Origin of the sequence: Enterobacter sp. 342 (genome assembly GCF_036663495.1) — a bacterium.
In the GTDB taxonomy this organism is placed as follows: Bacteria; Pseudomonadota; Gammaproteobacteria; order Enterobacterales; family Enterobacteriaceae; genus Enterobacter.
Window position 1 is genome coordinate 1 of the sequence record NZ_JAWUEI010000034.1, and the last position, 56842, is coordinate 56842.

54 protein-coding genes and 2 pseudogenes are annotated in these 56842 nt (G+C 51.9%); 28 read left to right on the forward strand and 28 right to left on the reverse strand.

Translation table 11 applies throughout. From position 1 onward, the window contains the following. Positions 1 to 93 precede the first annotated feature (93 nt). The gene (locus V6E55_RS20785; RefSeq protein WP_316943799.1) at positions 94 to 1077 is read right to left on the reverse strand and encodes an NAD-dependent epimerase/dehydratase family protein; all 984 of its coding nucleotides are present in this window, start codon (positions 1075 to 1077) and stop codon (positions 94 to 96) included. A 96-nt stretch (positions 1078 to 1173) separates the two neighbouring features. On the opposite strand from V6E55_RS20785, the gene V6E55_RS20790 reads away from it, so the two are divergent. Continuing rightward, a complete protein-coding gene (locus tag V6E55_RS20790; protein ID WP_316943800.1) occupies positions 1174 to 2082 on the forward strand; it encodes a LysR family transcriptional regulator in 909 nt (302 codons plus the stop codon). A 220-nt stretch (positions 2083 to 2302) separates the two neighbouring features. Further along, positions 2303 to 3421, forward strand: coding sequence for an aspartate-semialdehyde dehydrogenase (asd, locus tag V6E55_RS20795; RefSeq protein ID WP_316943801.1), 1119 nt, complete (start codon positions 2303 to 2305; stop codon positions 3419 to 3421). Between the two features lie 50 nt (positions 3422 to 3471). Here the strand turns inward: asd and V6E55_RS20800 are convergent, their stop codons facing one another. Continuing rightward, positions 3472 to 4131 (reverse strand): dihydrofolate reductase family protein, encoded by a 660-nt coding sequence (locus V6E55_RS20800; protein WP_316943802.1) that lies wholly within the window; start codon positions 4129 to 4131, stop codon positions 3472 to 3474. Positions 4132 to 4144: 13 nt separating this feature from the next. Further along, positions 4145 to 4600, reverse strand: coding sequence for a GNAT family N-acetyltransferase (locus V6E55_RS20805; protein WP_189338738.1), 456 nt, complete (start codon positions 4598 to 4600; stop codon positions 4145 to 4147). A 300-nt stretch (positions 4601 to 4900) separates the two neighbouring features. Here V6E55_RS20805 and V6E55_RS20810 point away from each other — a divergent pair, with 300 nt between their 5' ends. Continuing rightward, positions 4901 to 5380, forward strand: a complete 480-nt coding sequence (locus V6E55_RS20810) for an RrF2 family transcriptional regulator (RefSeq protein ID WP_114977389.1) — start codon at positions 4901 to 4903, stop codon at positions 5378 to 5380. Positions 5381 to 5447: 67 nt separating this feature from the next. Here V6E55_RS20810 and oqxB read toward each other — a convergent pair whose 3' ends face one another. Both oqxB and V6E55_RS20820 read right to left on the reverse strand, forming a co-directional pair. Then, positions 5448 to 8600: a multidrug efflux RND transporter permease subunit OqxB gene (gene oqxB, locus V6E55_RS20815; protein ID WP_129995933.1), complete on the reverse strand. Its 3153-nt coding sequence runs from the start codon at positions 8598 to 8600 to the stop codon at positions 5448 to 5450. Positions 8601 to 8623: 23 nt separating this feature from the next. Further along, positions 8624 to 9799, reverse strand: a complete 1176-nt coding sequence (locus tag V6E55_RS20820) for an efflux RND transporter periplasmic adaptor subunit (protein WP_114977391.1) — start codon at positions 9797 to 9799, stop codon at positions 8624 to 8626. A gap of 338 nt (positions 9800 to 10137) precedes the next feature. Here V6E55_RS20820 and V6E55_RS20825 point away from each other — a divergent pair, with 338 nt between their 5' ends. Beyond that, entirely contained in the window at positions 10138 to 10488 is a 351-nt protein-coding gene (locus tag V6E55_RS20825) for a helix-turn-helix domain-containing protein (RefSeq protein ID WP_129995934.1), read from the forward strand. Here V6E55_RS20825 and V6E55_RS20830 read toward each other — a convergent pair. After that, complete coding sequence (locus V6E55_RS20830; RefSeq protein ID WP_316943803.1) at positions 10412 to 11326, reverse strand: LysR family transcriptional regulator; 915 nt, start codon at positions 11324 to 11326, stop codon at positions 10412 to 10414. The two genes, V6E55_RS20825 and V6E55_RS20830, sit on opposite strands and share 77 nt — an antisense overlap. A gap of 100 nt (positions 11327 to 11426) precedes the next feature. Here V6E55_RS20830 and V6E55_RS20835 point away from each other — a divergent pair, with 100 nt between their 5' ends. The 3 genes from V6E55_RS20835 to V6E55_RS20845 all read left to right on the forward strand — a co-directional run bounded on the left by V6E55_RS20835 (position 11427) and on the right by V6E55_RS20845 (position 13111). Next, positions 11427 to 12407 (forward strand): nitrilase family protein, encoded by a 981-nt coding sequence (locus V6E55_RS20835; RefSeq protein WP_316943804.1) that lies wholly within the window; start codon positions 11427 to 11429, stop codon positions 12405 to 12407. 77 nt (positions 12408 to 12484) lie between these two features. Continuing rightward, on the forward strand, positions 12485 to 12802 hold the full coding sequence (locus V6E55_RS20840; protein ID WP_114977393.1) for a YebG family protein: 318 nt from the start codon (positions 12485 to 12487) through the stop codon (positions 12800 to 12802). Between the two features lie 93 nt (positions 12803 to 12895). Further along, positions 12896 to 13111: a DUF6500 family protein gene (locus V6E55_RS20845; RefSeq protein WP_114977394.1), complete on the forward strand. Its 216-nt coding sequence runs from the start codon at positions 12896 to 12898 to the stop codon at positions 13109 to 13111. Positions 13112 to 13176: 65 nt separating this feature from the next. Here V6E55_RS20845 and V6E55_RS20850 read toward each other — a convergent pair whose 3' ends face one another. From V6E55_RS20850 to V6E55_RS20860, 3 genes and pseudogenes are all read right to left on the reverse strand, one after another. Continuing rightward, the gene (locus tag V6E55_RS20850; protein ID WP_316943805.1) at positions 13177 to 13635 is read right to left on the reverse strand and encodes a DUF1311 domain-containing protein; all 459 of its coding nucleotides are present in this window, start codon (positions 13633 to 13635) and stop codon (positions 13177 to 13179) included. After that, entirely contained in the window at positions 13632 to 14555 is a 924-nt protein-coding gene (locus V6E55_RS20855; RefSeq protein ID WP_316943806.1) for a peptidoglycan-binding protein, read from the reverse strand. Before V6E55_RS20855 ends, V6E55_RS20850 begins: the two co-directional genes overlap by 4 nt. A 176-nt stretch (positions 14556 to 14731) precedes the next feature. Then, positions 14732 to 15181 (reverse strand): annotated as a pseudogene (locus V6E55_RS20860) (transposase); the annotation flags it as partial. Positions 15182 to 15486: 305 nt separating this feature from the next. Here V6E55_RS20860 and V6E55_RS20865 point away from each other — a divergent pair. Together V6E55_RS20865 and V6E55_RS20870 are read left to right on the forward strand one after the other, a co-directional pair. Next, on the forward strand, positions 15487 to 17646 hold the full coding sequence (locus V6E55_RS20865) for a hypothetical protein (RefSeq protein ID WP_316943807.1): 2160 nt from the start codon (positions 15487 to 15489) through the stop codon (positions 17644 to 17646). Between the two features lie 211 nt (positions 17647 to 17857). Then, positions 17858 to 18259, forward strand: a complete 402-nt coding sequence (locus tag V6E55_RS20870; RefSeq protein WP_316943808.1) for a YybH family protein — start codon at positions 17858 to 17860, stop codon at positions 18257 to 18259. A 53-nt stretch (positions 18260 to 18312) separates the two neighbouring features. Here V6E55_RS20870 and V6E55_RS20875 read toward each other — a convergent pair whose 3' ends face one another. Beyond that, on the reverse strand, positions 18313 to 18768 hold the full coding sequence (locus V6E55_RS20875; protein WP_316943809.1) for a hypothetical protein: 456 nt from the start codon (positions 18766 to 18768) through the stop codon (positions 18313 to 18315). Between the two features lie 430 nt (positions 18769 to 19198). On the opposite strand from V6E55_RS20875, the gene V6E55_RS20880 reads away from it, so the two are divergent. Both V6E55_RS20880 and clcB read left to right on the forward strand, forming a co-directional pair. Then, positions 19199 to 19822, forward strand: coding sequence for a glutathione S-transferase family protein (locus V6E55_RS20880; RefSeq protein WP_316943810.1), 624 nt, complete (start codon positions 19199 to 19201; stop codon positions 19820 to 19822). A 101-nt stretch (positions 19823 to 19923) separates the two neighbouring features. Next, the gene (gene clcB / locus V6E55_RS20885; protein ID WP_316943811.1) at positions 19924 to 21234 is read left to right on the forward strand and encodes a voltage-gated ClC-type chloride channel ClcB; all 1311 of its coding nucleotides are present in this window, start codon (positions 19924 to 19926) and stop codon (positions 21232 to 21234) included. Here clcB and bioD read toward each other — a convergent pair. The 3 genes from bioD to V6E55_RS20900 form a co-directional block, all read right to left on the reverse strand. After that, positions 21169 to 21864 (reverse strand): dethiobiotin synthase, encoded by a 696-nt coding sequence (gene bioD, locus V6E55_RS20890; protein ID WP_114977402.1) that lies wholly within the window; start codon positions 21862 to 21864, stop codon positions 21169 to 21171. The two genes, clcB and bioD, sit on opposite strands and share 66 nt — an antisense overlap. Before the next feature lie 129 nt (positions 21865 to 21993). Further along, positions 21994 to 23214, reverse strand: coding sequence for a sugar metabolism global transcriptional regulator Mlc (mlc, locus tag V6E55_RS20895; RefSeq protein WP_316943812.1), 1221 nt, complete (start codon positions 23212 to 23214; stop codon positions 21994 to 21996). A 121-nt stretch (positions 23215 to 23335) separates the two neighbouring features. Continuing rightward, positions 23336 to 24241 (reverse strand): LysR family transcriptional regulator, encoded by a 906-nt coding sequence (locus V6E55_RS20900; protein WP_129995949.1) that lies wholly within the window; start codon positions 24239 to 24241, stop codon positions 23336 to 23338. A gap of 121 nt (positions 24242 to 24362) precedes the next feature. Between V6E55_RS20900 and V6E55_RS20905 the strand changes: the two genes are divergently transcribed. From V6E55_RS20905 to V6E55_RS20925, 5 genes are all read left to right on the forward strand, one after another. Continuing rightward, complete coding sequence (locus V6E55_RS20905; RefSeq protein ID WP_316943813.1) at positions 24363 to 25616, forward strand: MFS transporter; 1254 nt, start codon at positions 24363 to 24365, stop codon at positions 25614 to 25616. A 74-nt stretch (positions 25617 to 25690) separates the two neighbouring features. After that, on the forward strand, positions 25691 to 27175 hold the full coding sequence (locus tag V6E55_RS20910) for a carboxypeptidase M32 (protein ID WP_316943814.1): 1485 nt from the start codon (positions 25691 to 25693) through the stop codon (positions 27173 to 27175). Between the two features lie 172 nt (positions 27176 to 27347). Beyond that, the gene (locus V6E55_RS20915; protein WP_410493472.1) at positions 27348 to 27872 is read left to right on the forward strand and encodes a thioredoxin fold domain-containing protein; all 525 of its coding nucleotides are present in this window, start codon (positions 27348 to 27350) and stop codon (positions 27870 to 27872) included. A 175-nt stretch (positions 27873 to 28047) separates the two neighbouring features. Further along, entirely contained in the window at positions 28048 to 28512 is a 465-nt protein-coding gene (asr, locus tag V6E55_RS20920; protein WP_316943815.1) for an acid resistance repetitive basic protein Asr, read from the forward strand. Between the two features lie 278 nt (positions 28513 to 28790). Then, complete coding sequence (locus tag V6E55_RS20925) at positions 28791 to 29612, forward strand: trypsin-like serine peptidase (RefSeq protein ID WP_114977413.1); 822 nt, start codon at positions 28791 to 28793, stop codon at positions 29610 to 29612. A 1-nt stretch (position 29613) separates the two neighbouring features. On the opposite strand, the gene V6E55_RS20930 is transcribed toward V6E55_RS20925, so the two are convergent. The 4 genes and pseudogenes from V6E55_RS20930 to V6E55_RS25900 all read right to left on the reverse strand — a co-directional run bounded on the left by V6E55_RS20930 (position 29614) and on the right by V6E55_RS25900 (position 32827). Next, entirely contained in the window at positions 29614 to 31776 is a 2163-nt protein-coding gene (locus V6E55_RS20930; RefSeq protein WP_316943816.1) for a bifunctional diguanylate cyclase/phosphodiesterase, read from the reverse strand. Between the two features lie 84 nt (positions 31777 to 31860). Then, positions 31861 to 32190, reverse strand: a complete 330-nt coding sequence (gene mdtI / locus V6E55_RS20935) for a multidrug/spermidine efflux SMR transporter subunit MdtI (protein WP_114977415.1) — start codon at positions 32188 to 32190, stop codon at positions 31861 to 31863. Continuing rightward, complete coding sequence (gene mdtJ / locus V6E55_RS20940; protein ID WP_114977416.1) at positions 32177 to 32539, reverse strand: multidrug/spermidine efflux SMR transporter subunit MdtJ; 363 nt, start codon at positions 32537 to 32539, stop codon at positions 32177 to 32179. The genes mdtI and mdtJ overlap by 14 nt, the downstream gene beginning before the upstream one ends. A gap of 117 nt (positions 32540 to 32656) precedes the next feature. Further along, positions 32657 to 32827 (reverse strand): annotated as a pseudogene (locus V6E55_RS25900) (protein YdgV). A 133-nt stretch (positions 32828 to 32960) separates the two neighbouring features. On the opposite strand from V6E55_RS25900, the gene V6E55_RS20945 reads away from it, so the two are divergent. Continuing rightward, the gene (locus V6E55_RS20945; protein ID WP_114977417.1) at positions 32961 to 33995 is read left to right on the forward strand and encodes an AI-2E family transporter; all 1035 of its coding nucleotides are present in this window, start codon (positions 32961 to 32963) and stop codon (positions 33993 to 33995) included. Positions 33996 to 33998: 3 nt separating this feature from the next. Here V6E55_RS20945 and V6E55_RS20950 read toward each other — a convergent pair whose 3' ends face one another. Both V6E55_RS20950 and V6E55_RS20955 read right to left on the reverse strand, forming a co-directional pair. Then, a complete protein-coding gene (locus tag V6E55_RS20950; RefSeq protein WP_316943817.1) occupies positions 33999 to 34946 on the reverse strand; it encodes a zinc-dependent alcohol dehydrogenase family protein in 948 nt (315 codons plus the stop codon). Between the two features lie 28 nt (positions 34947 to 34974). After that, the gene (locus tag V6E55_RS20955) at positions 34975 to 36000 is read right to left on the reverse strand and encodes an LLM class flavin-dependent oxidoreductase (RefSeq protein ID WP_129995960.1); all 1026 of its coding nucleotides are present in this window, start codon (positions 35998 to 36000) and stop codon (positions 34975 to 34977) included. Positions 36001 to 36178: 178 nt separating this feature from the next. Here V6E55_RS20955 and yajD point away from each other — a divergent pair, with 178 nt between their 5' ends. Then, the gene (gene yajD / locus V6E55_RS20960) at positions 36179 to 36526 is read left to right on the forward strand and encodes an HNH nuclease YajD (RefSeq protein ID WP_006808895.1); all 348 of its coding nucleotides are present in this window, start codon (positions 36179 to 36181) and stop codon (positions 36524 to 36526) included. A 69-nt stretch (positions 36527 to 36595) separates the two neighbouring features. Here the strand turns inward: yajD and V6E55_RS20965 are convergent, their stop codons facing one another. Further along, entirely contained in the window at positions 36596 to 37363 is a 768-nt protein-coding gene (locus tag V6E55_RS20965) for an arylamine N-acetyltransferase family protein (RefSeq protein ID WP_316943818.1), read from the reverse strand. Between the two features lie 36 nt (positions 37364 to 37399). On the opposite strand from V6E55_RS20965, the gene V6E55_RS20970 reads away from it, so the two are divergent. Beyond that, positions 37400 to 38905, forward strand: coding sequence for an aminotransferase-like domain-containing protein (locus V6E55_RS20970; RefSeq protein ID WP_410493473.1), 1506 nt, complete (start codon positions 37400 to 37402; stop codon positions 38903 to 38905). Here the strand turns inward: V6E55_RS20970 and V6E55_RS20975 are convergent. Both V6E55_RS20975 and V6E55_RS20980 read right to left on the reverse strand, forming a co-directional pair. After that, positions 38895 to 39299 (reverse strand): hypothetical protein, encoded by a 405-nt coding sequence (locus V6E55_RS20975; protein WP_316943820.1) that lies wholly within the window; start codon positions 39297 to 39299, stop codon positions 38895 to 38897. The genes V6E55_RS20970 and V6E55_RS20975 overlap by 11 nt on opposite strands. 15 nt (positions 39300 to 39314) lie before the next feature. After that, a complete protein-coding gene (locus tag V6E55_RS20980) occupies positions 39315 to 40370 on the reverse strand; it encodes an SDR family oxidoreductase (RefSeq protein WP_316943821.1) in 1056 nt (351 codons plus the stop codon). A 97-nt stretch (positions 40371 to 40467) separates the two neighbouring features. Here V6E55_RS20980 and V6E55_RS20985 point away from each other — a divergent pair, with 97 nt between their 5' ends. After that, positions 40468 to 41361: a LysR family transcriptional regulator gene (locus V6E55_RS20985; protein ID WP_316943822.1), complete on the forward strand. Its 894-nt coding sequence runs from the start codon at positions 40468 to 40470 to the stop codon at positions 41359 to 41361. A 10-nt stretch (positions 41362 to 41371) separates the two neighbouring features. Here the strand turns inward: V6E55_RS20985 and umuC are convergent, their stop codons facing one another. From umuC to V6E55_RS21005, 4 genes are all read right to left on the reverse strand, one after another. Continuing rightward, positions 41372 to 42634, reverse strand: coding sequence for a translesion error-prone DNA polymerase V subunit UmuC (gene umuC / locus V6E55_RS20990; RefSeq protein ID WP_316943833.1), 1263 nt, complete (start codon positions 42632 to 42634; stop codon positions 41372 to 41374). Beyond that, positions 42618 to 43052, reverse strand: coding sequence for a translesion error-prone DNA polymerase V autoproteolytic subunit (gene umuD, locus V6E55_RS20995; protein ID WP_316943823.1), 435 nt, complete (start codon positions 43050 to 43052; stop codon positions 42618 to 42620). The genes umuC and umuD overlap by 17 nt, the downstream gene beginning before the upstream one ends. Before the next feature lie 134 nt (positions 43053 to 43186). Next, positions 43187 to 44710, reverse strand: coding sequence for an EAL domain-containing protein (locus tag V6E55_RS21000; RefSeq protein WP_114977426.1), 1524 nt, complete (start codon positions 44708 to 44710; stop codon positions 43187 to 43189). 138 nt (positions 44711 to 44848) lie between these two features. Beyond that, the gene (locus V6E55_RS21005; RefSeq protein ID WP_316943824.1) at positions 44849 to 45715 is read right to left on the reverse strand and encodes an aldo/keto reductase family oxidoreductase; all 867 of its coding nucleotides are present in this window, start codon (positions 45713 to 45715) and stop codon (positions 44849 to 44851) included. A gap of 144 nt (positions 45716 to 45859) precedes the next feature. Here V6E55_RS21005 and tcp point away from each other — a divergent pair, with 144 nt between their 5' ends. Continuing rightward, positions 45860 to 47521, forward strand: coding sequence for a methyl-accepting chemotaxis citrate transducer (gene tcp / locus V6E55_RS21010; RefSeq protein WP_316943825.1), 1662 nt, complete (start codon positions 45860 to 45862; stop codon positions 47519 to 47521). Between the two features lie 27 nt (positions 47522 to 47548). Here tcp and smrA read toward each other — a convergent pair whose 3' ends face one another. Continuing rightward, positions 47549 to 48112 (reverse strand): DNA endonuclease SmrA, encoded by a 564-nt coding sequence (smrA, locus tag V6E55_RS21015; protein WP_316943826.1) that lies wholly within the window; start codon positions 48110 to 48112, stop codon positions 47549 to 47551. Between the two features lie 355 nt (positions 48113 to 48467). Continuing rightward, positions 48468 to 49379, reverse strand: a complete 912-nt coding sequence (locus V6E55_RS21020; protein WP_129995971.1) for a LysR family transcriptional regulator — start codon at positions 49377 to 49379, stop codon at positions 48468 to 48470. 175 nt (positions 49380 to 49554) lie between these two features. Here V6E55_RS21020 and V6E55_RS21025 point away from each other — a divergent pair, with 175 nt between their 5' ends. The 7 genes from V6E55_RS21025 (at position 49555) to uspE (ending at position 56731) form a co-directional block, all read left to right on the forward strand. Further along, positions 49555 to 50865 (forward strand): M20 family metallo-hydrolase, encoded by a 1311-nt coding sequence (locus V6E55_RS21025; RefSeq protein WP_316943827.1) that lies wholly within the window; start codon positions 49555 to 49557, stop codon positions 50863 to 50865. Continuing rightward, positions 50865 to 52310, forward strand: coding sequence for a M20 family metallopeptidase (locus V6E55_RS21030; RefSeq protein WP_316943828.1), 1446 nt, complete (start codon positions 50865 to 50867; stop codon positions 52308 to 52310). The genes V6E55_RS21025 and V6E55_RS21030 overlap by 1 nt, the downstream gene beginning before the upstream one ends. Before the next feature lie 41 nt (positions 52311 to 52351). Further along, positions 52352 to 53878 carry a p-aminobenzoyl-glutamate transporter gene (abgT, locus tag V6E55_RS21035; protein WP_316943829.1) on the forward strand — a complete coding sequence of 509 codons (1527 nt, stop codon included), beginning with the start codon at positions 52352 to 52354 and terminating at the stop codon, positions 53876 to 53878. 10 nt (positions 53879 to 53888) lie between these two features. After that, positions 53889 to 54404 (forward strand): methylated-DNA--[protein]-cysteine S-methyltransferase, encoded by a 516-nt coding sequence (gene ogt, locus V6E55_RS21040; protein WP_316943830.1) that lies wholly within the window; start codon positions 53889 to 53891, stop codon positions 54402 to 54404. 183 nt (positions 54405 to 54587) lie between these two features. Further along, positions 54588 to 55340 carry a fumarate/nitrate reduction transcriptional regulator Fnr gene (fnr, locus tag V6E55_RS21045; RefSeq protein WP_006174991.1) on the forward strand — a complete coding sequence of 251 codons (753 nt, stop codon included), beginning with the start codon at positions 54588 to 54590 and terminating at the stop codon, positions 55338 to 55340. Between the two features lie 135 nt (positions 55341 to 55475). Then, the gene (locus V6E55_RS21050; protein ID WP_008500541.1) at positions 55476 to 55670 is read left to right on the forward strand and encodes a hypothetical protein; all 195 of its coding nucleotides are present in this window, start codon (positions 55476 to 55478) and stop codon (positions 55668 to 55670) included. A gap of 110 nt (positions 55671 to 55780) precedes the next feature. Further along, positions 55781 to 56731 carry a universal stress protein UspE gene (gene uspE / locus V6E55_RS21055; protein ID WP_114977443.1) on the forward strand — a complete coding sequence of 317 codons (951 nt, stop codon included), beginning with the start codon at positions 55781 to 55783 and terminating at the stop codon, positions 56729 to 56731. Positions 56732 to 56842: the final 111 nt, after the last annotated feature.

Below are 56842 nucleotides of genomic sequence, written 5' to 3' on the forward strand. Positions count from 1 at the left end.
ATCCGAGTTCTTCGTTTCATGGCAACGTCCCCCTTGATTAAGGATAGCGTTGCATCGACCCGTTGAACTCACAGCTCAAAGCAGACCTTTGGCTCAGTAAGATCGTCCGCTTCGTGCTGTGAGGCAACCCAGTCCCTGTAATGTCATTCGGACAGCTTCATCAAGAGGGGTATGCGGTTCTTCACCTAAAAAAGTCACGAGTTTCGTATTGTCCAGGCGGACTGATTGACGCCAGAGATACCGCATTTCCAGAAGTTCGCGCAAGGTTGCGTTGAAAGGTGCTGCCAGGTACATAAACCACCACGGAAATGAGTGTATTTTGGCAACACCACCATAGTGTGTGGTGATACGTTGTATCGCCCTGACCATTTGGCTGCCGTCGGGATCCCAATGTCCTTGCATATGGAATCGCGCAAAGGGTTCAAGTTCTTCACGTCGCGCCAGCAATGCAGCAATAGTTTTTGCAATATCAGGTAAATAGACCCACTGATGACCTGTTTCAGGCATACCTGGATTGGAAATTACCTTTGGCAACGCGCCAGGCTTGATCAAACCTTGAGAAAACCAGCTATTACCCGCGTGTGGACCGAAGAAATCCCCCGCGCGGACGACCAGAACCCGTCCGCCACGCTGTGAATAGGCTTCAAGTTCTTTCTCCATTTGTACCCTGATCGCGCCTTTCCTTGTGACTGGCCTCTGCTGAGCATCTTCTCGTAACAACGGGAAGGCATCAGGCCCATAGTTGTAAACGGTACCAGGAAGCACTATCAAGGATCCATTTCGTTCTGCTGCATTGATTGTGTTGCGCAGCATAGGCAACACAAGATGATGCCAGTTTCGGTAGCCGGGTGGGTTGACGGCGTGAACGATCACAGAGCAGTCTTTCGCCGCAGAGGTGACGTGTTCTCTGTCGAGAGCATCGCCCGCTATCCACTGGATTTCACTATTAGGTTCGCTTCCATGGGTTCCCCGTTTTAATGCACGAACCTCCCATTTATCCCGAATGAGCTGGCGAGCAGTTTCACCACCAATACCGCCTGTAGCGCCAAGTATTAAGACCTTCCCTCTGGTTTCCATCGTATTTGCCTCTTTGCTGATTTCAGATTGACAGCATAAGCACAGGCAGAGCTAAATGGTATTGCATATCACCACAGGGCAGGTATACAAATTTGTATGAAGACATCTATTCCATGGGAGTGGTACCGAACATTTCTTGCGGTGCTCAGAGAAGGGTCACTTTCCGGTGCATCACGCATGCTTGGTATCACGCAACCAACGGCAGGTCGGCACATAGCTGCGCTGGAATCTGCCCTCGGCCAGGTATTGTTCACGCGGTCGCAAACGGGATTACTGGCAACTGAAACTGCGCAGGCGTTGAGGATACATGCCGAAGCGATGGAAAACACGGCTAACACGCTGGAGCGTACCGCGGCCAACGTTGGTGCTAGCAGCGCGTCCATTCGCGGTGTAGTACGTGTCTCTGCAAGTGAGATTATTGGTGTCGAGTTACTCCCGCCACTCATTGCGCAGCTCAGGGAGTCCAACCCGCAAATCACGATTGAATTAGTGCTGTCCAATCGGGTTCAGGATTTACTGCATAGAGAAGCAGATATTGCGATACGCATGACGACGCCAATACAGGAGCAGCTTATTGCTCGTCGCGTTGGTAGCATTGAGCTCGGTCTACACGCGTCCACTGCTTATCTTGCCCGACATGGTACGCCTGACAGTACCGAAGATCTGTTTAAACACACGCTGGTTGGTTTTGATCAGAATACGCCTTTCATCCGTAATGCATTGAAAAAATACCCTCAGCTAAATCGGGATCTCTTTTCTATACGCACTGACAGCGACGTGGCTCAGCTGAGCCTGATTCGTTCCGGTGCAGGCATTGGCATATGCCAGGTACAACTTGCCAATGGACCTATTCCGCTACAGCGGATACTTCCACATTTCTTTTCTTTATACCTTGATACATGGCTCGTCATGCACGAAGACCTGCGTAATAGTCGGTGCTGCAAATTAGTTTTCGATGTTCTGTCAAAAGGATTAACGGAATATATCTACCCGAAGCGAACGTAAAAAAACCATTATGACTGCGGGATGCGTACGATTACATCCTTCCGGCGGAAACTTTGTGATGTTTTTTTCGTTGTGAAAGAGATGAAAATCGCTGATGCCAGATGAAAGATTTTAATAATGTCAGAATCGGATGTTATTCGTAATGACCTTTAATTTGGGATGAGATATAACGTGCCTCGAAGATAATTAACATTCTCATAACGTAATTAGGGTTAAGAAAATGAAGCAAGTTGGTATTGTTGGCTGGCGAGGTATGGTCGGTTCTGTTTTGCTACAGCGAATGGTTGAAGAGAACGACTTCGACAATATTTCTGCACATTTTTTCAGCACCTCCAGTGCAGGTGCTGCCGGTCCTGTTATTAATGGTGTCAGCTACACGCTCAAAGATGCTAATTCCATTAGTGCCCTGGCCGAAATGGATATCATCATAACCTGTCAAGGTGGGGATTATACCAAAGCCATATACCCGGCGTTGCTTAACCATGGCTGGCAAGGCTACTGGATTGACGCGGCCTCCGCGCTGCGGATGGATGAGAACGCCTGCATTATTCTCGACCCCGTCAACCGCACAAATATTGATCGTGCAATCAAAGAAGGTATTAAGCTTTTTGTCGGTGGCAACTGTTCCATTACGCTGAGTCTTATGGGCCTGTCTGGGTTGATAAAGGCTGACTTGATCGAATGGATGAGTGTGATGACCTATCAGTCCGCATCGGGTGCGGGTGCACAGTATGTACGGGAATTAATCACACAAAGTGCTTACATTAGTAACCATTTATCTTCGGATGAGCTGGCATCCTCGGGTTCAGTGCTTCCGTTAGTTAACAAGGTCAGTGAATTAATTAACAGCGCTGATATGCCGACCCAGAACTTCGGCGCTCCTTTGATGGGCAGCATCATTCCCTGGATTGACAGCGATTTAGGCGATGGCAATAGCCGTGAAGAATGGAAAGGTGAGGCAGAAACGAACAAAATTTTAGGTCTGTCTCCCGGCACGATCCCGGTTAACGGCTTATGCATACGAGTCGGCGTAATCCGCTGCCACAGCGCTGCTATCACCCTTAAGCTCAAGCGTGAAGTCCCCGAAGAGGAATTTGCAGAATTAGTAATGAATTCCCACCCCTGGGTTAACTATGTGCCCAATAACAAGGCCGAAAGTATCAGCACACTAACGCCGGCATATATCAGCGGTTCGCTTAAGGTGGGTATTGGCCGTTACAAAAAAATGTCGCTAAACAATGAACCCATCTACTCGGTCCTGACGGTAGGCGATCAGCTATTGTGGGGAGCAGCGGAACCATTGCGTCGCATGCTGAATATTCTCCTTGGCAAAGTGTAAATCATAATATTCCGCAAACACCTACTTGGTAGCTGTTTGCGGAACTTGCTTTATCGATTTCGTTTCACCTCGTATTGCAGGCACACGACCCCCGACGGGAAAATATGACTCTTCACCAACATGAGTGCGATTCTGTCTTTTATGTTTTTGAACAAGGGAATGCCTTGCCCCAGCAGAACGGGATTAACGAATAGCCAATACTCATCAATAAGGTTTTCCGCCATTAGCGCGTGAGTCGCTGAGGGGCTACCAAACAATAAGATTTCGCTGCCCGCGTTTTGCTTGAGCTTGCTGATTTCTTCGTTTAAGTGGTTACTGATAATTTGCGTATTAGGGTGATTTTTTTCCAACAGGGTTTTCGACAGCACCACTTTTTTGGCAGATTTATACCAACGCGAATGCGCAAGGTCGTGCGGGCTGGCGTCAGGCTTATCGGCAGCAGTGGGCCAGTACGACTCCATCATCTGGTAGGTGGTACGCCCATATAAGGCGGTGTCGGTCTGCTGAATCCGCTTCTCCACGTATTCAAACAAATCGGGGCTTATGCTAATCCAGTCCAGACTCGCCTGCCCCTCAGCGTCAGATGCGACATAACCATCCAGCGACACATGAACAAACGAAACGATTTTTCTCATGATTTTCTCTCTGATTAAGTGTTGCGAGACGCCCAGGGTTTGGTTCCCGCCTTCAATCGCACCTGTTTTCTCCAACACTATCCTGGCTTTATCTGTAGGTATAGATATCAGGTCGGGTAATGGCCCAGGCGTAGTTTTTCTGATTCACTGGTTCATAGCCAAACTTTTCATAAAGCCAGGGCGCAGTGGTTGTAAATAACAAGATCCTGCGAAGCTTTTCAAATATCGGGTGACTATGAATACACTCCATAAGCCATCTTCCCAACCCGTAACCCTGATATTCTTCAAGTACATATACATCACAAAGGTACGCGAAAGTCGCATAATCCGTTATCAGACGTGCAAATCCTATCTGAGATTCATTGTGATAAATGCCAAAGTTAAGGCTATTCGCTGCTGAAGCAGTAACGGTTTCCAGATCAATACCTTTGGCCCATGTGGATCTCGTCAAATACTGATGCACAGCCTGTAGGTTCAGCTTTTCATTGTCTGTGCTAATCAGAAAATCATTCATATGCCATTCATGTTTCACCGAAATGCTCACGTTCACACCTGTTCAACTGATGGAGGGAGACTTAACCATATCATTGTCTGAAAGAAATCATCACAATTGAATCATTAGCGCCAGAGCACAAAGACAACTCATTGAAAGATGATGCTCAACGGCTTTTTGTGACGGTAGACTTCCCGCATCGCGCGTTCGCATGAAAAAAATATGATGCTCGATCACGAATGCCGCAGATTGCTTCAAAAAAATTACCGTATTTGTTATATTGTTATTTATTGCTTATTCACCTCTGCAGTGCAAAAAAGAACAAGATTCACCGCAACCCAGGATAGAGAAATGTTAGATTACCGCTTCCCGACAGCTTTGCAGATGGTTCTCAGCGTAGCGATGGCGGAGCAATTGGGTGAACGTTCGACAAGTGCGATCCTGGCCTTCGGCCTGGAAGCGAATCCGAGCTTTATCCGCAAATTGATGGTTCCGCTCAAGCGTGATGGCATTATCGTCTCAACGCTTGGTCGCAACGGCTCTATTCATCTTGGTCGTCCGCCCGAAAAGATCACCCTTCGCGATATCTATCTTTCTGTCATCGAAGATAAAAAGCTGTGGGCATCGCGCCCTGACGTACCCGCTCGCTGCGTAGTCAGTGCTAACGCGTGCTGGTATTTCAAGTCGATTTCCGAAGAAGCGGAGCAGGCTTCGTTAGAGGTATTAGCCCGCCATACCGTGGCAAGCGCCCTGGACGCGGTGAAAAATGCCGATGGCAGCAGATGGGATCCGCTCCCTGATATTATTGCCCAGTACCAAAAAACGTCTTAACGCTTTTCCTGTTGCGAAAAAAAACCGCCTTCACTATAAAGGCGGTTTTTTATTATCTGCAACGTCCCTACGCAGGCAGCACTTCCCTTTCCACTTTGCCGCGCGTCACGAATTTACGCAGAGTCACATAGAACACCGGTGTCAGGAACAGACCAAACAGCGTCACGCCCAGCATCCCGGAGAAGACGGTGATCCCGGTGACACCACGCACTTCCGCACCCGCACCGTGACCGAGTATCAGCGGAATTGTCCCGGCAATAAAGGCGATGGAGGTCATCACAATCGGACGTAAACGCAGGCGGCAGGCCTCCAGCGCGGCCTCCATGATGCCTTTGCCCTGAATTTCCAGCTCGCGGGCAAACTCCACGATAAGAATCGCGTTTTTACAGGCCAGCCCCATCAGAACCACCAGCCCCACCTGCACGAAGACGTTGTTATCGCCCCCGGTCAGCCAGACGCCAAACAGCGCGGAGAGCATCGTCATCGGCACGATAAGGATCACCGCCAGTGGCAGCGTCCAGCTTTCATACAGCGCCGCCAGCACCAGGAACGCCAGCAGCACCGCGACCGGGAAGACGATCAGCGCCGTGTTACCCTGCGTGGCCTGCTGGAAGCTCAGATCAGTCCATTCAATGTTCATCCCGTTTGGCAGGATCTGCTTAGACATCCCCTCCAGTTGCGTCATCGCCTGGGAAGACGAGAGCACGCGAGGGTCGGCATCGCCAATCAGGTCCGCCGCCGGATAACCATTGTAGCGAATCACCGGATCAGGCCCATAGGTGGTCGTGATTTTCACCATACTGCCAATCGGTACCATTTCGCCCTGGTTATTACGGGTGCGTAAATTAGCGATATCTTCCACGCTGTCACGGAACTGCCCGTCTGCCTGCGCCATCACGCGCCAGGTGCGCCCAAACTGGTTGAAGTCATTGACGTACGACGACCCCAGATAGGTTTGCAGCGTACCGAAAAGATCGGTCAGCAATACGCCCTGCGCTTTCGCCTTATCACGATCAACCTGAACATCCAGTTGCGGCACGTTAGCCTGATACGTTGAGATTGGGAAATGCATCCCCGGCGTTTGCATAATCGCACCGGACATGGTGTTCACCGCGTTTTGCAGCGCGCCATAGCCCAGACCACCGCGATCCTGGATATACAGCGAATAGCCCGACCCCTGACCCAGACCTAAAATCGGCGGTGGCAGGATGGAGAAGCCAAAACCTTCCTGGATTTGCGCGATTTTTGCGTTGATCTCCGCGTTAATTTCCGCAGCAGTGTGTTTACGCTGGTCGAACGGCTTCAGACCAAAGAAGACCGTCCCGGTATTCGGCGTATTAGTGAACTGCAGCGCATTTAGCCCCGGAAAAGCCACTGCGTAATCCACACCTTCGGTCTTCATCCCGATTTCGCTGATTTTGCGGATCACCGCATCGGTGCGCGCCAGCGATGAACCTTCCGGCATTTTCACGCCGCCAATCAGGTACAGTTTATCCTGCGTCGGAATAAACCCGCCGGGCACTGCTTTGAACATCACGCCCGCCGCACAGAGCAGTAGCAGATACACCGCAAATACCGCGCCGCGTCGTCCGAGCGTTTTGCCCACCAGCCCCTGATAGCCATTCGAGCTGCGGTGGAAAAAGCGGTTAAACGGACGGAAAATCCAGCCGAACAGACGGTCAATCAGTCTGGTAGGAATGTCTTTCGGAGCGCCGTGTGGCTTTAACAGCAGTGCAGCCAGTGCCGGAGAAAGCGTCAACGAGTTGATGGCGGAAATCACCGTCGAAATCGCGATCGTCACCGCAAACTGTTTATAGAACTGCCCGGTGACACCAGAGAGGAACGCCATCGGCACAAACACCGCACACAACACCAGTGCAATCGCGATAATCGGCCCCGAAACCTCACGCATCGCCTGATGCGCCGCCGCAAGCGGTGCAAGCCCCTCTTCGATATTTCGCTCGACGTTTTCCACCACCACGATGGCGTCGTCCACCACGATACCGATAGCCAGTACCAGCCCGAACAGACTCAGGGTATTAAGTGAAAAGCCCAGCAGATAAAGAATACTGAACGTCCCCACGACAGAGACCGGCACCGCGATCAACGGAATGATCGACGCGCGCCAGGTTTGCAGGAACAGAATCACCACCAGCACCACCAGCACCACCGCTTCCAGCAGCGTTTGCACAACCGCACGGATCGAATCGCGCACAAACACGGTCGGATCGTAAGGTGCCGCCCACTTCATATCTTCCGGAAAACGGGTGGACAGTTCCTCCATTTTGGCGCGCACCGCGTTAGACAAATCAATGGCGTTCGCCCCCGGAGACTGGAAGATACCAATCCCGACCGCGTCTTTATTATTAAGCTGGGAACGCAGCGCATAGCTACCAGAACCCATTTCGATACGCGCCACGTCGCGAAGGCGGACAACCGTACCGTCCTGCGTCGTTTTCAGGACAATATTGCCAAACTCTTCTTCAGTGTGCAGACGCCCCTGGGCGTTAATGGAGATCAGGAAATCACTCTCTTTCGGCAGCGGCTCAGCACCCAGTTGCCCGGCGGACACCTGAACGTTCTGCTCCTGCATCGCCGTGACCACATCCGAAGCGGTCAACCCGCGGGCCGCCACTTTGTTCGGATCCAGCCAGACACGCATCGCGTATTCGCCTGAGCCGAAAATCTGAATCTGGCCGACGCCAGGCAGACGCGCCAGCTCGTCCTTCACCTTCAGTGTGGCGTAGTTACGCATATACAGGGAGTCGTATTTCCCGTTGGGCGAAAACAGATGCACCACCAGCGTGAGCGTTGGCGACTGTTTCTGGGTAGTAATCCCCAAACGCCGCACGTCTTCCGGCAGGCGCGCTTCGGCCTGCGCGACACGGTTTTGCACCTGAACCTGCGCCTGATCCGGGTCGGTTCCCGGACGGAAGGTGACGGTGGTCACCAGCACGCCGTCCGAGCCCGCAACGGATTTCATGTACATCATGTTTTCAACGCCGTTGATCGCCTCTTCCAGCGGCGTCGCCACGGTTTCGGCAATCACTTTCGGGTTGGCACCCGGGTACTCCGCGCGTACCTGCACGCTTGGCGGCACAACGTCAGGATATTCGCTCACCGGCAACAGCGGGATGGCGATCAATCCTGTGATAAAAATCAGAATCGACAGGACGGCGGCAAAAATGGGCCTGTCGATGAAAAAACGGGAAAAGTCCATGGGTCGGATTCTCAGGTAAGGGATCAGTTAAAGGCGGCGCTGGCGGTCATGGCAACGGTTTTCGCGTTAACCGGCATCCCCGGCATGAACACTTTTTGTAAACCCTCGACGATGACTTTATCGCCAGGGTTCAGCCCCTGTCGCACGATGCGTAAACCGTCTGCCAGACGTCCCGGTGTGATGTCGCGACGCTGTGCTTTCCCCTCTTTATCCACGATATACACGTATTTGCGATCCTGATCGGTTAGCACCGCTTTGTCGTCGATCAGCGTGGCTTTGAATTCCGCGCTGCCCGGCAGGCGTACGCGGGCAAAGAGCCCAGGCGTGAACTGACGCTGCGCGTTATCCAAAAGCGCACGCATACGGATGGTGCCGGTACTCGGCGTTAACTGATTATCCAGGAAGTCCACTTTGCCCTGATGGGGATAGCCCTCCTCGCCCGTCAGACCAATTTCCACCGGAAGCGCCATGTGATTGCTGGACGCCCCCTGCCCGCTGCGGGCCAGATTTTGGTAGTGAAGATAGGTCGACTCATCCACGTCAAAGTAAACGTAAACTGTTTTCTGCGAGACCAGCGTGGTAAGGACGCTGGCGGTGTCCCCCGCAGTCACCAGATTGCCGCTGGTGATCAGCGCCCGGCTGGCGCGGCCATCAATAGGCGCGGTGACTTTGGTGAAATCCAGGTTAAGTTGTGCGGCGTCAACCGCCGCCTGCGCGGCGCGAATGTCGGCCTGTGCCTGGGTGGCAGCCGAACGACGCTGCTCCCATTCTTCACGGGAGACTACGTTGGTATTGACCAGTTTATCGGTACGGTTGGCCTCGCTTTGTGCCAGGCTGGCCTGCGTTTTGGCTCTCGCCAGGTTCGCCTGCGCCTGTTCCAGCGCCGCACGATAGGTTCGGTCATCAATGGTGAACAACACCTCGCCCTTTTTCACCTCCTGGCCATCGGTGTAATTCACTTTATCAATGTAACCGGAGACGCGCGGACGTAACTGAACGCTCTCCACCGCCTCAATCCGACCGTTAAAGCTATCCCACTGGCTAATGGATTTCACAACCACGTCAGCAGCACTGACGGCGGGCGCAGGTGGCGCAGCGTTTTGCGCGACACTGTTATCGCATCCGACGAGCAGCACGGAGAGCAACATGACCCCCAGCGCGCTCAGATGAAAGTTACCCCAGGTTTTTTGCAGGCTCATTATTTTTATTCCGATAATTGTAGCCGCCGGACAAGACGCCGCGGGAGATGCCGCGCCACTTCCTTTGTCCGGTAGCTGGCTTAAGGCCATTTGTGTCGTTCATCGCCACAAAACTGTAACAGTAATGAATACACTATTCGCGGCGATTGTAGGAAGGCGCTTAACTAAGTGCAAGAATAATTGTTGCACTTTATGTGCTATTTGAGTCAAAGGGAAAAGAGCCGTTTCGCTCAAGGACTTAAATGCAACAATAAAACTTGCAATTAACGTAAAAACCAGCCAACCTTTAAATGCAACAGACAAAGATACTTTTAGACGAGCTGTATGAGGGTAACCAGATGAACACTGGCGCATTTATGCATGATCTACTCGACTGGATCGACAACAACCTTGATAGCCGCCTGGACATTGAGTCCGTCGCAAGGCGATCCGGTTACTCAAAATGGCACCTCCAGCGGCTCTTCAAAGAGCATACAGGCTCCCCTCTCGCTGAGTATATTCGCGCGCAAAAGCTGCAAAAATCGGTCGAACGGCTGGCTCAGAGTGATGAACCGATTTTGAACGTGGCGATCGCGCTGGGCTTTGACTCTCAGCAATCCTTCAACCGTAGCTTTAAGCGTCAGTATGGTCAGGCGCCTGGGGCATGGCGGCGGAGTTTGAGTGGCCCGGAAACGCAGCAGCTACGCTAGCAATGAAATTGTCACGGATGCCATCCTCTTTGCTTGCGTCCCAGGCGATGCCCACCTCCCAGCTTATTGACTCCCCCGTTAGCGGAATAATCACCAGTTCTGGCGGCGCGATATGGGTCACGCTGGTGGGCAGAATGGCCACACCGATCCCCGCAATCACCATTGCAACGATAGTTTGTATATCGTCAGTCAGTTGTGTCGACGAGATGAAATGACCGTTGTCATGCAGAAAACGGTCAATCTGAGCATTTAAACCCCGTCCCCGCTCATCATAAAGCCGCAACAGAGGGCGTTTCGTGAGCCACACAGCCACAGACATTGTCGGTGACGCTGCGGGCACAACCAGAACCAGCTGATCGGTAAATAACGGCAGGTATTCAAGCGCCACGGGGGGCGGAACCCTGACAAAACCGACCTGCAGCTCATCATTTTGCAATTGCTCGTACTGCTGGAAGGAAGGCAGATCCGTCAAGGACATCTCGACTCCCGGGTAGTCGCGACGAAAGTCTGCGATACAGCGTGGTGCCAGATAAAAGCTTGAGAGTCCGAAACCTACGGAAATATGCCCCTCAACGCCTTTTGATATCTGCTCAGCATGCTGCATAAACAGTTGGGTTTGCCTGACCACTTTTTCGGCCTCTGGCAGCAAACGCCTGCCGCCGGCCGTCAGTACTGCGCCGTGACGTCCTCGTGAAAAAAGCGAGATATTCACCAGGGATTCGAGGAGATTAATCTGTTTGGTCAATGCCGGTTGCGAGATAAACAGCGCCCGCGCCGCATCGGCATAATTTCCTTTTTCAGCCAGTACCACAAAGGCTTTAAGCAACCGGATGTTCAATTTTGCATTCCAGATGGTTATTAAAATCAGAAATGATTTGATTATACAGTTATCGGAAAGCGTTATGTAATTCAGTTTCGATGACAACTGGAGATACATCATGAACGAACATCAATCCTTAAAGGCGGCGACCGTACAGTTTCAGCATCAGGCAAATAATAAAAAATACAACCTGCTGATAATGGAGAAATTTATTGAACAGGCGGCGCTTGAACAGGTGAAAATTCTCACCTTCCCTGAAATGTGTATCACCGGCTACTGGCATGTCCCCAAACTCACCTCAGCGGAGGTGTCTTCTCTGGCAGAGCCAATTGCTGAAAGCCCTTCCCTGACGTTAATTCGCTCTCTGGCGATCAAACATCAAATGCTTATTGGCGCCGGTCTTATTGAACGAGCCGACGATGGTCGCCTCTACAATGCGTATGTTGCCTGTATGCCGGACGGCTCAATACATACGCACCGTAAACTCCATGCATTTGAACATCCGGCCATCAGCAGCGGGGACAGCTTTACCGTTTTTGATACGCCGTGGGGAGTGAAAGTCGGCATCCTGATTTGCTGGGACAATAATCTGGTCGAAAATGTACGCGCGACGGCGTTGCTGGGTGCCGATATTCTTCTCGCACCGCATCAAACAGGCGGTACAGATTCCCGCAGTCCTCACGGAATGAAGCCTATTCCGCTGTCGCTCTGGGAGGAGCGGGAAACGCGCAAGGAGGAGATTACGGCGGCATTCAAAGGGGCAAGCGGTCGGGAATGGCTCATGCGCTGGCTGCCTGCCCGTGCACATGACAATGGATTATTTCTTCTCTTCAGCAACGGTGTGGGTGCAGATAATGACGAAGTGCGCACAGGGAATGCCATGATCCTCGACCCCTATGGCAGGATCATGAATGAAACCTGGGCGGCTGAAAATGTGATGGTGAGCGCTGAACTAGATTTAAGCCTGCTTGCAATGAGCACCGGACGCCGCTGGATCCACGGTCGTCGTCCTGATTTATACCAGATACTGACGCAGCCGCAGGGTTATGAACGTGATGCGATCAGTGCACGTTTTTCGAATGAGCCCCCTGCCCGCTAGAAATGTGAGCAATTTTTAGCTGCAACCTAAACCCGGAACTGTTATGCTGTATATAAATACAGTATGAGGTGCGCATAATGGCTGTTGAAACAAAATTTGTTGTCGTAAGAAAAGGTGTAGAGAAAATGACTTTTGCCAGTAAGAAAGAAGCTGACGCTCACGACAAGCTGCTTGATATGGCTGACGCGTTCACTGACTGGCTGTTGCAAAGCGGAATGCAGATGGATGAAACACAGGCTGAAGATCTTGGTCTGTATCTCGCCGAGCAGAAAGAGACTGTGCAGCATATTCTGCGTACCAGCAAGCTTCCCGATCTCAATGCCGCCGTTGTTGCAGATAAAACAGAAGCCGATGCGGTTGATGATAAAAAAATCAGAGCGGTGAAAGCGGCCTGATTGTCATAAAACATTGTCACCGTTCCTGGAGCCGTAAGCAGACATCTGCTTGCGGCTTTTTTACCAGAACATGAAAATAGTAAAGGAGATGACGTGCGACAAGGAATGAAGGAAAAAATCATCAGGATCTGTGATTCAAAAATTGCCTCTAAGGGAAGCCATGTTGGGCTTTCGTTTTATGCTTTTTTTGCCAATAAAAATGATGATCCTGAACTGCTTATGGAAGTTGCGCACTGGTGGATTATGGAAATGAAACTGGACCATTTTGAAAAGGCAGTAAAAATCAAAAAACTTTTGTCAGACTTATAATACCTGTATTTAAAAGATCAATTAGCCTGCTAAACTGCAAAAATTCAGTCAGCAGGCTTCTCAGATCACTCTTCATCAGCATGAAGCATTTTTATCTCTTCAGCATGCCTTTTATTAAGATTGATTTGACATTGATAAATATAAGGCCAGTAATCATAGGTATCTTCCCCGATTTGCGACCCAACACCTAAACAGAAGTTTTTACGATACTCTTTCCAGGAATTTTGTGAATCGAGGAAAAACTTGCTGAAGACATCACCAATGGTTTGTTGAGGGTCCTTACCTTTGTAAACGGGACCAGTATTATTTTCCTTTATTTGCATGACTGTTTTGTTAATTAACTCGTCCATGCTTTTATTACTTTTATCACTAAGTGCATGTAAGCATTCAGATGCTTTTCCTCGATCAGCATTAGTACGCCAACAACTATCAGTTTCTGGCCCTGCGATAATATCTGATTTCTCAGCACTGTAGGCTGACGGAACTAAAGTCATAAAAACAATCGCTAGCACTGTCTTTTTCATTGTAAATACCTGATTCGGTGTCTTGTAGACTCATAACGCATAAGTGATGAGTCATCCCTGATGAAGTTTATAAGCGCTGTTCTGCCTTCTATTGCAGACTCTATTAAGCTTGCGGGATGCCTTATACCCTGATAAAAAATATCGACAACAACATCTTTAATTTTCTGATCGAGTTGCTCCCATGACGGTGCATTCGGTTCTTTTGTTGCTCTCCTGACATAAAAAGGTTTGGCGTAATTCTTTTTTTCCAGATAAGAACGTTTGAACAATTCAATCTGCTGGACATAGCTTATTTCGCCAAATAACTGCCATGTGGTTTCTACAAAAAATTTAGCCTGTCTTCCACTAAGATATGCCGCGTTTGAAGCAATCACGGCTCGGTATTCTTCTATGCCAAGACTTCGCAGTGTTGAATAAATCTCTCCAGCAGTACGCATTTTCATGTCATAACCGCGTCCTAGTGTGACGCCAGATACATCACCAGGCCAATGCAGTATTCGTGAGAAATAGTCATGTCTTTTAGGTGCCCTCTTTGGGGCATAATCAGGAAGAATATAATCATGTCCTTCAGCATCAAAGGTTACCTGACCTTCAGGCACCTTTAACTGCACCGCCCCGACAGTTTTACGCCAGGGCTGTAAAACAACATTCTTTATCGCTTCCTGAAGCCAGATGTCTCCAGGATGAATCATTCCCGTCGGTCTCATTGAGAGCATATTCTGAAGCCAACGAATACCGTCAATCGTATCCCTGTCACATTTGCCGTTAACTTCAACTTGTCGCCCAGTGAGTTCCTGATAACCGGACTCACTGAGCATTTGCTGAAACCACAACACCTCATCTGGCTGGTTGTTACCGCACTCCCCTATAGTGGAATCAATCCGCATAATCCGTGATCCGTAGTTTTGCCGACTACCCATGAGCACTTTCCCTATCCCTTGATGCGTCAAAGTAATTTTCTCTATTATGCAACTTTAAAGATGAGATCGTCATTCGGAAATAATGTAACAAAAAACGTCGTATGAACTTTACAACGTTCAAAATGGATGGATAAGACTTACACATTTTTGCGAACGGTCGCATAGCCTGGGTGTTAACAGTCCTTCAGCCAACTATCGCTTTGTACCGGCGACCAGTCCTGATGCATCTTCTCTGCAATGATTTTACACAATGCGGGGCTTTCAATTAGCTTGCAAGGTTTTGGTCTCAGTGCATTTTCCCATGCATCAGTATCCACTTTTGATGCACGGTATTGTTTTACACCACCGTGCATCCTGATCTCGCGGCTGATCGTTGAGGGTGTTTTTGATAATTTCTCAGCGATATCTCTGATACTGCATTTTGCAACCAGTCCCTTGGATATATCTTCTCTTTCATCGAGCGAAAGCGCTAACCGCTACCACTTCTCGCAGGGGGAGTATCCATCAGCCTGGCAAATAGTGGGTATGTTGGAAGAATGATATCTGTCGAACATTCTGGCGATATCATGCAGGAAATCACCTTGCTTATATCTGTTCCAGATGATCGCTTTCTGTTCTGCCGTGATTCATGGCAATATCTACCTTGATTAAGGATAGCGTTGCATTGAGCCGCTGAACACACAGTCAGAAGCGGACATTAGTTATAAATTCAATGCATATATTGCGTTGAAAAAGTTTGAAGTGCATTGCAAATCTTATATTTTATTATCATTAGTATACTTTATAATATTCACCCCTTGCCTGCGACTTCGTTCGAAGTTATAACTTTATTTACTGCCTCAAAGATGGACGCATTGTAGTGATTTTTTGAAATTAAATAAATCACCATCTATGATAGCAAGAGCCTCATTTAGATTTTCAACAAGGGATTATGATGAAACTCACAGTCGATCTGAAGAATTGCTACGGCATTAATGAATTAGTACATGAGTTTGATTTTAGTACAACCAGAAGTTATGCAATCTATGCACCCAATGGTTTTATGAAAACCTCATTCTCTAAAACTTTTAACGATTTAGCAAAAGGAACAGAAACAAAGGATTTAATATTCACAGAAAGAGTATCAAATAGAATTATCCAAGATGATACAGGTAAAGACATTGCTGCAGAATCTATTTTCGTTGTTGAACCATATAATGCTGACTTTTCATCTGAAAAAACATCACTACTACTTGTAAATAGTGATGTCAAGGAAAAGTATGATAATTCCCTCAAAGACATTTCTGATAAACAATCTATTTTATTTTCGAAGCTTAAACAACTATCTGGATTGACTGGTAGAAACGTTACTCCAGAATCTGAGATTTTAAAAATATTCGGCAATAAAACCCTTGGTGAGCTAATGGAATCTCTAGAGGAGGAAATTAAAAGTGGAAATGAATCTGAGCTTTCTTCGATAGTTTATGTGGAGATTTTCAATGATAAGACTGTGGGACTTTTAGAGTCAGGAACAATTAAAGAACAAATTGAAGACTACATCAATAAATATAATGAACTTATATCAAAATCAGATGTTCTCAGTAAACATTTTAATCATTACAGCGCATCAACCATTAATAAGCAACTCAAAGACAATGGTTTTTTCGAAGCTAAACATACAGTAAATTTAAGAACAAAAGACGGAATGAAGGAGATTTCCTCGGCTGATGAACTTGCTGAAAAAATTGAAGATGAACGAAAGAAAATATTGACAGATAAAGATCTTTCTTCAAGATTTGATGCCATAGATAAGAAAATACAAAACACTGACCTAAGGAGGTTTAGAGATTATTTATTTGACAATCAGAAAATACTCCCACATTTGAAAGACTTTAGACAGCTCCAGAAAAAACTGTGGGTTTCTTATTTAATTGATCAGAAGGAACTTTACAATCAATTTCTTGTTGCCTATAGAACAAACAAAATCACTATTGAAGAAGCTATTGAGCAAGCAAAGAGCGAAAGAACGGAATGGGAGGAAGTTGTTGAAGCATTCAATAGACGATTCACCGTCCCATTTAAAATGAGTGTATCAAATCAGGATGATGTTATTCTGAAAGGCTTGCAACCTTCAATTTCATTTAAATTTTATGATGATGATGGCGAAGGCGACGTCCAAAAAGATTCTTTATTGACAGTATTGAGTCAGGGAGAAAGAAGAGCGCTTTATATACTTAATATATTGTTTGAAATCGAAACAAGAAGGAAGCAAGGAATAACAACAATCCTAGTGATTGACGACATTGCGGATTCGTTCGATTACAAAAACAAGTATGCAATTATTGAATACTTAAAAGATATTGCAAGTTCAGGAAGTTTTCTGTGTCTATTTTTGACGCACAATTTTGATTTTTATAGGTGTATAGGTGGAAGACTTGGATTAAAACGTGAATGCAAACTTCATGCTTCTAAGATAGGTAGAAAACTAAAACTCACTCAGGAAAAATATCAAAAGAACCCGTTTAATCACTGGAAACAAAACCTAACCACATCTAAATTTTGCATCTCTGCAATTCCATTCGTTCGGAATTTGGCTGAATACTGTGGTTTGGAATCCGAGTTTCTCAAATTGACGTCTTTACTTCATATTAAGGCAGATACTGATACAATTACATTAGATGAACTTTGCTCCATATATAAGAAAATCCTTTCTGATAAACAACAGTTAACTTTGCCCCCACCAGAGAAACTTGTGATTGACTTGATCAATGAAGAAGCAGAGTTAGTTTTCCAAACCCAAGAGGAAGTTGTTGAGCTTGAAGGGAAAATTGTACTATCAATTGCCATTAGACTAGTAGCGGAGCGGCATATGATTAGAGCTATCAACAATGAAGCATTTACAAACTCCATAACCGAGAACCAAACTATCAAGCTTCTTCAAAAATACAAGGAACTTGGAGTTGGTGATGAATTGAGTATTTCCACTCTCGAACAGGTGAATTTAATGACTCCAGAAAATATTCATCTGAATTCATTTATGTATGAACCTATTCTTGATTTAGGAATAACTCATCTTAAAAATTTATATTCGGATGTGAAGCAACTCCCTTAACCTGTCCTTTCATATGCCTTTTAAAATGTGATGGTTATGCGTTTGAGAAAATGTTTATAACGCATAGCCACCACCATTCTGTAACTCATTACTGATGTGGCTAAGTTATCCGCGTCAAACCTAAACCTATCCCCCATAAAACCTGGTAGCTTTACAGTTACGCATGACTGTTATGTTAATACGCCTTCCCCCCTTCTCCGAGGAAATGCGCATGACCCCACATCCGCTGCGCCAGATAATCGAATCCTGCGATCACGCCATCACCACCAAAAACTATGCCGCCCTGATGGAGTACTACGCCGAAGACGCGGCTCTGGTGGTCAAGCCCGGCATGACCGTTAAAGGTAAAGACAACATCCGCAGCGCGTTTATTGCCATCGCAGATTATTTTCAGGATCAACTGGTTGTCGAACAAGGAGAGATGCAGGTGATAGAAGGTGGCGGCAATGCGCTTGTTATCATGGAAACCATTCTGCGTTTTCCGGATGGTCAGGGTGGAAGAACGGAAATATCACGTCGCGCCACCTATGTTTTTCGACAGGAGAGCGACGGTCGCTGGCTTTGTACCATCGACAACTCCTACGGGACGTCACTCCTGGATACGGGGAACTGATTACTTCTATCACGACGTCAAAGGGGCGCTACCGCCCCTCCATACCAGCACCCTTAATGCGCAGTAATGCGCGGCTCCTTCACAAACTCCGCCAGCAGCCACACCATATCGTGCAGCAAGCCTGTTAGCTCTTTCGCTACATTCGCAGGTAGCGTTCCGCCCTTAACCGCTTGTGTCAGCGCCAGAGCATAGTCCACCTGGGTCACGGTATCCTGCCAGCAGTCCGGCACGCAGGAGTTCAGTTTCTCACCCATGATCAGTTGCGCGATCAGGTCTGGCGGAAGATCAACATCGCAAAGTTCCCTTAGCTTACGCAGGGCGTGCAGCAGACGCTCGCAAAGCGCAGTAAACATCGTTGCATCTTCGATTTCGACCAGCACACTCACCAGCGCGGCGCAGTTGTCGGCGACGACAAACAGATCGGCATCAGCCGGAAGCGGCCGGGAGATAAGTTGCAGAATGACGCTTTCGTCAGACGGGAGATAAGTCAGGGTTGGGATAGTAGCCATATAAGGCATCCTTCTATATGTAGTTCAATTAACTACCCAATGAGTTCCTACGCCCGAGGGGTAGCGCTGACAGAGGTAGGAATACCGCCCATATAGAAAAACGGCCAGCCTTGCGACTGCTCCGCCAGCGCCACCGCAATTGTAACGGGATCGGCACTGCCGCGACATACGAAATGTCACTATATGGTTGATACGGGTTCCTACGCCCGATTGCGGATATGCCGCAACGCAGGCACTTTACGACCCCGATCGGTTTAAGAAAAGACATAACCCTTAATTTCACAAGGTTACTTTGCGGTTTGCGAGGCGTCTTCCAGAAACGTTCCGTCTGGTCAGGAAAAGCACTCCCCACCAAATTTTGCCCCAACCTCCTCTGCTGAACTGATGTATTGTTTTCGCACAATGAACGCCCCTAAAGGACACCTGCGCAATGATAAACATCCTCGGTAAAACCACCTCAATCAACGTTCGTAAAGTGCTCTGGACCTGCGAAGAAGCCGGTATCGCGTACCAGCAGGAAGATTACGGCAGCGGCTTTGCCTCCACCGAAACGGATGAATTTCGCGCGCTGAATCCTAACGCCATGGTGCCCGTGCTGATCGATGATAATTTCGTGCTGTGGGAATCCAACTCTATCTGCCGTTATCTGGCGCGCAAGGCAGGACGTTATGATCTGCTGCCGTCAGAACCGCAGGCCTGTGCCAATGTCGAACGCTGGATGGACTGGCAGGCAACCGAGTTCAATAACGCCTGGCGCTATGTCTTCCCGGCACTGGGGCGTAACAACCCGGACTATAACGACGCCGAAAGGATTGCTGCGGGGATAAAAGAGTGGAACGGGTGCATCACCCTCCTTGAGGGGCAACTTCAGCGCACCGGTGCCTTTGCCGCAGGCGAAGTGTTTACGCTTGCAGATGTTGTGCTCGGGCTGTCGGTGAATCGCTGGAAAATGACCCCTTTCGACAAACCTGATGTACCCGCCGTTGATGCCTGGTTTGAACGACTCAACCAGCGCCCGGCATTTTTGCGTCACGGTAATAACGGAATGGTGTAGAAATACGGCCGGGCGTCGCCCGGCTTTTTCGCACGCATACCTTTTGCTAACCCTGCGATTTCCCGCCACAATATTGCATCGACTCCGTTTAATCGCGACTCATGCAACGTCTTCACACTTATCCCGACATCCGGGCAATGTTTCGTCGACTCCTGATAGCCACCATCACTGGCGTACTGGCCGCGCTGGCCGTTGCGGTGTTCCGCCACAGCATGTATCTGCTGGAGTGGCTGTTTCTCAGTAACGACAGCGGCAGCCTGGTGAATGCCGCCGCCGCGCTCTCTCCCTGGCGGCGCGCACTGACACCTGCCCTGGGTGGGCTGGCGGCCGGGTTACTGTTATGGGGATGGCAGCGATTTACCGCGCAGCGTCCTCACGCCCCAACTGATTATATGGAAGCGCTGGAGACCGGTGATGGTCAGTTTGACTACGGCGCCAGTCTGGTGAAATCCCTTGCGTCACTGCTGGTCGTTGCCAGCGGGAGTGCCATTGGCCGCGAAGGGGCGATGATCCTGCTTGCCGCCCTCGCCGCCTCCTTTTTCGCCCGCCGCTTTACGCCGAAATCTGAATGGAAACTCTGGATCGCCTGCGGCGCCGCGGCCGGGATGGCCAGCGCCTACCATGCTCCGTTAGCCGGAAGCCTGTTCATTGCGGAGATTCTGTTTGGCACGCTGATGCTGGCCTCGCTTGGCCCCGTGGTTATTGCTGCGGTGGTGGCGCTGCTCACGACGCATCTTTTAGCACCCGGAGCCCTCACGCTCTATGACGTGCGTTTGAGTGGCATACTCACCGCGGCAGATTATGCCCTGTTGCTCGCTATGGGTCTGCTGGCGGGCCTCTGCGGCCCACTGCTGATGTGGCTGATGACGTTCAGTCATGAGTTATTCCTGCGTCTCAAACTTTCACCGCCGTGGCAACTGGCGCTCGGCGGTTTGATCGTCGGGCTGCTGTCCCTTTTGACGCCTAAGGTGTGGGGGAATGGCTACAGCGTGGTTCAAGCTTTTCTGCTCGCGCCCCCGTTGCTGTCAGTCATTGCCGGTGTGTTTATCTGTAAATTGCTGGCGGTACTGGCCAGCAGCGGCTCGGGTGCACCGGGAGGGGTATTTACGCCTACGCTGTTTGTCGGTATGGCGACAGGGATGCTGTTTGCTCAACTTTTCGCGCTGTGGTTACCGGGTTCTGAGACGGCGATTTTGCTGGGGCTGGCAGGCATGGCAACGTTACTCGCCGCAACCACACATGCGCCCATTATGTCGGCGCTGATGGTCTGTGAAATGACCGGGCAGTATTTTTTGCTGCCCGGTTTGTTGGTCGCCTGTGTTGTGGCGTCCGTGCTGTCGAGGACGTTACGCCACGACTCGATCTACGGTCAACACGCCACCGAGGGCAGAGAGATCGATGTATTGCGCTAACTCGCGCTGCTCCGCGCGGGGCAGGTACGGCAACTCACCGACCAAAGGCCCTGGCAGTTTTGTGCTCAGCACGTCGATGATTTCAGCGTAGTGCGCAAGTCCTGGGTTGATACGGTTTGCCACCCAGCCAATCAACGGCAGGCCGTCATTGGCAATGGCTTGTGCCGTCAGCAGCGCATGGTTAATGCACCCTTCCTGGATACCCACAACCATCACCACAGGAAGTTGTTCCTGCACCACCCATTCAGACAGCGGGCGCAAATCATTCATCAGGCTGCGCCAGCCGCCCGTCCCTTCAACCACAACGTGATCAACCTTCCCGCTCAGGTTTGCCAGACCATCAGACAGCAGGGGGTAATTAATCATACCGCTGTGCGCCACGCTGCTCTCCTCTTCGCTTAACGCAATTGGATTAACCGCGTGATAAGGCAGCTCCAGCGACGAGACGCTTTGCAGCACCAGAGCGTCTTTATTACGCAATCCCTCTGGCGTCTCTTTACTGCCTTTTGCGACCGGTTTGTACCCTGCAACGCGTTTACCGCTTGCAGCCAGGGCCTGCAGTAATGCGCGGGATACCACTGTCTTGCCGACAGAGGTATCTGTACCAGTAACAAAGAAACGCTTAAGCATGACTCGCTCCACCTCTTGGGTATGCTTCGAAATATAAACCAGGTAAATAATTCAGTGGGGGAAGTCTACGGGAAGCGTGCGCTACCCGGCTTGAGATAGCGCAATTTTTCTTACATCTGCGGAAAAGAGTTAACCCTGTAACAGGCGGATCAACAGCGAGCCGTTATACATGGCATCTTTGACCAGCGCCGCACCTGCCATCGTGCCCTGGTTGGAGAATTGGGTACTTTCTACCGCAATATTTTTGCTGTACGCGGGGAGCGACTGCTGATGAATACAGGCCGAAATAGCCGGGAAGAGGATCTCCGCCGCCTGGCTGAGCGGCGAACCAATCAGGATTTTTTGCGGGTTGAAGAGATTCACCATAATAGCCAGAATGCGGCCAACGTTATTACCTACGCCGGTAATAATATCCTTCGCCAGGAGATCGCCCTGACGTGCGGCAGCGCAGAGGGAATCTACCGTTAAGGGTTGTCCGTGTAGCGAAGAGCTCATGGACTGGCCGAGCCTCGCCTGCGCCAGTTCCAGCACGCTTTCCACGCTGGCAATGGTCTCCAGACAGCCATGGTTCCCGCAATAACAACGTTTACCGTAAGGGTCGACCTGGGTGTGACCAATTTCCACCAGACTACTGCTTCCGGCATGCAGAAGGCGTCCGTCAGTGATAACACCGGCCCCGACGTTATGATCGATGACGACCTGAATTACGTCCCGCGCACCACGTGACGCGCCAAACAGTGCCTCGGCCATCGTCCAGGCGCTGATGTCATGCTGAATATAGACCGGTACACCGGTATGGTTTTTCAGCACTTCACCCAACGGCATCTCTTTGACATCGTCGTAAAACGGCATACGGTGAACAATGCCATTTTCGGTATCAATAATGCCCGGCATGGTGATGGCTATCGCCGTTAAGCGTTCAAGCCGCTGTTGATGACGGATAAAGAAGTTATCGATATGCGAGACAATCGCATCGAGGAGCGGTTCCTTAGCATTGAGCGGCAGTTCGAGCCGGTCTTCCACCACCAGTTTGCTGCTCAGGTCGCGCAGCGCAAGGAAGATTTCTCCCCGACTGATACGCAGTGACAGGTAGTGCCACGCTTCAGTCTCAACCACCAGCCCGACCGCCGGACGGCCACGGCTGCCCGGCTCCTGGATCTCGGTCTCCTGAACCAGGTGGGCTTCCAGCATTTCGCGGACAATCTTGGTGATACTGGCAGGTGCCAGTTGTGCCAGGCGCGATAGATCGATACGCGAAACCGGACCAAGCTGATCAATCAGGCGATACACCGCGCCAGCGTTGGTCTGCTTAATCTGATCAATATGCCCTGGCTGACTATCAGCAACCACCTCGTACTCCCTTATTTTCGAGCTTCGAAATAAACTTTGGGCTATGGTGAAGCACTTCCATGGCCGTCGTCAAATATTTACTTAGCCATGTGATTTACTGCACATTTTTGCCCGTATTTCCCTATAAATATCGCCCGGCAGAGGCGCTAATTAACTGCTGTTTAAAACGCTGTGCGGCATGACTCTGTTCATGATGTTTTGACCATACCAGCCACATCTCGGAAATGGCGTCCTCTTCAGCGATGGTAACCCAGCGCATTTCGCGCAATTGTACCCGTTTAAAGGAGGCCGGAAGAATAGACACGCCCAGCCCGGCAGCGACCAGACCAATAATGGTCATCGCTTCCCCAACTTCCTGAGTGATAACCGGGGCAAGATCGTAGCGGCGCATCAAACCCAGAATATCATCATACAGGCCCGTCCCGACCTGCGGGTCAAAAAAGACAAACGGCTCTTTTGCCAGTTCAGCCAGCGTGACAGACGGACGCGAAGCCAGTGGATGATCGTGAGGGATCATCGCCATCAGCGGTTCGCGCAGGATCACCTGCCACGACAGCGTGTCCGGCAGTTGAGTGTTTCGCATCAGCCCCAGATCCAGCGAACCTTCATTCAGTGGCGCAATCTGTTCGCGGGTATTAATTTCGCGCGTCTGAATATGAACATCCGGAAAATGCCGGCGGAATGAGGAGAGTGTCTCCGAGACAGCGCTGATAAACGGTGCGGACGAGGTAAACCCGATCCGCAGTTCTCCGGTCTCCCCGAGATACAACCGTTCTGCCCGGGCCGCGGCCTCCTCGACCATACTCAGGATTTGTCTGCTGTCGGCCAGAAACTGTTTCCCCGCTGCCGTCAGACTCACGCTGCGGTTGGTGCGGGCCAGAAGACGTGCCCCAACCTGCTGCTCCAGGATCTGAATCTGCTGGCTTAGCGGTGGCTGAGAGATATTCAGTCTTGCCGCCGCGCGGCCAAAATGCAGTTCTTCGGCAACGGCAACAAAGTAGCGGAGGTGACGCAGCTCAATATTCATATTTTTAAAGTATCATTTGAGATTATTAATATATTAGACAGAATATTTACATTTTCCTACTCTGATCATGTGGTCATACCCGTCACCAGAAATCACGGGGATGTTTAAGCAAGGAAACTGTGTGAGTCGTACAACTGCCATTGATATCGATCCGGCCAGAGATATCAATGATTTACCCGTATCACCTCAGCCGGTTCAGTTCATTAAACGCGGTACACCTCAATTTATGCGCGTCACGCTGGCGCTCTTCTCTGCTGGTCTGGCAACGTTTGCACTGCTCTATTGCGTTCAACCGATCCTGCCCGTTCTCTCTCACGAATTTGGCATATCACCCGCCAGCAGTAGCGTTTCGCTCTCAATTTCCACCGGGATGCTGGCGATTGGCCTGCTCTTTACCGGCCCGCTCTCAGATGCCATCGGTCGCAAACCGGTGATGGTTACCGCGCTGATGCTGGCCTCGGTCTGTACATTACTCTCGACCATGATGACCAGCTGGCACGGTATTCTGGTGATGCGCGCGCTGATTGGTTTATCGCTCAGTGGGGTTGCCGCTGTAGGGATGACCTACCTCAGCGAAGAGATCCACCCGAGTTTTGTTGCCTTCTCAATGGGGTTGTACATCAGCGGGAACTCAATCGGTGGGATGAGTGGACGCCTGCTGAGTGGGGTATTTACGGACCTCTTTAACTGGCGTATTGCGCTGGCTGTCATTGGCTGCTTCGCCCTTGCCTCTGCACTGATGTTCTGGAAAATTCTGCCGGAATCGCGCCATTTCCGCCCCACCTCGTTGCGTCCTAAAACGCTGTTTATCAACTTCCGTCTGCACTGGCGTGATAAAGGGCTGCCGCGCCTGTTTCTGGTCGGCTTCCTGCTGATGGGCTCCTTTGTCACACTGTTTAACTATATTGGCTACCGCCTGATGCTCTCACCGTGGCATCTGAGCCAGGCCGTTGTCGGTTTGCTTTCTGTCGCCTATCTGACCGGAACATGGAGCTCTCCAAAAGCCGGGGCGATGACAGCGCGTTTCGGGCGGGGACCGGTGATGCTGGTATTCACAGGCGTGATGTTACTCGGCCTGCTGTTGACGCTCTTCTCCTCCCTGTGGCTGATTTTTGCTGGAATGCTGCTCTTCTCCGCGGGATTCTTCGCCGCCCACTCTGTCGCCAGCAGTTGGATAGGCCCACGCGCCCGTCGGGCCAAAGGTCAGGCGTCGTCGCTTTATCTGTTCAGCTACTATCTCGGTTCCAGTATTGCCGGGACGCTCGGCGGCGTGTTCTGGCATAACTACGGCTGGAACGGTGTGGGTGGATTTATTGCGCTGATGCTGTGCGCGGCGCTGCTGGTGGGTGGGAGTTTGCATAAACGTCTGCATTAACATTCTATTGTCTTCGTGTTTAAATCAAGCCGATGCTAATTTTTGTCATCGGCTGATTCAGACACGAGGACTTCATGAAAAACAACAACTACCAACAACTCACCCGCACCTTCCAGCGCCTCTCCCGATTCTCTCACCTTTCCTCCATCGCCAGTTGGGACATGTTCACCATGATGCCGCCAGGCGGCAGCGCCGCGCGCGGTGAGGCGCTGGCGGAGATGAGCGTCCTGCAGCACCAGATCCTGACCGATAAGAAAGTGGGCGACCTGCTGGCTGCAGCGGCAGGTGAAGATCTGAATGACGTTGAAGAGGCCAATCTGCGCGAAATGACGCGTCAATATCAGCAAGCCTCGCTGCTGCCAGAATCGCTGGTAGAAGCCAAATCCCTTGCGGGCAGCAGGTGTGAACACGCCTGGCGCACGCAGCGCCCCGCTAACGACTGGCAGGGTTTTTCCGCCAACCTGAAAGAGGTGGTCAAACTCAGCCGGGAAGAGGCCCGCCTGCGGGCCGAAGCCAAAGGCTGTACGCCGTACGACGCGCTGCTGGATATTTTTGAGCCCGACATGACCAGCGCCCGCCTGGACGTCCTGTTCGGCGATATGAAATCCTGGCTGCCGGACCTGCTGGCAAACGTGGTGGAAAAACAGGCTCAGCGTTCGTTTGTTCCACCGCAAGGCCCCTTCCCGACAGCAACACAGCGTGAGCTGGGGCTGGAAGCTATGCAGATACTTGGCTTCGATTTTAACGGCGGACGCCTGGACGTCAGTGCGCACCCGTTCTGCGGCGGCGTACCGGAAGATGTGCGAATTACCACGCGTTATGATGAGGATGAACTGCTTAGCGCGCTGTTTGGTGTGATTCATGAAACCGGGCACGCCCGCTACGAACAAAACCTGCCGCGCGCGTGGGCAGGACAGCCAATTGCCCTGGCTCGCTCCACCGCCATCCATGAATCTCAGAGCCTGTTCTTTGAGATGCAACTCGCCCGCAGTGAGGCCTTCCTCAAACATCTCCTCCCTGCGGTGCACGCCCGTTTTGGCAGCCAGGCGGCGTTCAGTGAAGAGAACTTTATTGCCTGGAACCAGCGCGTGAAGCCGGGCTATATTCGCGTCGATGCGGACGAAGTGAGTTACCCGGCACATGTCGTGCTGCGCTACGAGATTGAGCGTGCATTGATCAATGGCGAGATCGAAGTGGACGATATTCCCGCCCTGTGGGATGAGAAAATGCAGGCCTGGCTCGGATTATCCACTAAAGACAACTACCGCAACGGCTGTATGCAGGATATCCACTGGACCGACGGCGGTTTTGGTTACTTCCCGTCTTATACGCTGGGCGCTATGTATGCTGCACAGCTGTTCCATGCAGCAAAGACCGCGCTTCCAGGTCTGGAGTCTGCCATCGCGAATGGCGATTTTTCCGCTCTGTTTGACTGGTTGCGTCAGAACATCTGGCAGCACGGTAGCCGCTTTACGACATCGCAACTCATTACGCAGGCAACGGGCGAAGACCTGAATATCCGTTACTTCCGGGAACACCTGACTTCGCGTTATTTGTAATCCTTCCAGCCGGAGCATGCTCCGGCTATCCCCTCGCCTTTTTTGTATAAGACGATGATTTAGCACATACCTTTTTGATCAGACCTGGTGTATTACTGCGTTTCCTTGTCAAATAATTAAACCGCTATCAGACAGGGATTAACAAAATAAGGGATGAATGATGAAAGGCATAATGAAAACGATGTTAGCCATTCTGTGTGCGACGAGTTTAAGTACCTTCGCGGCCACGGATAACACACCACAAGATGCATTCAATGATATTACCCGCTCACTGACAGATCTCCAGCCCATCACGTTTCAGGCTCCCGTGGAGAGATACAAGCTGCTGGTGTTTATTGATAATCAGTGCATTTACTGCAGCAATGTGGTGAAAAACGTTAAGCAGTATACGGATGCCGGGTTGACGATGTCGTTTCTGACCGTTGCGCCCAACGCCATTCGCGACTCGGTCATTGAAGATATGGGGCGCGTCTGGTGTTCAACCGATAAGGCCAAAAGCCTGCAAAAAGCGATGGCGGGTTTTTTACCTGACAACGACACCACCGCAGCCTGCTCCGAATTGATCACACGGCAATCCGCGCTGGCTGAACGGTTGGGCGTGAGCATTACGCCCGTTATGGTGGTGATCGAGCCTGAGTCACGCACCATCATTGGCAGTCAGTCTCCGGCCGCGATTCTGACCGCACTCAAGAAATAACGCTGGCCTGAACGGACAGCGGCGCTGGCCCTGTCCGTACACCCCATCCCCGCTTTGTACATTCCGTTACACAGCGATACCAATCACTCACGGAAACCTCGAATTTACAGGGATATAGTTATTTCAACGGCCCCGCAGTGGGGTTAAATGAAAAACCAAATTCGAGGGTATGAGAATGAATAAAGTATTAGCTCTGGTTGTTGCCGCTGCTATGGGTCTGTCTTCTGCTGCGTTTGCTGCTGAAACTACTGCAACCGCTGCACCGGCTGCCGCTCCAGCTGCAACCACTACTGCTGCTCCAGCAAAAGCGGTTCACCATAAGAAACATCATAAAGCTGCAGTGAAAAAAGAAGCCGCTGCACCTGCAACCGCAGCACCAACCGAGCAAAAAGCTCAGGCTGCCAAAAAGCACCACAAAAAAGCCGCTAAACCGGCTGTAGAGCAGAAAGCTCAGGCTGCCAAAAAGCACCACAAGAAAGCCGCTAAACCGGCTGTAGAGCAGAAAGCTCAGGCTGCTAAAAAGCACCACAAAAAAGCGACCAAACCAGCTGTAGAGCAGAAAGCTCAGGCCGCTAAAAAGCACCACAAAAAAGCAGTAAAACACGAAGCTGCTAAACCAGCTGCACAGCCAGCTGCGTAAGAGTACAAGCTTAATCGTGCCCTTCGGGGCACGTTGGTAAACCGGCGCTGAACCGGAACAGGTTCCGCGCCGTTTTTTTATCCGGAGGGCGTATGCTGCGACGCTATCGGTTTGAGCTGATCCTGATCCTGCTTATTTTATGCGCGCTCATCGCAAGCCATTTTTATCTTTCCTGATTGTAGCACGCTGATTTTACTCCCACTTTAGCGCTGTCCCGTCTATAGTATTTTCTTAGGGTTCACTTTTAATAATCATAATTACCCCCACCAGAGTGTGATATGCGTAAATCTGTTGTGTTGTTACTGGGAACGTTTGGTCTTTTTTCTGGATTTTCACATGCGGATGATGGCGGTGATGACACCATTAGCGCGAAAGATCTAAAAACGCTTTTTTTCGGTCATGATGACCGGACTCGCGTCACCGACCCGACCCAGTCTCCCTGGGATGCGATAGGGCAACTGGAAACCGCCAGCGGTAACTTGTGTACCGCGACGTTGATCACCCCGCAACTTGCCCTGACGGCCGGTCACTGTCTGTTGACTCCGCCAAACGGCAAGCCAGATAAAGCGGTTGCCTTGCGGTTTGTGTCGCAAAAAGGAATATGGCGCTATGAGATCCACGGCATCGAAGGCCGGGTAGATCCCTCTCTCGGCAAACGCCTGAAACCCGATGGTGATGGCTGGATAGTGCCACCGGCAGCCGCCTCATGGGATTTTGGCCTGATCATTTTGCGCTACCCGCCTTCAGGTATTACACCGCTGCCGTTGTTTGACGGAGATAAAGCCGCACTTACCGCCGCGCTCAAAACCGCCGACCGCAAGGTGACGCAGTCAGGTTATCCTGTTGATCATCTGGATGCGCTTTACACTCACACCGACTGTGTTGTGACGGGCTGGGCACAAACCAGCGTACTCTCGCATCAGTGCGATACGTTGCCGGGTGACAGTGGTTCGCCGTTAATGCTGAAAACGGATAACGGCTGGCAATTGATTGGCGTCCAGAGCTCCGCACCTGCGGCGAAAGATCGCTGGCGCGCAGATAACCGGGCGTTGTCTGTTACCGGTTTTCGCGACAAGCTGGAAGCGCTGGCGCAGCAGTAAATCAGCACTGCCTGATCTGATGTAATTCTCTGATTGACTCAATTGGCATCGGCTGGCTGAACCAAAAACCCTGCAGTTGATCGCAGCCAGCCAGCCGTAGCAGTTTCATTTGTTTCTCAGTTTCCACCCCTTCCGCCACCACCGCCATGCCCAGCGCATTGGCGATCCGCACTGTGCCGCTGACCAGCGCTGCCGCCTGTTCATCGTTGCCCACCAGCCCGGCCAGTGATTTATCAATCTTAATGGTGTCGAAGTTAAAACGCCGTAAATACCCAATACTGGAATAGCCCGTGCCAAAATCATCCAGTGCCACCGCGGTTCCAAGCGCTTTAAGATTGGCTATTGCCATGCGGGCACGCTCCGGGTTTTCCAGCACATAGGTCTCTGTTACTTCAAGCTGCAATCTGTTGGCCGGGAAACGCGTGGTCTCCAGCACACTGGCCACTTTGTCTTCAAATTCGGGATCGCGAAATTGTGCAGGAGAGATATTCACAGAGAGTTTTAACTCACTGAATGGCTCCAGATCCTGACAGGCCCGCTGCAAGACAAACTGGCCCAGTTTGTAAATCAAACCGCTGGTCTCTGCAATGGTGATAAAGGTGTCCGGGCCAAGTGGCCCGCCCGGTCGACGCGGCCAACGAACCAGCGCTTCGACACTGCTCATTTTCTGGCTGTGAGCGTCAATAATTGGCTGGTACCAGACCTCAAACTCATCGCGCTCTAGGCCGCTTCTGATCTGATTCTCAATCGCCAGCTTACGTTCTCGGGCACTGTTCAGCGCCGCGTCGTAGTGGGTGATGCGCCCTTTTCCACTCATTTTGGCGTGATACATGGCAATATCCGCACGGCGAAACAGCTCAGTACTGGTGCATTCGATCAGGGTGCCGCTGGCAATACCTATACTGGCGCCGATATGGATTGTGCGCTCCCCCAGCCGAATCGGGATGTTAAGAAAATCCAGCACCGAACGGGCAAACGCAGTGGCCTGCGCTTCCGCGCCATCACCGCCGATGGTCATGGCAAATTCATCACCGCCCATGCGTGCCAGCATCCCTCCCGGTGGGACGCGTTCATTCAGCGTTTTCGCTATCACTACAATGAGATCGTCACCCACGCTATGACCGTAGATGTCATTGACATCCTTAAAGCCATCCAGATCGATAAACACCACGCTTTTGACGTCAATATCGCCGCGTAAACTCACGCGATCCAGGTCTTCGATCAGCGCACGTCGGTTCGGCAGATGGCTTAACCAGTCCGTTCTCGCGACCAGACGCGCCTGATTTTCTCCACGCGCAAGTTTGTATAGCCCCACACTGCTCACCAGAATGAAGAGCAGGATCAACGCCGATGCCAGCACCACAATCTGCGTAATATCGGACGATGCAGCCTGGGCGGCTTGTGCCCCCGGAAGACGTGCCTGCCAGTTCAGATATCCCAGTAACTCGCCTGCTGAACTGTGCAGGGGCATACTCAGATTATTGATTTTTTCAGGGGTAAAGTTGAGGTTATCAATCTGAAAGGTCGCCCCCAGATCGGATAATATTTTCGCGTTCAGGTGACGCGTAATCACCAGATAGCGGCGTGTTCCATCGGTAACCTGTAAATCTCCAATCATCGGGCGAATCAGCCCTATACCAACAAATGCAATGCCGTTACGCGTTCGGGTGATCCCCGCATAGATATTTTTATCACTGGACAGTGCTTGTCCGTACTGGTTAATAAGCCCTTTGAAGCCTTTGCCAAAAAAATCAAGGTTCGTCTCTTTGAACGGTTGGCTTTGAAACGATCCCCAGATGACATTGAAGTGTTCATCAAGCACGAAAGTGCCGTCATAGAGGTTGTTAATTTTAAAGCCAGCGCCCCAGGTGTTATACAGCCAGTTGGGATCCAGCGTTGGACGGTACGTCTCGTGTACCGCATCGTCCCAGACGGCGTTATCCAGGACCAGCGAGGAGACCCGGTTGACGGATGTCTGAATAGCACCCTGCACGGAAAGGGCTGAACGGTGTTCGTCAATTTCATTGGTTTTCGTGCTGATAAGGTGCAGAGATAAATAGAGCAGTGCGACAATGGAAATGATTAAGCCGATCCCCGCGATGAAGATCATGGCAAACAATGTTCTCGCAGTAGGAATATTGCGCCAGGTCAATGTGCGATACATCAGCCATCCTCTTCAATGTTATGCTTTTCTAAGAGTACTACAGGCAGCGAATTTCGCTGCCTGTAAATAATGGCTGTCAGTATATCAGGCAAGTTTTATCATGATCATACCAGCAAGCAGTAATATCAGTCCTACCCAGCCTTTGTTATTTAAACGCTGACCGAAGAGCACCCAGCCTGCTGCCAGCGTGGCGGCGATACCAAACCCTCCCCACAGCGCATAGGCAACAGAAAGGTCGATACCTTTTACCGCCTGGGACAGGGCACTGAATGCCCCCAGAACCGCAGCAATCGACATCAGTCCATATACTTTACGGCGAAAACCATCGGAGAATTTCAGCAGGACGTTAGCCAGAATTTCCAGCACGATGGCTAAACCCAACCAGGCCGCATGAACCCATTCAAACTGTTGCATGGTTCTGCTCCTTCTGCTGTTTTGTCGGTTTACGGGTACCCGATTTAATCAGCACAATACCCGCGACCAGCGTCGTTAACCCGGCAACCTTCATCGTGGAGAGTGTTTCGTCAAATATCATGACGCTGAACAGTGTAATCAGCAAAATACCGATCCCCTCCCACAGGGCATAGGCCACACCCAGCGCAATTTTTTTCACCGCAAATGAGAGGAAAATATAGGAAAGTGAAATCATCACCAGCATTAAAATAAAACCGGTGTTGCCATCGCTGACACTTGCCCATTTCATAGACAACGTGCCGGTAATTTCAGCGACAATAGCCAGAGCTAATAAAATCCAGTAAAACATGTTTTTCTCCTGCTTGAGAATATAATCCATCGTGGCCCGCCGCGAGCAGCAAACCAAAAAATATGAAATTAAATCAGACAGCTAAGCGCGTAGCGCCAGCTCAGGCAGAAGATGTGACTATAGTGCGGTGCGCCAGTGTTGCTCACCAGAAAGCAGGCAGAAGGAAGAGGAAAATACAACAGTATTGTTTGAAAAGTACGTCCTGAACAAATTGTCCATAAAATTACAATTATCCGCGGTGTTGCTTCTCGTCTTTGCGGATCAAAATTGTCCTCGGTAGTTAAACACGCCAGATTTGTACCATAAGTCAGGATTTTACTCAAAGCCTTTGCAATTCTTTACCCATCCCGTTTGATTTTGGTTAGTTTATTTCAACGGGGTTCGCATTTATTATAAATAAAAAGATTATTCCGGAGTCACCATGGCTAAACCCATCATTACCCTGAACGGGTTAAAAATTGTCATCATGCTGGGTATGCTGGTGATCATACTGACAGGCGTTCGTTTCGCCGCCGACATCATTGTCCCCTTTATTCTGGCGCTGTTTATTGCGGTGATCCTTAACCCGCTGGTACAGCGCATGACACGGTTACGCATCCCGCGCGTGCTGGCGATCACCCTGCTTATCAGCATCATTATTTTTGCGATGGTCCTGCTCGTCGCTTACCTGGGGACGTCGCTCAATGAACTGGCGCGAACATTGCCGAAATACCGTTCGTCACTGGCGATACCGCTCCTGCAGATTGAACCCTGGCTGCAGCGTGCAGGCATAGAAGTCTCGGTTGAGGAACTCCTGAAATATATCGACCCCAATGCGGCCATGACGCTTGTCACCAGCCTGCTGGCGCAACTCTCCAATGCCATGACCTCTATTTTCCTGCTGTTCTTAACGGTGGTGTTCATGTTACTGGAGGTGCCGCAGCTTCCCACAAAGCTGCAGCAGATCATGGTCCGTCCGGTTGAAGGCATGGGGGCGATTCAACGCGCACTGGACAGCGTTTCCCGCTATCTGGTGTTGAAAACGGCCATTAGCCTGGTCACAGGAGGGGTGGTCTGGGGAATGCTCATGGCGCTGGATGTCCGCTTTGCATTTGTCTGGGGGTTACTGGCGTTTGCGCTTAACTACATCCCTAACATCGGCTCCGTGCTGGCAGCGATCCCCCCTATTCTTCAGATGCTGGTTTTCAGCGGGTTCTATGACGCGTTGATTCTGCTGGCCGGCTACCTGGCAATTAATCTGGTGTTCGGCAACATTCTTGAGCCACGGATGATGGGGCGCGGACTGGGGTTGTCCACTCTGGTGGTCTTTTTGTCCCTTATTTTCTGGGGCTGGCTGCTCGGTCCGGTTGGGATGCTGCTTTCCGTTCCGCTGACCATCATCGTGAAGATTGGTCTGGAACAGACAGCAGGTGGACAAAGCATCGCCGTGCTGCTGAGCGATATGAGCCATCAATAGCGGTCACGCCATCATCGACAGGATCGGCTTGCCGATCCTACCACCTTCACGGTACGCACTTAGCGCCCTCTGCCATTCCGTCAGAGGGTACACCGTGGCATGGCTGTACTGGCTACCACACAACTGAGGCCAGATGCGTTCGAATTCGGCATGCCACGCCTCCACGCTGAGCGCATCGAGATAGTTACGGATATGAAACCATGCCACGCGCGGCATGGGGCGCTGCTGACGGAAGGTTTGCCTGGAGAGCAGTCCGTAGCAAACAAACACACCCTGCTCAGGCATCACGTTGAGAATTGCTTCCGCAAGCGCTCCTCCGGTCGCATCGTAAACAACGTCGGCACACGCAGCGATAGCGTCGATTTTCTGCGTGTCCTGTTGTGCGACAGGTATGATCCCCATCGCATCCAGCCTTTCAGCATGTACACGCGAGCGGTGAATACCATATACCGCTTGCGCGCCCCTCTGACGCGCCCACTGCCCGAGCAGAATGGCACAATCAGAACCGGCAGCCGTGAGCAACACTCGCTTTCCCTGTGGTGGGTAGTGAGCGAGCATCATCTGCGCCGCCAGCGGATTGATATAGGCCCGTGCGGCCAGGTGTGAGTCGATATTGTCCGGAACCGGGATCGCATACTCAGCCGGGCAATCAACATAGCGCTGCCAGGTTCCGTGCCCCCGTAATGGTAAGACGCGCTTGCCCACCAGCCCCGTGAAAGGGGCTGGCGCCTGGATCACAATCCCGACGCCTTCATACCCCGCCACCGCCGGTAGCGGCGTCCGGTGGCGATAGGCCCCGGTAATGGGGATAAGATCGGACGCGTTCACCGGGGAAAACAGCATTTGCACACGAAGATGACCCGGTGCAAGCTCGCCCAATGGTGCTGTTTCCGGCTGCAGAACAGAATCTGGCTCGCCAAAACGTCGATACCAGAGGGCCAGGTTTTCCATTACGATCTCACGGCTAATTACAGAATGGCTACTCGCGCCAGCCCATTGCCGGTGCGACATGTTTGAGAATGGACTCAATCACATGCGCATTGTAATCCACACCAAGTTGATTCGGCACGGTCAATAATAACGTATCGGCTTCGGCAATCGCCTCGTCCTTTTTCAACTGTTCAATCAGCTTATCAGGCTCTGCGGCATAGCTGCGTCCGAAGATCGCACGCGTTTTCTCATCAAGATAACCGACGCTATCGCTGTCGCTCCGGCTGGAGCCGAAGTACATCCGATCGCGATCGTCCATCAGCGCAAAAATACTGCGGCTCACCGAGACTCGTGGCTGACGCGTATGCCCCGCTTCCGCCCACGCCTGACGGTACGCACGGATCTGTTTTGCCTGCTGAATATGGAACGGTTCGCCGGTTTCATCGTCTTTTAAGGTAGAACTTTGCAGGTTCATTCCCAGTTTTGCCGCCCACACTGCCGTCGCATTCGAACCGGCGCCCCACCAGATACGCTCGCGCAAACCGGCGGAATAAGGTTCAAGGCGCAGCAACCCCGGCGGGTTTGGGAACATAGGTTGTGGATTCGGTTTTGCAAAACCTTCTCCACGCAATACCTCGAGCAGTACCTCGGTATGGCGGCGTGCCATATCAGATTCGTTTTCCCCTTCCTGCGGGACATAGCCAAAATGACGCCAGCCATCAATAACCTGCTCCGGGGAACCCCGGCTGATACCCAACTGCAAACGCCCCCCTGAGATCAGATCCGCTGCGCCGGCATCCTCTGCCATGTACATCGGGTTTTCATAGCGCATATCAATAACGCCAGTACCGATTTCGATGGTTTTCGTTTTGGCGCCTATTGCGGCCAGCAGGGGGAACGGGGAGCTAAGCTGCCGGGCAAAGTGGTGCACACGGAAATACGCGCCGTCTGCACCCAGCTCTTCGGCCGCCACGGCCAAATCAATGGACTGAAGCAATGTATCCGCTGCTGAACGCGTGCCGGACTGCGGTGAAGGTGTCCAGTGACCAAACGACAGAAACCCGATCTTTTTCATAACGATTTATCCTGATGGGACTTTGCATCTCACCTACTTTACGCATTACCCGGTGAGAATAAATGCCGTTTATTTAACGGAATGATTCAAATAAATTGACTGAATTGAGGGGTTCGTCATTACGTTCCATAATGGGATATAATATCCCCCACTCTTTTCATGGCAGGTAAAACCGGCAATGGCTTTGATCCCTAAAAATTACGCGCGACTGGAAAGCGGCTATCGCGAAAAAGCATTAAAAATCTATCCATGGGTGTGTGGACGCTGCTCGCGGGAGTTTGTTTATTCCAATCTGCGTGAGCTCACGGTTCACCATATCGATCACGACCATACCAACAACCCGGAAGATGGCAGCAACTGGGAACTGTTGTGCCTGTTTTGCCATGACCATGAACACTCGAAATACACCGAAGCGGATCAGTACGGTACCACCGTGGTTGCAGGGGAAGACGCGCAAAAAGACGTGGGCGTCGCCACGTTTAACCCGTTTGCCGATTTAAAAGCGATGATGAATAAGAAGAAATAAGCTCGCACCGCCCATACCAGCTGTATGGGCGATTCACGGGGCAGTGAGACAGCAGACTGCCCTTCTGTTTTACGCCGTCGTCAACGCAAAACGGTCTTTCAGCATACGGGAGATTTCTCCCTCCGCCAGTTGCTGTATTTCAACCCCATCCGTAGTGATCGTCTTAAGTACATCACCCAGTAAAATCTCACGTCCTTCCGGGCGATGCTGCACCACAACCAGCTTCTGAACAAAGATGGCATCCGGATGCGTGGAGTTAAGGTAGTTGGCCGGAACGAAATCAATCCATTCCTGAGGCGTGAGATCAAAGCCGTATTGACGGGCCCATTCTCCCTCCACTTTTGCCTGAAGCAGATATTCGCCCTCAGCGCTACGGCTAAGCCGAAACGTGTCGAAATCCTGCATGATATCGACATCAAGCGTGTCCAGCGCCATCGGTGCACGGATGCCGTAGCTACCGAACCCGAGATCGCAAAGCCACTGTCGACTATCTACCTCAGCGATGAGCGCCATATGGGTTTTCGGCCGTCGCGCAGGGTAGAACATCGGGCGTGCCGCCACGAAACGGTAAGGAATACCTATCGCCTCAAGCGCCATGGCAAAAAGCCCGTTCACCTCATAGCAGTAACCGCCGCGCCCCTGGGTTAACACCTTATCGGCAATATCGTCTGGTGCCAGAGAGACAATTTTGCCCGCCTGCACGTCCAGATTTTCAAAGGGAACTGAAAATAGCTGATGGCGCATAAGTGCATGCAACGTGGCCGTATCAGCAGCCACCGGTCCGGTGTAGTTTATGCGTTTGAAATAAGTAGAGATGTTGAAATTATTGCTCTGCATAATGCCTCCTTGTCCTGAACATGTCGGACACTATAGATGGCGCGCATCATTGGCTGTATAGTCAGTTTTATCGAAAATCAGCCTGAACAGATGCCCATGTCTGCCCCATCTCCGTCGTCCCCACATTACCGCCGAATAGCTGAGATGCTCCGTCTAACACTGACTTCAGGTGCGTTGCGGGTCGGTGACCGGATGATCTCCGCGCGTAAACTGGCCGAACGCGAGCACGTTAGCCTTCCGACGGCGCTGGAAGCCCTTCGTTGTCTTGAAGCAGAGGGGCTGATTGTGGCGCGTCCACGTTCGGGCTACTTCATCTGCCAGACCAGTATCACTCCGCGTGCGGAACCTTCGCACTCCGTACCAGGCCCGGTCCCTGTGACAATGTCCGCCGTGGCCCGCTCGCTGTTCAGCAGTGCAGAAGCCCGTCTGATACCGTTGGGCGCAGCCCTGCCTGACCCCGCATGGCTACCCGGCGATATGCTGCAACGGGCGTTGCACTCTGCCGTCCGCCGTCTGGACGCACACGGACAAAGCTATAGCCTGCCTCCGGGAAGGCGTGATTTACGAAGTAAGATTGCCGCGCGTTCTGCGCAATGGGGGGCTCGTTTCGGCGCGGATGATCTCATCATCACCGCGGGTGCAACGCAGGCGCTGCGCCTTGCCCTTCAGGCAGTGTGCCAGCCAGGTGATATCGTAGCAATTGAGCAGCCTGCCTACTTTGGTACACTCCTGCTGCTGGAAGATTTAGGCCTGAAAGCCTTGGCGATCCCGACCGATCCCGTTGAAGGCCTGCTACTGGAACCGCTGGCTGACGCCATTCGCTGCCACCGCCCCGCTGCCGTTTTGGCCTCACCCACCGTGCAAAACCCTTTGGGTGCCAGTATGCCCGTTGCACGCAAGCAAGAGCTTGTTGCTCTGCTTGAGCAGGCAGAGATCCCTTTAATTGAGGACGATGTCTATGGTGACCTCGTTGGCGAAGGGCAACGCCCTCCGGCCTGCAAAGCGTTCGACCAGAGCGGAAACGTGATTTACTGCAGTTCACTGTCTAAAACGCTTGCACCAGGCTGGCGGATCGGCTGGATTGCCGCCGGGCGCTACCACGTGCAGGTATTGCAGACGCGTATGGCCGGAGAGTGGGCAGGTGCGCCAATGCTGGAAGCCGCAACGAGCGAGATCCTCGCAAGTGGCGACTACGATCGTCATCTGCGACGGCTAAAGCGCCGGATCGCAGAGGGAATAGACGCCGTCGTTGCGCGAGTCGAGGCGAGTTTCCCACCGGGTACACGTGTTAACGTGCCCACTGCCGGTTTCCTGTTGTGGGTAGAGCTTCCTCAGCAGATCAACGCGCTGGAGGTGCATCGTCGCGCGCTGGCGATGGGCATAGGCGTCAGCCCTGGCCCGCTGTTTTCCCCTGGCGCAGAATTAACGCACTTTCTGCGGCTAAACTGCGCAAACGAACCAACGCCCCGCCTGCTGAATGCCGTGGAACAGATTGGCGCGTTGTGTCACGAGCTGGCTGCCAGAGATAATTTCACAAATTGAAGAATAAGCGTTCTTTAATGACCGCTTCAGGATTGGCACTTTTTACCGCTGCCAGAAAAGTCGTAAAGTTACGGTTCCAGAGGGTAAGATTGTTATAAAATTGCACCTGCTTTTCATTAGCACCGTCACGGTAAATAACAGACCAGAGCCGTCTGCTATTTATCTCAGTACTCCCCGGCTCGATTTTAATGATATTAGCCAATGCAATCTTATGGGTGGTAGTGTTGTTTTTAACTTCATACAAAAACTGGTCATCATAAAACCACGTTTTACCTGCATTCCCACCAAAAATGGAGGGGTTGGCAGATATCTTTTTTAGACTCTCGTGCATATCCCTGCCCTGCCATAGCTTATTATCAGCGCGTGAGTATAACGCGCCGATCGTTACTGACAACACCCCTTCTTACATTCAGGGAATAATACGTGCCGCTCTCAGCTGCGCGAACAGGTTGAAAAACATCTCATCGGTTGCCTGCATTCGCGTGAAGCCAGACCGCCGAAGCTTGCTGCCATCACCGAACATGTCGTAATTCCAGCTAAAGACGAAATCGGCAAAATGTCCGTCATTCAACTGCAAAATATCCGTTTCTACCAGCCGATCTCTGGCAAGCTCGCGCCATACCTCACGATAGTCCTTAAACAGCTGATGAAATGACAACCTCACTGGCGGAGCAGATTCCAGTTCAAACCAGCGTGCGATGCGTGGCCATAGCTCACTCCAGCGCCAGATATCACCGTTATTCACGTTGAAAGCCTGATTTTGCGCCGCAGATGTCGTGGCAGCCCACAGCGTTGCCTCGGCCAGCAACCCGGCGTCGGTATGATCAACGATACTGTGCCAGGTCTGCTCGGTACCGGGAAAACGCAAAGGTAGCCCCTGAGCCTTACACAAAGACGCATACAGAGCGATGCTCAGCGCCAGATTCATCGTGTTGCCGGGCACGGTACTTCCCACCACGCCTGGCCTGATGGCATTCCAGTGCCAGCTTTTCCCGCGCTGAAAATCACTGAGCCACGTGAGCTGAGCGGCGTTAAATTCTGCACCCGGTACGCCAGGATCGCTTTCGCGTGCCGGGGTTTTGAACGGCCCCAGATGTGCACCATAGACTTTGTACCCCTGCATCAGGCTGACCGTCTGCAGCGGTGCTGTTTTTTCGATATGACTGACCAGATGACGCAGCATCGTAACGTTCGGCTCGACCATGTCTGTCCAGTTTGCCGCGTTCGCCCAGGCGCTGTAAAAAATATGGGTGATATCACTCAGGGGTTGCAGCACCTCTGCGCTGTTCTGCGCATCCAGTAAATCGACATTCACCATCGGAATAGCATCCGGATGGGTCACTGCATTGCGACTAAGACCGATCACCTGCCATTTATTATGCAGGAGCGTTTTGACGAGCTGTCTGCCCACAATTCCGCTGGCACCAGCGACCAGAGCGATGTTTTGTTGCGGCATCTTATTCATGAAGTTTCTCCAGAAAGGGTGACAGGCGCAGTGTCATATATTATTTTTTTATTGGATATCCCCTTAAATAGATGGCACTTATCAGAAAAATCATTAAATGAATAATAAACTCAACGCCATTTCCACCTTTCTCAGCGTTGCAAAAGCAGGTTCCTTTTCTGCCGCCGCCCGCCAGAGCGGGATGAAGCAATCTGCGGTCAGCCAGCAGATTGCCGCCCTTGAACAAGAGCTTGGTGTCGTGTTGCTGCATCGTACAACGCGAACAATGAAGTTGACTGAACAGGGAGAGCGTTACAGCCGTGATATGCAACTTGTGCTGGATGCCATGCGGGAAGCAGAGATGCGGCTGGATCCTGTCGATCAGCAATTTCAGGGGAGAGTGCATGTCCAGTTGCCGAGCGGGCTGGGCCAGATCTTTTTGCCACATTTGCTTTCGCTGCAACGCCTGCATCCAGAATTGCATCTGATGCTTTCCCTTGATGACCGCATTGCCGACCTGGTGACAGAAGGGGTAGATGTCGCAATACGACTAAGCAGTGAGCCTCCTCTGGCGCATGCGGCTCGCGTGCTGGCACGTGTTGAAACCGCGCTGTTTGCCGCCCCCGAATTTCAGGCAGTGCACAGCATCAGCGAGCTGGCGACGCTGCCACATGTACGATTTAGTGGTATCCCGCTGGATGCCCCATTGCGGCTGCTTTCTCAGGAAGAAACCCTCGACGTGAAGGTGAATACCGTTTTCCGCGCCAATACCAGCGACGCGCTATTACAGGCGCTGGAGTCAGGCATCGGTATCGGAGGCATGCAGCTACCGCTTGCGGCCAGCGCGTTGCAAAATGGCACACTGGTGCCGATCTTACCCGCCTGGCGGTTACCCGACCGATTCCTCTATGCCGTTTTCCCTGATGCCCGTTTTATTCCACAGCGCGTCCGACGTGTCGTCAGCATGATTGAGCAATTACTGCCTGAGATCGCGACGCATGAAACCTCATAATAGCCGCCTTCTACCTCGCCACCGGCAAATCCGCGTACCGCGTGGTATAAGCCGGAGACAGCATCTCGCGTTTCATCGCCCAGGATTTCTCAATCCCCTGTCCGGCAAACCATATCTTCCCTTTGCCGGAGTGATTGACGCTGTCGATCATCTCCATCAGTGCCGCACTGTTGGCGCGCAGACGGTTATCGTCAAACAAATTAAGCTGGGCGACACCCGTACTGAAAAAGTCCGCCAGCATGACCCCCGCTTTCATGTAGCGATACCCGTCAAGCCATATACGCCCCAGCGCCTCCGTGGCAGCCCGGATGATATCGCGTGAGTCATTGGTCGGCGTCATCAGGATGGTCGAAGCCTGATTGCCGTAATAAATTTCGTTGTCGGCATGGGGGCTGGTGCGCACAAACACGCTGATAAAGCGGCAATATTGATGCTCGCCGCGTAGTTTTTCTGCTGCACGTTCCGCGTAGGCGCAAATGGCCTGATGCATCTCTTCGTATTGCGTAATCCGGTGTCCAAACGAACGGCTACAGATAATTTGCTGCTTTGTGGGTGTAAACTCTTCCAGGTCAAGGCAGGGTTCGCCGCGAAGCTCTCGCACTGTGCGCTCCAGTACCACGTTAAAATGTTTACGAATGACCCAGGATGAGGCATCCGCCAGCGCCAGTGCCGTGGAGATCCCCATCGCATTGAGTTTTTTCGTGATGCGCCGTCCAACGCCCCACACCTCGTCTACCGGTACATTCGCCAGCAGTTTGCGCTGCCGCTCGCGATCCGATAAATCGACCACACCGCCAGTGCCTGACCACCGCTTGGCCGCATAGTTGGCCAGCTTCGCCAGCGTTTTTGTCGGAGCAATACCGACGCCAACAGTTAAGCCCGTATTTTTAAGTATCTGCGCGCGCATCTGACGACCAAACGCTTCCAGCGACATGCAGTGGCTGACACCTGACACATTCACGAACGCTTCATCAATGGAATAGATCTCTATTGCCGGGGCAAGATCGGTCAGGGTTTGCATCACCCGGCTGCTGAGATCGGCATAGAGTGCATAATTCGAACTAAAGACGTATACCCGGGAGGGGTAGCTCTTCTCTTTGAATTTGAAATAGGGCTCACCCATTTTTATACCGAGATGTTTTGCCTCCCGCGACAGTGAAATAATGCAGCCGTCGTTATTCGAAACCACTACGATGGGCTTCCCCTGCAGATCGGGACGGAACACCTTCTCGCAGGAGGCATAGAAACTATTCACATCAACCAGCGCGAACATGTTTATGCGTTTTGAGCGTGTGAGTGACGACACCGAAGATTTGCAGCTCCTCTTCGGACTGAAAGGTAATCGGCTGATAGCGGACATTATGTGGCAGGAGTCTCAGGACCGGACGGGTCTGCAACTCCTTCACGGTAAATTCACCGGCGACCGACGCCACCACAATATCGCCATGTTCAGCATTTAACGAGCGATCAACCACCAGCAGATCGCCGTCGCCGATCCCGACGCCAATCATCGAGTCTCCGCTCACCTTGACGAAATAGGTTGCACTCGGGTGTCTGACCGCCAGTCTGTTGAGATCGAGACGATCCTCCACATAATCCTGCGCAGGGCTTGGGAAACCACAGGCAACACGCTCCGAAAATAAAGGTAATTCAATGTATTGATTTGGATGATAAGAAAAGAGAGTGCTCATAAATGCCTTTCTCGCCACATACTGTATATAAATACAGTATTACGAATATTGACCCAGGATCAAGGTCATTTCCGCAGACGATCCCAAACGCATTGAAGTTTGAGCGGATTTAATTCAGCAGCAGCGTCTGTAGATTACTCCACCACCACTTTCACCTTCGGCTTCGACAACAAAATTTGGATAAGCCTGGTAAAAGGAACCGGTTTAAAAAAGTAGTACCCCTGCTGAAAGACGATGTGATTGCGATTGAGGTAGTCTAACTGCGCCTTCGTCTCTACGCCTTCCGCTACAATGCTGATAGAGAGTTTACGCGCCAGATCCAGCACACAATCGAGGATGCGGGTTGAGTCCGCGTGCTCGTTAACCCGGCTGACGAAGCTCTGGTCAATTTTGATATAATCAATATGCAGGTCATGAAGATAAGAGAGTCCGGAATAGCCGGTACCGAAATCATCCAGTGCAATGGCGAACCCTTTGTCATGGAGCACATTCAGGGTCTGGACAAGGTTCTCATCAATATCCAGCGGTTCCCGCTCTGTCACTTCGATCACCAGGTTCAGATCTTTTCTGACGAAACTATCCTTGTACTTCAGGCACTCATCCAGGAAGGTCGGCATCGCAATATGGGAAGCACTGAAATTCAACCCGACGTGAAACCCTTCCGGTAATTTCGTGGAAATCGCGTTCATCTGTGTCGCCACCTGCGCCATCAGGCTCTGCGTCAGCGGAACAATCAACCCCGATTTTTCGGCAATGGGAATGAATGTGGCCGGAGAAATATAACCCGCCTGCGGATGTTTCCATCTTGCCAGCACCTCTACGCCCCGCAACGTGCCTTCCCTGCCATTCACTACAGGCTGGTAAAACGGAACGATTTCCCCCCGGGCAATTGCGGTACGAAGTGACTCTTCAGGTAGCGTGTTTTTGTTCAGATACTTATACAAAACGTAAGCGGCAGTAGCGGACATCAGCAGTAAAAACAGCATGATGCCCGCCCCCTGTTCGATCAGCCTTTGTACGCTAAACAGAGGAGGAAGATTATATCTGACACTATAGGGGTAATTTCCCGACCGGACCTGCCCGGCCTGCGTTTCCTGGCGATGAATGATGGTGAAATTGCCGGAAGCATCAAGGGCGTAACCGCCCACCACTAACGCGTAATTGACATGCTTTAACGGTGTGCTCAGGGCATCACGAATATGGCTATCGCTCACGCTGACCATGATACGGTTCGTGGCAAAGTGGGTCTGAAATAACAAAACAGGTCGTCCATTTACCGTATCGCTCGCCGGAGTGAGCAGTAGTTCAGAAAAATGTATGTTATTAATATTCAATAATAAAATACGATTTCCCGGCAGAGATGAACACCAGGGTTGCCCCTTTCTGAGGATGACAATGGTTCTGAGATGGGGTTGTAAAGCGGCCTCAGTGCCAAGTTGATACTGCCCTTCTGCATCGCATCCTTTCGCAATAATTTCCGTCGCGGTTCTGGCTGCAACCCGTGCTTCATCAAGAATGGCATTGATATGGTTAACGGCGTATCTGGCTCCCGACGAGCTATCAACCCGAGCTGAATACCAGAGCTGTATATTGAGGATAAAAACGCCAACAATAAAAATTGCCACTGCTGTTATGACAGGAATAAAGACATTGCGCATTGCCATCTCTTTATATTTAGCGTTATCAGTACAAAGAGCATGGTCGACAACATTAAAAATAACCACTGAAAAAAGAGACCAATCTCAGGATGTTGCAAACAAAACCCGGAAGTTTTCCGGGTTTTGCTTAAATCAGGTTTAGTCCACCAGCGAATTTAGCGTTTTCACAACTTCAGGCGGTAAGTGCAGTTCCCCCGCCGCGAGGTTTTGCCGCAGATGCGCCACGGAAGAGGTTCCGGGGATCAGCAAGATGTTCGGGGAACGTTGCAGCAACCATGCGAGCGCTACTTGCATTGCCGTTGCCCCCAGTGAATCAGCAACGGTTTGCAGCCCGGAAGATTGCAGAGGCGTAAAGCCTCCCAGCGGGAAGAACGGCACATACGCAATACCCTGCTGTGCCAGCCCATCCACCAGCGCGTCGTCCTCCCGGTTTACAATGTTGTACATGTTCTGCACGCACACCACCGGCACCATTTTCTGCGCTTCCGCAACCTGAGTAGCCGTAACATTGCTCAGGCCAATATGGCGTACCAGACCTTGTTGTTGTAACTCTGCCAGAGTAGAAAGCGGTTCTGCAATCGACCCTTCCGCAGGCCCGTGGGTGCTAAACATAATTCGCAAATTCACCACGTCCAGCACGTCAAGTTGCAGATTACGCAGGTTGTCATGTACCGCCTGAGTCAGTTCCTGCGCGGAAAAAGCGGGTAGCCAGGCCCCCTTGTTGTCGCGACGGGCACCGATTTTGGTGACGATAGTCAGGTCGTCCCGGTAAGGATGAAGTGCTTCGCGGATCAGCTGATTGGTAATATGAGGGCCATAAAAATCACTGGTATCAATGTGGTTCACCCCCGCCGCGACGGCTTCACGTAGCACCTCCAGCGCGGTGTTTTTATCCTTCGGTGGGCCAAATACGCCCGGCCCGGCAAGCTGCATCGCGCCATAGCCCAGTCGTTTAACCGTCCGCGTCCCGAGCGCGTACGTCCCGCTTTTATCAATGCTGCTCATGTTTGACTGCCTCATAAAAATGATCCGGATTTACAACAGGTTCCCTGAGAGAACCCTTGGTTAAGCGCGAGTTAAATTAAAGTTTAAATTCTCTACGACGATAGTATTGGAGTACCCCTGCATCTTCTCTAACGGACGACCGCTATGCTGAAAAATCTGCACGTGATTACCGGTATTATCTTTGCCCTCACCATATTCTGTCTGTTGCAAGTTGTCACGGGAGGGTTGTTCTACTCTGCTGTCAGCAACGATCGCCATAACTTCCAGAACTCCGGGGTGCTCAATGCCCAACAGGAGAGTCTGAGCGACAGCGTGAACACGCTGGTGAAAACCCGCGTCACCGTGACCCGCGTGGCGATCCGCTACCTGAAAAACCAGCGTGACCCGGCTTCCCTTGCGGCGATAAACAAACTGCTTGGCACCGCAGGCGACTCGCTGGCAAAAGCCGAGGCCTACAACAAAGAGTGGCAGAAATTGCCGCAGGTTAACGGTCAGGATGCGGCATTAACCGACGAGATGCAGAAGTCCTGGAACCAGATGCACGAAGTGATGCGTTTGTCGATTGAGTACCTGCGTGCCGATAACTACCAGGCCTATGGTGATCTGGACGCTCAACAGGCTCAGGACGATATGGAAGCGGTCTATAACCGCTGGCGTGCCGAAAACAACACCCTGCTGAAGGCCGCAACGGAAGAGAACCAGAGCAGCTTTACCCAGATGCAATGGACGCTGGCAGCTATTTTGCTGGCTGTTATCGCGGTACTGGTGGTGATCTGGCAAGGTTTACAACATCTGCTGTTAAAACCCCTCAACACCATTATGAACCATATTCGCGCGATTGCGGGGGGCGATCTGACGCAGGATATCGTCATCACGGGTCGCAATGAGATGGGTCAACTGGCCGCAGGTCTGCAGGAAATGCAGCAGTCGCTGGTGACCACCGTCAGTGCCGTACGTGGGAGCACTGACTCCATCTACACCGGTGCAGGTGAAATTGCCGCAGGAAGCAACGATCTCTCCGCCCGCACCGAACAGCAGGCCGCCTCGCTCGAAGAGACCGCCGCCAGCATGGAAGAGCTGACCGCAACGGTTAAACAGAACTCCGATAACGCTCGTCAGGCTACACTGCTGGCGAAAAACGCCTCTGAAACGGCAGCCCGAGGCGGTCATGTGGTGGATAACGTGGTTCGCACCATGACCGAAATTGCCGACAGTTCGCAGCAGATTGCACACATTACCGGCGTGATTGACAGCATCGCGTTCCAGACGAACATCCTGGCGCTTAACGCAGCGGTGGAAGCCGCACGCGCCGGGGAGCAGGGTCGTGGCTTTGCGGTGGTGGCAGGCGAAGTCCGTACGCTGGCGAGCCGCAGTGCGCAGGCGGCGAAAGAGATCAAAGGGCTTATCGAAAACTCCGTCAGCCGGGTGAATACCGGTTCTGAGCAGGTTAGCGAAGCAGGCACCACTATGAAAGAGATTGTCGCTGCCGTTACCCGCGTGACCGATATTATGGGCGAGATTTCATCGGCATCCGATGAACAGAGCCGTGGTATCGAACAGGTGAGCCTGGCCGTTTCGCAGATGGACAGCGTGACACAGCAAAACGCCGCGCTGGTACAGGAGTCCGCCACGGCGGCGGCGGCACTGGAAGATCAGTCTGAACAGCTGCGCCAGGCAGTGGCGGCGTTTCGCCTGAACGGCAAAGAAACAGTCGCAGCCCCACGCCCGGCCAATGTGAAGACACCACAGCTGCTGCGTCCGGTAACGACAACCGCCTCTACCGACAGCAACTGGGAAACGTTCTAAGTCTATGGCGGGCGAGGCTATCGCCCGCTAGCGGCTGCGCTTGGCGTGCCGCTCCCAGTTTTCCTGTTTCGCTTCATCGGATTTTCGCAGCGAAACATAACATGCCCCGTTGCCGCCGTGATGCGGTAGCGCCACGCAGAAAGCCTGCACTTCCTCAAACTCGGTTAACCAGCGCGCCAGATAGCTGCGCACCACATTAGGATGGGAGTTCTGCTCGCGCCCTTTCCCATGAATGATAATCAGATTGCGTAACCCGTCACGTCCGGCCTGGCGAATAAAAGAATACAGCATCTGACGGCAGCGTTCGGCAGGCTGACGTAAGAGATTTAAGCTGGCCTGACGGGCATATTTACCCGAGCGCAACTTATCAATAACGCCCTGCTGTACCCCTTCGCGCTGGAACGCCAGCGCCTCTTCAAGGGGCAGAAGTTCCAGAAAGCCCAGGGTCAGGAAGTTATCCAGCTGTTCGGTATCCATCTCCTGACGCGACCGCGTATTGCGGCTTGGCTGCCAGTGAATATCCGGGCTGCGCTTCAGGGGCTGGACATCCTCCATGGCGTCAAGAAAAAAGGATTTGTCGTCAGGGTTCATGGATATCCTCCGGCTACATCTGAGGACTGTACTATACCTGTGCCAGACAGGGGCCTCAATAACCGTTATACCGCGATGAACGGTATAAATATTAACCTGATGAATAGAGATAATAATAAATCCACAAATTTAAATCACACTTAACTAAAAATTTAGCAAAAATAAAATAAGTGATTTGTGTTAAAAATTCGTGAAATCAATCACTCACCCAGCTTTCAATTTTCAGGAAAGGTGTTATAACTAAATTAACCTGCCCCATGGATATAACACTCAGGATCTGCGAAAGGACGCACTGCTGTGTGTACTGTAGGGTCTGCCTGATGTCGGGCAGACCCTGTTTTTTATTATATAAACTTCACTCTACGATTATTTTTCTCGCTTCTCTTCTGAATTGCGTTATTAACGATTCGGCAAGAGGAGTCTGGCGTGAATCACGGCGCTGAATTAAATAATATGCTGCTTTTGGAAGCGACTCGACAACCGGGAGCATGACCAGACGGTGCGCCAGCAGCGGGTCACACCCCAGTTCCTGTGGCAATATACTTAGAAAATCACTTTGCGCGACAAGGCTAATACAGGAAGTAAACGTTTCACAGACAACACCAATCCGCGGTATTTGCGAGCGATGGTTAAACACATCTTCTAATTGCTTATAATAACTTCCTCGTGGCGTTGGCATCGTCCAGTTATAATGCAGAAGTTCATTGATAGAGGTTGCACCTGTCGCCGGATGCCCTTTCCGGCAAAATACCGCAAATGATTTTTCGAACAGCTTTTCAAATGTAAATTCATGATCGTAAGGTCCCTGATAATAGGTGTTGATGGTAAAGTCCAGCTCCCCCTGGCGTAATTCATTGATCATCGACACCAGTTGCCCTTCCATAATCCTTACTTTGACCTGCGGATGCTGCGCATGAAAACGCGTGATCACGGCAGGCATGAGGCTACGTGAAACACTGGCCCCCATCCCGATGTTGATCTGCCCGGCCAGTTCCCCCTGCCGCTGGCGAATATCATCCTGCGCCGCACGTAACTCCTCCAGAATCAGCCTGGCGCGCTGGTAAAAACCTTCACCACACTCGGTCAACGCCACGCCCTTACTCCTGCGCACAAAAAGCTGCGCCGCCATGCCCTCTTCCAGCTCTTTGATGGATTTGGTCAGCGCCGGTTGTGACAGATTGAGCGCCCTGCTGGCACCACGAATACTGCCCTGGCGCGCGACTTCAACAAACGCCCGGATTTGATGAAATTTAATCTGAAATGACATAGCCCAACCGATAACCGTTGTTTATCAGAGTAAAGAAACTGTCATCTACTTTAATAGAAAGGGATGTGCGAGGGTAATTCCTGAACGGTTAAAACTGTGAAAAATCGGTTAGTGATAAGTAAAAACTATCACGGCGTGAAGCAGTTCACATATTTTAATGATGACAGGAACAGATATGGACACACTGGCGCAGTACATCCAGACATTAACGCCGCAGTTGAGGGCATGGCGTCGCGATTTTCACCATTTTGCGGAATCCGGCTGGGTGGAGTTTCGTACCGCCGCGAAGGTCGCGGAAATCCTGGATTCGCTGGGTTACGAACTGGCGATGGGCCGCGATGTGGTGGATGCCGAAAGTCGTATGGGGTTACCTGATGACACAACCCTGACGCGGGAGTTTGACCGCGCCCGAGCACAAGGCGCGCCTGAGAAATGGCTCGCGCCGTTTGAAGGCGGATTTACCGGGATTGTGGCAACCCTGAATACCGGCCGCCCAGGACCGACCCTGGCGTTTCGCGTGGACATGGATGCGCTTGATTTAAGCGAAGCGCTCGACGAAAGCCACCGCCCGTACCGCGACGGATTTGCCTCCTGCAATCCAGGGATGATGCACGCCTGTGCGCACGACGGCCATACCACCATTGGTCTGGGACTAGCACAGGTGCTTAAGCAGAATGCCTCGCAACTCAATGGTACCCTCAAACTGATCTTCCAGCCTGCCGAAGAAGGGACGCGCGGCGCACGCGCCATGGTCGCTGCCGGAGCGCTGGACGACGTGGACTATTTCACGGCCATCCATATTGGTACCGGCGTGCCTGCCGGTACGGTTGTCTGCGGCAGCGATAACTTTATGGCGACGACCAAGTTCGACGTGAACTTTACCGGCGTTGCCGCACACGCAGGTGGTAAACCGGAGGATGGGCGTAACGCCCTGCTCGCTGCGGCGCAAGCCGCCATCGCCTTGCACAGCATTGCACCACACAGCGAAGGCGCATCCAGGGTGAACGTCGGAGTGATGCAGGCGGGCAGCGGACGCAACGTGGTGCCCGCCAATGCGCTGATCAAGGTTGAAACACGCGGTGAAAGCGAAGCCATTAATCAGTATGTCTTTGAACGTGCGCAGTCTGTCATTACCGGCGCGGCGGCACTCTATGGCGTGACGGCGGAGATACGCCTGATGGGAGCCGCCACCTCCAGCGCCCCCACCTCCGCCTGGGTTGATTACCTGCGTGAGCAGGCTGGCAAAGTGTCCGGCGTAGTGCACGCCATTGATAACGTTAAAGCCCCGGCAGGTTCCGAAGACGCCACGCTGATGATGGCCCGCGTGCAACAGAACGGCGGTATGGCGTCGTATATGGTGTTTGGCACGGATTTGAGCGCCGGACATCACAACGAAAAATTCGACTTTGATGAGCAGATAATGGCTGTTGCCATCGAAACGCTGGCGCGAACTGCGCTCAATTTCCCGTGGACACGAGGTGTGTGATGCAGGAGAACTACGCTTTTATTGCCGACGTGATCGACACGCGATGTCGGATGTTAACCGATATTGCCGACGAGATTTGGGATCATCCCGAAACGCGTTTTGAAGAGTTTTGGTCAGCCGAACGGCTCGCCAGTGCGCTGGAGGCCGAAGGCTTCACGCTAACCCGTGAAGCGGGTGGCATTCCGAATGCCTTTATCGCCAGCTTCGGCAGCGGGAAACCGGTTATCGCTCTGCTGGGCGAATACGACGCGCTGGCCGGCTTAAGCCAGCAAGCGCACTGTGCAACGGCGCAATCCGCCACGCCGGGAGCTAACGGCCACGGGTGCGGGCATAATCTCTTAGGTACCGCAGCATTTGCGGGGGCAATGGCGGTAAAAAGCTGGCTGGAACAACGCGGTGGTAGCGGGACAGTGCGTTTTTACGGCTGCCCCGGTGAAGAAGGCGGCTCCGGAAAAACATTTATGGTGCGTGAAGGTCTGTTTGATGACGTCGATGCCGCCGCCACCTGGCACCCGGAAGCGTTTGCTGGCATGTTTAACGTCAGTACGCTGGCCAACATTCAAGCCGCCTGGCGTTTTCACGGTGTGGCGGCGCATGCAGCCAACTCTCCCCATCTTGGACGCAGCGCGCTGGATGCCGTGACGTTAATGACCACCGGCACCAACTTCCTTAACGAACACATCATCGAGAAAGCGCGCGTCCATTACGCCATTACTGACACCGGGGGCATTTCACCTAACGTGGTGCAGGCGCAAGCCGAAGTGTTGTACCTGATCCGCGCTCCGGAGATGGCCGACGCACAACAAATCTATGAACGCATCGGGAAAATCGCCCAGGGCGCAGCGCTGATGACCGAAACCACCGTCGAGTGTCGCTTTGATAAAGCCTGCTCCAGCTACCTGCCAAACCGCACACTCGAGGCGGCAATGTATCGCGCGATGCAGCACTACGGCACGCCCGAATGGACCACCGAAGAGCGCGATTTTGCCCGCGAGATCCGCGCTACGCTGACACCAAACGATCTGCAAAACAGCCTAAAAAATATTGCTGCAACAGGCGGCGATGCCGGTAAAGCCTTTGCCCGCCGCCACCAGGAGACGTTGCTGGTGGACGACGTCGCACCGTATGCCATTACTGACAACGTGCTGGCGGGTTCAACTGATGTGGGGGATGTCAGCTGGAAAATGCCCGTTGCACAGTGTTTCAGTCCCTGTTTTACCGTCGGTACGCCGCTGCATACCTGGCAACTGGTCGCTCAGGGTCGCACCTCCATTGCCCATAAAGGCATGCTGCTGGCCGGAAAAGTGATGGGAGCTACCGCGCTCAATCTGCTGCAGGATGCAGAACTGCTGAAAAAATGCCGGGAAGAGTTTGAACAGCAGATAGCAGAAAGACCGTACGTGTGTCCGATCCCACAGGGCGTGACACCGTCACCTTTAAAATAAAAAAACACAACACAACAACACAACAGTCCCGAGGAACGCCCATGAGTATGTCATCCATACCTTCGCATTCCCCATCCGGTAAGCTCTATGGCTGGGTTGAAAGGATCGGCAATAAAGTGCCACACCCTTTCCTGCTTTTTATCTGGTTGATCGTGGTTTTGATGGTCGCCACTGCTGTGCTCTCCGCCCTCGACGTCAGCGTACGAAGTCCGGCTGATGGCAGCCTGGTGGCGGTGAAAAACCTGCTCAGCGTGGAAGGGTTACACTGGTTTTTACCCAATGTGATTAAAAACTTCAGCGGTTTCGCCCCGCTGGGTGCCATTCTGGCGCTGGTTTTGGGCGCAGGGCTCGCGGAACGCGTGGGGCTGTTACCGGCCCTGATGGTGAAAATGGCGTCTCACGTCAGCGCACGTTACGCCAGCTATATGGTGCTGTTTATCGCCTTCTTCAGCCACATCTCTTCCGATGCTGCACTGGTCATTATGCCACCCATGGGCGCACTGATTTTCCTCGCGGTCGGACGTCACCCTGTAGCGGGTCTGCTGTCGGCGATTGCGGGTGTCGGATGCGGTTTTACCGCCAATCTGCTGATTGTCACCACCGACGTCCTGCTCTCGGGCATTAGTACGGAGGCGGCGAAAACTATCGACACCGCGATGCACGTCAGCGTCATCGACAACTGGTACTTTATGGCCAGCTCCGTGGTGGTCCTGACTATCGTCGGCGGGCTGATAACCGATAAGATCATCGAACCGCGTCTGGGAAAATGGGAAGGTCGCAGCGATGAAAAGCTGGAGACACTGAGTAAAGAGCAGCGTTTTGGTCTGCGCGTGGCCGGGATTGTGTCACTGGTCTTTCTCGCCCTGGTGGCACTGATGGTGGTACCGGAAAACGGTATTCTGCGCGATCCGGTTAAACATACCGTCCTTCCCTCACCGTTTATTCAGGGCATTGTGCCGCTGATTATTCTGTTCTTCTTTGTCGTGTCGCTCGCGTATGGCATCGCTACCGGTAAAATTCGTCGCCAGGCCGATCTGCCGCAGTTGATGATCGAGCCGATGAAAGAGATGGCGGGCTTTATTGTGATGGTTTTCCCGCTGGCTCAGTTCGTCGCCATGTTTAACTGGAGCAACATGGGCAAATTTATGGCCGTCGGCCTGACCGACGCGCTGGAAGCCGCCGGGTTAAGCGGCGTCCCTGCGTTTGTCGGTCTGGCGCTGCTGTCATCCCTGCTCTGCATGTTCATCGCCAGCGGATCGGCCATCTGGTCAATTCTGGCCCCGATCTTCGTGCCGATGTTCATGATGCTGGGATTCCACCCGGCATTTGCCCAGATCCTGTTCCGTATCGCTGACTCCTCCGTCATCCCGCTGGCACCGGTTTCACCGTTTGTTCCGCTGTTTTTAGGCTTCCTGCAGCGCTATAAACCAGAAGCCAAACTGGGTACCTACTATTCGCTGGTTTTGCCCTACCCACTTATCTTTTTAGGAGTATGGCTGGTCATGCTGGTGGCGTGGTATCTTGTCGGCCTGCCGATTGGACCGGGGATCTACCCGAGGCTGAACTAAAGGAATGAGGATGCTGAGATTACTCGAAGATAAGATTGCGACGCCGCTTGGGCCGCTGTGGGTGATCGCGGACGAGCAGTTTTGTCTGCGTGCCGTTGAGTGGGAAGAGCACAGCGATCGCATGGAAGAGCTGCTCGATATTCATTACCGCTCACAGGGGTATGAACGTATCAGTGCCACCAATCCTGGTGGGCTGAGCGACAAGCTTGCGGCGTACTTTGAGGGCGATCTCAGCATCATCGACACCCTACCCACCGCCACAGCCGGAACACCTTTCCAGCGCGAGGTGTGGCAGGTGCTGCGGACTATCCCGTGCGGGCAGGTGATGCATTACGGCCAACTCGCGGAGCAGTTAGGCCGTGCCGGAGCGGCACGCGCAGTGGGTGCCGCGAATGGCTCCAACCCGGTCAGCATCGTGGTGCCCTGCCATCGGGTGATTGGGCGCAACGGCACCATGACGGGCTATGCCGGAGGCGTACAGCGCAAGGAGTGGTTACTGCGTCACGAAGGGTATCTTCTGCTGTAGATTCCAGGCTTTTTGTGCTTAATTTTCTACCGGTTAGGCTAAAAATCCATAATCAAGCTGTGGAATTTCAAGAAGATGGCAACACGTTGCCGTCACTTGTCCTTATTGATGGTTTGTCAGGCTTACGTACTTACCAAAAAGATGTTAAAATTGACCAATATCAATTAAGGCTTGAGCAAACCTATGATCCCGGAAAAGCGAATTATACGACGCATTCAGTCTGGCGGTTGTGCTATCCATTGCCAGGATTGCAGCATCAGCCAGCTCTGTATCCCGTTTACCCTGAATGAGCATGAACTTGATCAGCTTGATAATATCATCGAGCGCAAAAAGCCTATTCAGAAAGGGCAGACGCTGTTTAAAGCGGGAGACGAACTGAAATCGCTCTATGCTATCCGTTCTGGCACCATCAAGAGCTACACCATCACCGAACAGGGTGATGAGCAGATCACCGGCTTCCATCTGGCGGGTGACCTGGTTGGCTTTGATGCCATCGGCACTGGCCACCACCCGAGCTTTGCTCAGGCACTCGAAACCTCTATGGTTTGCGAAATCCCGTTTGAAACTCTGGATGACCTGTCCGGAAAAATGCCTAATCTGCGTCAGCAGATGATGCGTCTGATGAGCGGTGAGATCAAAGGCGATCAGGATATGATCCTGCTGCTTTCCAAAAAGAATGCAGAAGAACGCCTGGCTGCGTTTATCTACAACCTCTCCCGTCGCTTCGCTGAACGTGGTTTCTCTCCGCGTGAATTCCGTCTGACCATGACGCGTGGTGATATCGGCAACTACCTGGGTCTGACCGTGGAAACCATCAGCCGTCTTCTGGGCCGTTTCCAGAAAAGCGGTATGCTGGCCGTTAAAGGTAAATACATCACAATCGAAAACGGTGAAGCACTGGCCGTTCTTGCCGGGCACGCCCGCAACGTGGCATAAAGCCCATATATATATTGCCAGGCCGATAAATTTTCTTGATTTATTGGTCTGGCATATTAACACTTCCGTTATCTGACATTTTCACCGTAGCACGTCCCCACACAGCGCCCGAAAGGTTCTCGTTGAGGTTATGAATTGAGAGAAAGTTTATTTTTCGTTTCAGTCGTGATTGCCTCAGTGACCTTTATCTTCATCTGGATCATGCTTGTCGGCCCGATGAAGGGGGAGGAAAAAACCTACGTTCAGGATTCCACGACCTTTGCGATAGCAGTGATGGTGTTGCTGTTTATTGCGTTTATTGCGGTGACGACGACCGTTCTTTTCCTCTGATAATTTTTCATGAATTATTGATCTGGCAAAACCTCCCCCCCTGTTTCATTCAGGATATATAGGTTACTCTTTTAATTACAGACTGTGGTGACAGTAGTAAGGAGACCTGTATGGCAAAGTATCAAAACATGCTGGTAGCTATCGATCCTAATCAGGACGATCAACCGGCATTACGGCGTGCTGTGTATTTACATCAACGGATTGGTGGCAAAATCAAAGCGTTTTTGCCGATCTATGACTTCTCGTATGAGATGACCACCCTTCTGTCGCCTGACGAGCGCACCGCTATGCGTCAGGGAGTGATCAGCCAGCGTACTGCGTGGATCCGCGAACAGGCGAAGTATTACCTGGAAGCGGGTGTTCCTATTGATATTAAAGTGGTCTGGCATAACCGACCTTTCGAAGCCATTATCCAGGAAGTCGTTGCCGGTGAGCACGACCTGTTGCTGAAGATGGCGCACCAGCACGACAAGCTGGAATCCGTGATCTTTACCCCTACCGACTGGCATCTGCTGCGTAAATGCCCTTGCCCGGTCTGGATGGTGAAGGACCAGCCGTGGCCTGAAGGCGGTAAAGCCGTCGTGGCGGTCAATCTCGCCAGCGAAGAGGATTACCACAATGCGCTGAACGAGAAGCTGGTTAAGGAGACAATCCAGCTTGCGGAACAGGTCAACCACACCGAAGTGCATCTGGTTGGCGCGTATCCGGTGACGCCAATCAATATCGCTATTGAACTGCCTGAATTTGACCCGAGCGTGTATAACGACGCCATCCGTGGTCAGCACCTGTTGGCCATGAAAGCGCTACGCCAGAAATTCAGCATTGATGAGAAAATGACTCACGTGGAAAAAGGGTTGCCTGAAGAGGTCATCCCGGATTTAGCCGAACATTTACAAGCCGGGATTGTCGTGCTGGGCACCATTGGTCGAACCGGTATTTCTGCCGCATTCCTCGGCAATACCGCCGAGCAGGTGATTGACCATCTGCGCTGTGACCTGTTGGTCATTAAACCGGATGAGTACCAGACACCAGTTGAGCTGGACGACCCGGAAGACGATTAAACAGCGTTTAGGGATAAAAAAAGCCGCCAGAGTTTGAAGTGAACCCCGAAAGTTGGACATCCAATGATTAGGGGTTTTGCGTTTCAATGGGCAGAAAAAAATATTCATCTG

Excerpts from the sequence above, each read along its gene's own strand:
- V6E55_RS20785 (WP_316943799.1), bottom strand. The coding sequence starts at position 1,077 with ATGGAAACCAGAGGGAAGGTCTTAATACTTGGCGCTACAGGCGGTATT.
- V6E55_RS20790 (WP_316943800.1), top strand. The coding sequence starts at position 1,174 with ATGAAGACATCTATTCCATGGGAGTGGTACCGAACATTTCTTGCGGTG.
- asd (WP_316943801.1), top strand. The coding sequence starts at position 2,303 with ATGAAGCAAGTTGGTATTGTTGGCTGGCGAGGTATGGTCGGTTCTGTT.
- V6E55_RS20810 (WP_114977389.1), top strand. The coding sequence starts at position 4,901 with ATGTTAGATTACCGCTTCCCGACAGCTTTGCAGATGGTTCTCAGCGTA.
- oqxB (WP_129995933.1), bottom strand. The coding sequence starts at position 8,600 with ATGGACTTTTCCCGTTTTTTCATCGACAGGCCCATTTTTGCCGCCGTC.
- V6E55_RS20820 (WP_114977391.1), bottom strand. The coding sequence starts at position 9,799 with ATGAGCCTGCAAAAAACCTGGGGTAACTTTCATCTGAGCGCGCTGGGG.
- V6E55_RS20825 (WP_129995934.1), top strand. The coding sequence starts at position 10,138 with ATGAACACTGGCGCATTTATGCATGATCTACTCGACTGGATCGACAAC.
- V6E55_RS20835 (WP_316943804.1), top strand. The coding sequence starts at position 11,427 with ATGAACGAACATCAATCCTTAAAGGCGGCGACCGTACAGTTTCAGCAT.
- V6E55_RS20840 (WP_114977393.1), top strand. The coding sequence starts at position 12,485 with ATGGCTGTTGAAACAAAATTTGTTGTCGTAAGAAAAGGTGTAGAGAAA.
- V6E55_RS20850 (WP_316943805.1), bottom strand. The coding sequence starts at position 13,635 with ATGAAAAAGACAGTGCTAGCGATTGTTTTTATGACTTTAGTTCCGTCA.
- V6E55_RS20855 (WP_316943806.1), bottom strand. The coding sequence starts at position 14,555 with ATGGGTAGTCGGCAAAACTACGGATCACGGATTATGCGGATTGATTCC.
- V6E55_RS20865 (WP_316943807.1), top strand. The coding sequence starts at position 15,487 with ATGATGAAACTCACAGTCGATCTGAAGAATTGCTACGGCATTAATGAA.
- V6E55_RS20870 (WP_316943808.1), top strand. The coding sequence starts at position 17,858 with ATGACCCCACATCCGCTGCGCCAGATAATCGAATCCTGCGATCACGCC.
- V6E55_RS20875 (WP_316943809.1), bottom strand. The coding sequence starts at position 18,768 with ATGGCTACTATCCCAACCCTGACTTATCTCCCGTCTGACGAAAGCGTC.
- V6E55_RS20880 (WP_316943810.1), top strand. The coding sequence starts at position 19,199 with ATGATAAACATCCTCGGTAAAACCACCTCAATCAACGTTCGTAAAGTG.
- clcB (WP_316943811.1), top strand. The coding sequence starts at position 19,924 with ATGCAACGTCTTCACACTTATCCCGACATCCGGGCAATGTTTCGTCGA.
- bioD (WP_114977402.1), bottom strand. The coding sequence starts at position 21,864 with ATGCTTAAGCGTTTCTTTGTTACTGGTACAGATACCTCTGTCGGCAAG.
- V6E55_RS20900 (WP_129995949.1), bottom strand. The coding sequence starts at position 24,241 with ATGAATATTGAGCTGCGTCACCTCCGCTACTTTGTTGCCGTTGCCGAA.
- V6E55_RS20910 (WP_316943814.1), top strand. The coding sequence starts at position 25,691 with ATGAAAAACAACAACTACCAACAACTCACCCGCACCTTCCAGCGCCTC.
- V6E55_RS20915 (WP_410493472.1), top strand. The coding sequence starts at position 27,348 with ATGAAAACGATGTTAGCCATTCTGTGTGCGACGAGTTTAAGTACCTTC.
- asr (WP_316943815.1), top strand. The coding sequence starts at position 28,048 with ATGAATAAAGTATTAGCTCTGGTTGTTGCCGCTGCTATGGGTCTGTCT.
- V6E55_RS20925 (WP_114977413.1), top strand. The coding sequence starts at position 28,791 with ATGCGTAAATCTGTTGTGTTGTTACTGGGAACGTTTGGTCTTTTTTCT.
- V6E55_RS20930 (WP_316943816.1), bottom strand. The coding sequence starts at position 31,776 with ATGTATCGCACATTGACCTGGCGCAATATTCCTACTGCGAGAACATTG.
- mdtI (WP_114977415.1), bottom strand. The coding sequence starts at position 32,190 with ATGCAACAGTTTGAATGGGTTCATGCGGCCTGGTTGGGTTTAGCCATC.
- mdtJ (WP_114977416.1), bottom strand. The coding sequence starts at position 32,539 with ATGTTTTACTGGATTTTATTAGCTCTGGCTATTGTCGCTGAAATTACC.
- V6E55_RS20945 (WP_114977417.1), top strand. The coding sequence starts at position 32,961 with ATGGCTAAACCCATCATTACCCTGAACGGGTTAAAAATTGTCATCATG.
- V6E55_RS20950 (WP_316943817.1), bottom strand. The coding sequence starts at position 34,946 with ATGGAAAACCTGGCCCTCTGGTATCGACGTTTTGGCGAGCCAGATTCT.
- V6E55_RS20955 (WP_129995960.1), bottom strand. The coding sequence starts at position 36,000 with ATGAAAAAGATCGGGTTTCTGTCGTTTGGTCACTGGACACCTTCACCG.
- yajD (WP_006808895.1), top strand. The coding sequence starts at position 36,179 with ATGGCTTTGATCCCTAAAAATTACGCGCGACTGGAAAGCGGCTATCGC.
- V6E55_RS20965 (WP_316943818.1), bottom strand. The coding sequence starts at position 37,363 with ATGCAGAGCAATAATTTCAACATCTCTACTTATTTCAAACGCATAAAC.
- V6E55_RS20970 (WP_410493473.1), top strand. The coding sequence starts at position 37,400 with ATGGCGCGCATCATTGGCTGTATAGTCAGTTTTATCGAAAATCAGCCT.
- V6E55_RS20980 (WP_316943821.1), bottom strand. The coding sequence starts at position 40,370 with ATGAATAAGATGCCGCAACAAAACATCGCTCTGGTCGCTGGTGCCAGC.
- V6E55_RS20985 (WP_316943822.1), top strand. The coding sequence starts at position 40,468 with ATGAATAATAAACTCAACGCCATTTCCACCTTTCTCAGCGTTGCAAAA.
- umuC (WP_316943833.1), bottom strand. The coding sequence starts at position 42,634 with ATGTTCGCGCTGGTTGATGTGAATAGTTTCTATGCCTCCTGCGAGAAG.
- umuD (WP_316943823.1), bottom strand. The coding sequence starts at position 43,052 with ATGAGCACTCTCTTTTCTTATCATCCAAATCAATACATTGAATTACCT.
- V6E55_RS21000 (WP_114977426.1), bottom strand. The coding sequence starts at position 44,710 with ATGCGCAATGTCTTTATTCCTGTCATAACAGCAGTGGCAATTTTTATT.
- V6E55_RS21005 (WP_316943824.1), bottom strand. The coding sequence starts at position 45,715 with ATGAGCAGCATTGATAAAAGCGGGACGTACGCGCTCGGGACGCGGACG.
- tcp (WP_316943825.1), top strand. The coding sequence starts at position 45,860 with ATGCTGAAAAATCTGCACGTGATTACCGGTATTATCTTTGCCCTCACC.
- smrA (WP_316943826.1), bottom strand. The coding sequence starts at position 48,112 with ATGAACCCTGACGACAAATCCTTTTTTCTTGACGCCATGGAGGATGTC.
- V6E55_RS21020 (WP_129995971.1), bottom strand. The coding sequence starts at position 49,379 with ATGTCATTTCAGATTAAATTTCATCAAATCCGGGCGTTTGTTGAAGTC.
- V6E55_RS21025 (WP_316943827.1), top strand. The coding sequence starts at position 49,555 with ATGGACACACTGGCGCAGTACATCCAGACATTAACGCCGCAGTTGAGG.
- V6E55_RS21030 (WP_316943828.1), top strand. The coding sequence starts at position 50,865 with ATGCAGGAGAACTACGCTTTTATTGCCGACGTGATCGACACGCGATGT.
- abgT (WP_316943829.1), top strand. The coding sequence starts at position 52,352 with ATGAGTATGTCATCCATACCTTCGCATTCCCCATCCGGTAAGCTCTAT.
- ogt (WP_316943830.1), top strand. The coding sequence starts at position 53,889 with ATGCTGAGATTACTCGAAGATAAGATTGCGACGCCGCTTGGGCCGCTG.
- fnr (WP_006174991.1), top strand. The coding sequence starts at position 54,588 with ATGATCCCGGAAAAGCGAATTATACGACGCATTCAGTCTGGCGGTTGT.
- uspE (WP_114977443.1), top strand. The coding sequence starts at position 55,781 with ATGGCAAAGTATCAAAACATGCTGGTAGCTATCGATCCTAATCAGGAC.